Source organism: Variovorax sp. GW822-FHT04E09 (assembly GCF_058800845.1).
Map to the genome: position 1 here is coordinate 280,581 of NZ_JBXAMR010000008.1, position 42,606 is coordinate 323,186.

Annotated in this window: 35 protein-coding genes, 1 pseudogene and 1 riboswitch (1 of these 37 cut by a window edge); of the genes and pseudogenes, 10 read left to right on the plus strand and 26 right to left on the minus strand. The window is 69.4% G+C overall.

Annotated features, from left to right (window positions below):
* The 3 genes from AC1RL8_RS27450 to metH all read right to left on the minus strand — a co-directional run.
* Window positions 1-853 carry the 5' portion of a glycosyltransferase family 2 protein gene (locus tag AC1RL8_RS27450; protein WP_062473993.1) on the minus strand. 137 nt of this gene lie to the left of the window's left edge, so only the first 853 of its 990 coding nucleotides appear in the window; the start codon lies at window positions 851-853; its stop codon lies off the left edge, out of view.
* Window positions 850-2,607 (minus strand): ArnT family glycosyltransferase, encoded by a 1,758-nt coding sequence (locus tag AC1RL8_RS27455; RefSeq protein WP_492687208.1) that lies wholly within the window; start codon window positions 2,605-2,607, stop codon window positions 850-852. The genes AC1RL8_RS27450 and AC1RL8_RS27455 overlap by 4 nt, the downstream gene beginning before the upstream one ends.
* A gap of 100 nt (window positions 2,608-2,707) precedes the next feature.
* Window positions 2,708-5,470, minus strand: a complete 2,763-nt coding sequence (gene metH / locus AC1RL8_RS27460; protein WP_492687207.1) for a methionine synthase — start codon at window positions 5,468-5,470, stop codon at window positions 2,708-2,710.
* A gap of 22 nt (window positions 5,471-5,492) precedes the next feature.
* A riboswitch (S-adenosyl-L-homocysteine riboswitch) is annotated at window positions 5,493-5,568 on the minus strand.
* 132 nt (window positions 5,569-5,700) lie between these two features.
* On the opposite strand from metH, the gene AC1RL8_RS27465 reads away from it, so the two are divergent.
* Complete coding sequence (locus AC1RL8_RS27465; protein WP_235926910.1) at window positions 5,701-6,756, plus strand: esterase/lipase family protein; 1,056 nt, start codon at window positions 5,701-5,703, stop codon at window positions 6,754-6,756.
* Window positions 6,757-6,767: 11 nt separating this feature from the next.
* Entirely contained in the window at window positions 6,768-7,679 is a 912-nt protein-coding gene (locus tag AC1RL8_RS27470) for a lipase secretion chaperone (protein WP_492687206.1), read from the plus strand.
* Window positions 7,680-7,700: 21 nt separating this feature from the next.
* On the opposite strand, the gene AC1RL8_RS27475 is transcribed toward AC1RL8_RS27470, so the two are convergent.
* Window positions 7,701-8,138, minus strand: coding sequence for a PACE efflux transporter (locus AC1RL8_RS27475; RefSeq protein ID WP_062473998.1), 438 nt, complete (start codon window positions 8,136-8,138; stop codon window positions 7,701-7,703).
* A 102-nt stretch (window positions 8,139-8,240) separates the two neighbouring features.
* Between AC1RL8_RS27475 and AC1RL8_RS27480 the strand changes: the two genes are divergently transcribed.
* Window positions 8,241-9,161 carry a LysR family transcriptional regulator gene (locus AC1RL8_RS27480; protein WP_062474000.1) on the plus strand — a complete coding sequence of 307 codons (921 nt, stop codon included), beginning with the start codon at window positions 8,241-8,243 and terminating at the stop codon, window positions 9,159-9,161.
* 6 nt (window positions 9,162-9,167) lie between these two features.
* Here the strand turns inward: AC1RL8_RS27480 and AC1RL8_RS27485 are convergent, their stop codons facing one another.
* From AC1RL8_RS27485 to AC1RL8_RS27565, 17 genes are all read right to left on the minus strand, one after another.
* Window positions 9,168-9,932 carry an SH3 domain-containing protein gene (locus AC1RL8_RS27485; protein ID WP_159278916.1) on the minus strand — a complete coding sequence of 255 codons (765 nt, stop codon included), beginning with the start codon at window positions 9,930-9,932 and terminating at the stop codon, window positions 9,168-9,170.
* Window positions 9,933-10,010: 78 nt separating this feature from the next.
* Window positions 10,011-11,060, minus strand: coding sequence for a homocysteine S-methyltransferase family protein (locus AC1RL8_RS27490; RefSeq protein ID WP_070064057.1), 1,050 nt, complete (start codon window positions 11,058-11,060; stop codon window positions 10,011-10,013).
* A 56-nt stretch (window positions 11,061-11,116) separates the two neighbouring features.
* The gene (locus AC1RL8_RS27495) at window positions 11,117-12,274 is read right to left on the minus strand and encodes a histidinol-phosphate transaminase (RefSeq protein WP_492687205.1); all 1,158 of its coding nucleotides are present in this window, start codon (window positions 12,272-12,274) and stop codon (window positions 11,117-11,119) included.
* Window positions 12,271-13,092: an N-formylglutamate deformylase gene (gene hutG / locus AC1RL8_RS27500; RefSeq protein WP_095951042.1), complete on the minus strand. Its 822-nt coding sequence runs from the start codon at window positions 13,090-13,092 to the stop codon at window positions 12,271-12,273. Before hutG ends, AC1RL8_RS27495 begins: the two co-directional genes overlap by 4 nt.
* A gap of 6 nt (window positions 13,093-13,098) precedes the next feature.
* Window positions 13,099-14,481: a formimidoylglutamate deiminase gene (locus AC1RL8_RS27505; protein ID WP_492687204.1), complete on the minus strand. Its 1,383-nt coding sequence runs from the start codon at window positions 14,479-14,481 to the stop codon at window positions 13,099-13,101.
* Window positions 14,478-15,734, minus strand: a complete 1,257-nt coding sequence (gene hutI / locus AC1RL8_RS27510) for an imidazolonepropionase (RefSeq protein WP_390347409.1) — start codon at window positions 15,732-15,734, stop codon at window positions 14,478-14,480. The genes AC1RL8_RS27505 and hutI overlap by 4 nt, the downstream gene beginning before the upstream one ends.
* 23 nt (window positions 15,735-15,757) lie before the next feature.
* Window positions 15,758-16,330, minus strand: a complete 573-nt coding sequence (locus tag AC1RL8_RS27515) for a HutD/Ves family protein (RefSeq protein WP_139703363.1) — start codon at window positions 16,328-16,330, stop codon at window positions 15,758-15,760.
* Complete coding sequence (locus tag AC1RL8_RS27520; protein ID WP_062482282.1) at window positions 16,327-16,995, minus strand: amino acid ABC transporter permease; 669 nt, start codon at window positions 16,993-16,995, stop codon at window positions 16,327-16,329. Before AC1RL8_RS27520 ends, AC1RL8_RS27515 begins: the two co-directional genes overlap by 4 nt.
* A gap of 7 nt (window positions 16,996-17,002) precedes the next feature.
* Window positions 17,003-17,755 (minus strand): transporter substrate-binding domain-containing protein, encoded by a 753-nt coding sequence (locus AC1RL8_RS27525; RefSeq protein WP_354345165.1) that lies wholly within the window; start codon window positions 17,753-17,755, stop codon window positions 17,003-17,005.
* A 54-nt stretch (window positions 17,756-17,809) separates the two neighbouring features.
* Complete coding sequence (locus tag AC1RL8_RS27530) at window positions 17,810-18,544, minus strand: IclR family transcriptional regulator (RefSeq protein ID WP_095951039.1); 735 nt, start codon at window positions 18,542-18,544, stop codon at window positions 17,810-17,812.
* Between the two features lie 133 nt (window positions 18,545-18,677).
* On the minus strand, window positions 18,678-19,517 hold the full coding sequence (locus AC1RL8_RS27535) for a phytanoyl-CoA dioxygenase family protein (protein WP_307589766.1): 840 nt from the start codon (window positions 19,515-19,517) through the stop codon (window positions 18,678-18,680).
* A 70-nt stretch (window positions 19,518-19,587) separates the two neighbouring features.
* Window positions 19,588-21,315, minus strand: coding sequence for a urocanate hydratase (gene hutU, locus AC1RL8_RS27540; protein ID WP_492687203.1), 1,728 nt, complete (start codon window positions 21,313-21,315; stop codon window positions 19,588-19,590).
* A 37-nt stretch (window positions 21,316-21,352) separates the two neighbouring features.
* Window positions 21,353-22,915 (minus strand): histidine ammonia-lyase, encoded by a 1,563-nt coding sequence (gene hutH, locus AC1RL8_RS27545; RefSeq protein WP_070064048.1) that lies wholly within the window; start codon window positions 22,913-22,915, stop codon window positions 21,353-21,355.
* Between the two features lie 68 nt (window positions 22,916-22,983).
* The gene (hutC, locus tag AC1RL8_RS27550) at window positions 22,984-23,721 is read right to left on the minus strand and encodes a histidine utilization transcriptional repressor HutC (protein WP_492687202.1); all 738 of its coding nucleotides are present in this window, start codon (window positions 23,719-23,721) and stop codon (window positions 22,984-22,986) included.
* A gap of 7 nt (window positions 23,722-23,728) precedes the next feature.
* The gene (locus AC1RL8_RS27555; protein WP_062481286.1) at window positions 23,729-24,523 is read right to left on the minus strand and encodes an ABC transporter ATP-binding protein; all 795 of its coding nucleotides are present in this window, start codon (window positions 24,521-24,523) and stop codon (window positions 23,729-23,731) included.
* A complete protein-coding gene (locus AC1RL8_RS27560) occupies window positions 24,508-25,353 on the minus strand; it encodes an ABC transporter permease (RefSeq protein WP_370681937.1) in 846 nt (281 codons plus the stop codon). Before AC1RL8_RS27560 ends, AC1RL8_RS27555 begins: the two co-directional genes overlap by 16 nt.
* Window positions 25,354-25,366: 13 nt before the next feature.
* A complete protein-coding gene (locus AC1RL8_RS27565) occupies window positions 25,367-26,335 on the minus strand; it encodes an ABC transporter substrate-binding protein (protein WP_492687201.1) in 969 nt (322 codons plus the stop codon).
* Between the two features lie 305 nt (window positions 26,336-26,640).
* On the opposite strand from AC1RL8_RS27565, the gene recQ reads away from it, so the two are divergent.
* Complete coding sequence (gene recQ / locus AC1RL8_RS27570; RefSeq protein ID WP_492687200.1) at window positions 26,641-28,551, plus strand: DNA helicase RecQ; 1,911 nt, start codon at window positions 26,641-26,643, stop codon at window positions 28,549-28,551.
* Between the two features lie 10 nt (window positions 28,552-28,561).
* Here the strand turns inward: recQ and AC1RL8_RS27575 are convergent, their stop codons facing one another.
* Window positions 28,562-29,464, minus strand: a complete 903-nt coding sequence (locus tag AC1RL8_RS27575; protein WP_492687199.1) for a LysR family transcriptional regulator — start codon at window positions 29,462-29,464, stop codon at window positions 28,562-28,564.
* 120 nt (window positions 29,465-29,584) lie between these two features.
* Between AC1RL8_RS27575 and AC1RL8_RS27580 the strand changes: the two genes are divergently transcribed.
* Together AC1RL8_RS27580 and AC1RL8_RS27585 are read left to right on the plus strand one after the other, a co-directional pair.
* Window positions 29,585-30,817: an alpha-hydroxy acid oxidase gene (locus tag AC1RL8_RS27580; protein ID WP_492687198.1), complete on the plus strand. Its 1,233-nt coding sequence runs from the start codon at window positions 29,585-29,587 to the stop codon at window positions 30,815-30,817.
* Window positions 30,818-30,869: 52 nt separating this feature from the next.
* Window positions 30,870-31,838, plus strand: coding sequence for a tripartite tricarboxylate transporter substrate binding protein BugE (locus AC1RL8_RS27585; protein WP_492687197.1), 969 nt, complete (start codon window positions 30,870-30,872; stop codon window positions 31,836-31,838).
* A gap of 18 nt (window positions 31,839-31,856) precedes the next feature.
* Here AC1RL8_RS27585 and xylB read toward each other — a convergent pair whose 3' ends face one another.
* From xylB to AC1RL8_RS27605, 4 genes are all read right to left on the minus strand, one after another.
* On the minus strand, window positions 31,857-33,329 hold the full coding sequence (xylB, locus tag AC1RL8_RS27590; RefSeq protein ID WP_492687196.1) for a xylulokinase: 1,473 nt from the start codon (window positions 33,327-33,329) through the stop codon (window positions 31,857-31,859).
* A 70-nt stretch (window positions 33,330-33,399) separates the two neighbouring features.
* Entirely contained in the window at window positions 33,400-34,581 is a 1,182-nt protein-coding gene (locus tag AC1RL8_RS27595; RefSeq protein ID WP_492687195.1) for a nucleoside hydrolase, read from the minus strand.
* Window positions 34,582-34,772: 191 nt separating this feature from the next.
* Window positions 34,773-36,398: a S41 family peptidase gene (locus AC1RL8_RS27600; protein ID WP_492687194.1), complete on the minus strand. Its 1,626-nt coding sequence runs from the start codon at window positions 36,396-36,398 to the stop codon at window positions 34,773-34,775.
* 78 nt (window positions 36,399-36,476) lie between these two features.
* Window positions 36,477-38,801, minus strand: a complete 2,325-nt coding sequence (locus AC1RL8_RS27605; protein ID WP_062482108.1) for an ATP-binding protein — start codon at window positions 38,799-38,801, stop codon at window positions 36,477-36,479.
* Between the two features lie 116 nt (window positions 38,802-38,917).
* On the opposite strand from AC1RL8_RS27605, the gene AC1RL8_RS27610 reads away from it, so the two are divergent.
* The 4 genes and pseudogenes from AC1RL8_RS27610 to AC1RL8_RS27625 form a co-directional block, all read left to right on the plus strand.
* Window positions 38,918-40,117, plus strand: a complete 1,200-nt coding sequence (locus tag AC1RL8_RS27610; protein WP_169805105.1) for a threonine ammonia-lyase — start codon at window positions 38,918-38,920, stop codon at window positions 40,115-40,117.
* A 121-nt stretch (window positions 40,118-40,238) separates the two neighbouring features.
* Complete coding sequence (locus tag AC1RL8_RS27615; RefSeq protein ID WP_167394954.1) at window positions 40,239-40,388, plus strand: hypothetical protein; 150 nt, start codon at window positions 40,239-40,241, stop codon at window positions 40,386-40,388.
* Window positions 40,389-40,539: 151 nt separating this feature from the next.
* A complete protein-coding gene (locus tag AC1RL8_RS27620) occupies window positions 40,540-42,393 on the plus strand; it encodes a phosphoenolpyruvate carboxykinase (GTP) (RefSeq protein WP_492687193.1) in 1,854 nt (617 codons plus the stop codon).
* A gap of 112 nt (window positions 42,394-42,505) precedes the next feature.
* Window positions 42,506-42,606 (plus strand): annotated as a pseudogene (locus AC1RL8_RS27625) (MBL fold metallo-hydrolase); the annotation flags it as partial.

A 42,606-nucleotide genomic window follows, 5' to 3' on the forward strand; every position in this document is an offset into this window, starting at 1 on the left:
GCATCGCGCCGGTGGCGAGCACCGCCGTGGGCAGCCGCGGCACCAGGCCGGTGTGGGCGTAGGTCATGAACAGCGGCAGGGCCAGCGCGAGCGCAGCGATCGCGAGCACGGCGGCGACGATCGAGAAGAACTGCAGCGGCCGCTCGCTGACGAACAGCTTGCCGATGGTCTTCAGGATGCGCCAGCCGTCGCGGTAGGTCGAGAGCTTGCTGTGCGAGCCTTCGGGGCGCGTGCTGTAGGCGGTGGCTTCCTCGGCGTACGGCATGCGCAGCTCGAGCGCGTGCACGGTCAGCTCGGTCTCGATCTCGAAGCCCTGCGACAGCGCGGGGAACGACTTGGCATAGCGGCGCGAGAACACGCGGTAGCCCGAAAGCATGTCGGTGAGGCCGCCGCCGAAGAGCTGCGCCACGGTGCCCGTGAGCAGCCAGTTGCCGAAGCGGTGGCCGGCGCGGTAGGTGAGCGCGTCCTGGCCGTCGTCCACGCGGCTGCCCACCACCATGTCGAGGTTGCCCTCGACCAGCCGCGCGATGAGGCGCGGCGCGGCGGTGGTGTCGTAGGTGGCGTCGCCGTCGACCATCACGTAGATGTCGGCCTCGACGTCGGCGAACATGCGCCGCACCACGTTGCCCTTGCCGCGCGCGGCCACGTGCGTGACGATCGCGCCGGCCGCGCGGGCCACGGCGGCCGTGTCGTCGGTGGAGTTGTTGTCGAAGACGTGGATCTCGGCACCGGGCAGGGCCGCGCGGAAGCCCTCGATCACCTGGGTGATGGCCAGGGCCTCGTTGAAGCAGGGAATGACGGCGGCAATGCGCGGCATGGCGGACACGGGGGCGGGTCGGTGGTCGGTCGTCATGGAGCGGTCGTCGGAAGGAGTCGGTAGGCGCGGCTGCCGTCTTGGTCGTGCAGCAGGCCATAGTACTGGTCGAAGCCGGGCCGCACGCTGAGCACTTTCACCATCTCGGGCGACATGACGACGGTGGTGAAGCCCTCGGCCGCCAGCTTGCGCGCCGTGTCGCCGGGCGACATCAGCAGGTAGTCGCGGTAGCGCCAGCGCCCCAGCGTGTCGCCCCAGATCGGGTTGGGGCCGTAGTAGATCGCCTCGTTCAGCGCGATCTGGTAGACGCGGCCGGTCACGTTGCGGCGCACGTAGTCCATCACGCCGTAGCCCGGCACGTGCTTGCGCAGGAAGGCCTCGCGCGCCTCGGGCGTAAGCGAGATCATCGACACCTTGGTGGCCGTCTGGCCCACCGACACGGCGGCCAGCACGGCCAGCAGCAGCACCACGATCCAGTCGCCGACGCCGGCGCCGCTGCGCGGGCCGTCGGCTGCGACAGTGGCAGGCGCTGCGCGCAGGCGGCGCACGCCCGCCCCGATCCAGCCGAACAGCACCTGCCAGCCCACGGCCGCCGTCATGGCGAGCAGCGGGAACGAGGCCATGAGGTAGCGCGGGTAGCGCGAGGTCACGACCCACACGGCCACCGAGTAGAGGCAGAACCAGCCCGCCGCGCGCACGGCGGCGGAGCGCTTCCACCACACGCTGAAGGGCGCGAGGAACACCGACCAGATCAGCGCGTTGGGCATCTCGGCGTGGTCGCGCACGTCGGCCACCTGCTGCACGTAGTCGGCCGGCACCCATTCGGTGAAGCCGAACACGCGCGCGCCGATCGGGTTGAAGGGGTCGCCCGTCATGATCGCGTTGCGCGCGTACCAGTAGATGCACGGGATCAGGAAGCACAGCAGCGCGGGCGCCCAGGCCTGCCACACGCGGCGCTCGTGGCGCACCACGAACAGCGCCACCAGCGGCAGGAAGATCAGCGCCTGGTACTTGGAGCCCGCCGCCACGCCGAGGCAGAACGCCGCCAGGCAGAGCCAGCGCGTGCCGTCGCGCAGCGGTTCGGACTCGCGCCACCACCACAGCGCCACGAAGGCCGACAGCACGAACAGCGCCACGCCCATGTCGATCAGCGCGTTGGCGTAGTCGCCCATGCCCAGCCAGATGGCCGCGCCGATGCAGGCGGTGAGCCGGTTGGCATGCAGGATGCCCAGGCGGAAGATCATCAGCACCGACAGCGCGCCCGCCAGGCCGTTGAGGAAGTGCGGCAGCACGTCGTCGCCCACCTGCAGCGCGGCGGCGTACAGCAGGTTGTAGTTGTAGGGGAACCAGGGGTAGCGCAGCCAGTCGTGGATGCCCAGCGTGCCCTGCTGCGCCACGAGGCGTGCATACGGCAGGTGGTACATCAGCTCGTCGAAGGCGGCCGGCGGCGCGAGCGGCGCCACCAGCGCGGGCAGCGCGACCAGCGCCAGTGCGATGGCGGCGATGCGTTCGAAGCGGGTCCACGGCGGCGTGGCGGGTGCGGCCGCACGCAACGCGCGCACCTCGGCGCGCCAGCCGCGCCACTGCCACGCGGCGGCCACGACACCCGCGCCGATCAGCCCCAGCGTGGCCTCGCGGCGGAAGAGCCCGAAGATGGCCAGCGCCTGGAAGGCACAGATGTAAAGGCCGACACCGAGTGCGGCCGACATGGCCGCCTCGAGCCAGGCGTCGCGGCGCGAGGGCGGGCGCAGGCGCGCGAGCACCGCGCGGCCGGCACCCCAGCAGGCAATCACGAAGATCGCGAACTGGGCGTAGTGCGCGGCGGCAAAGATCAGCTTCTGAATATCAACTCCCGTGGCCGGTCACTCCGGTCGCGCCGACCGGCCGGCAGGTTCAAAGGTTCGGCGCCAGCAGGCGCTCGAGCTCCGATTCGCTCGTGCGGCGCCGCGCGGCCTGGTCCTGCAACTGGTCGTGCCCGATCTTGCCGACGTTGAAGTACGTCGCATCGGGGTGCCCGAGGTAGAAGCCGCTCACGCTGGCGGCGGGCATCATAGCGAGGCTCTCCGTCAGGGTCATGCCAATGTCCGCGCAGTTCAGAAGGTCGAACATCGGGCCCTTCACGCTGTGGTCGGGGCAGGCCGGGTAGCCGGGCGCGGGGCGGATGCCGCGGTACTTCTCGGCAATCATGTCGTCGTTGCTCAGGCCCTCGTGGGGCGCGTAGCCCCACAGGTCGGTGCGCACGCGGTGGTGCATGGCTTCGGCAAAAGCCTCGGCCAGCCGGTCGGCCAGGGCCTTGAGCATGATGGCCGAGTAGTCGTCGAGGTCGTCGATGAAGAACTTCTCTTTCTTCTCGACACCCAGGCCGGCCGTGACGGCGAACACGCCGACGTAATCCTTCACGCCGCTGTCCTTGGGGGCGACGAAGTCGGCCAGGCAGCGGCTGGGGCGCATCACGCCGTCGATCATCTGCTTCTCGGTCTGCTGGCGCATGCCGTACCAGGTGAGCGCAACCTCGCTGCGCGTCTCGTCGGTGTACAGCTCGATGTCGTCGTCGTTCACGGTGTTGGCGGGCCAGAAGCCGACCACGCCGCTGGCGCTGAGCCAGCGCCCTTCGATGAGGCGCTTGAGCATGCGCTGGCCGTCGGCGTATACGCGCACGGCCTCGGTGCCGACGATCTCGTCCTTCAGGATGGCGGGGAACGGGCCGGCCAGGTCCCAGGTCTGGAAGAACGGGCCCCAGTCGATGTACTTGGCCAGTTCGGTGAGGTCGAAGTTCTTGAACACGCGCCGGCCGATGAACTTGGGCACGGTGGGCACGAAGTTCGCGAAGTCGACGGGCGTCTTGTTGGCGCGCGCCTTGGCCAGCGGCCACATCGGCACCTGCTTCTTGTTGGCGTGCTGCGTGCGCACCTTCTCGTAGTCGGCGTTGATCTCGTCGATGTACGCGGTGGCCTGGTCCGAGAGCAGGCTCTGCGCCACGCTCACGCTGCGCGAGGCATCGGGCACGTAGACCACAGGGCCTTCGTAGTGCGGCGCGATCTTCACGGCCGTGTGCACGCGGCTGGTGGTGGCGCCGCCGATGAGCAGCGGGATCTTCTTGATGCGGAAGTGGTCGTCCTTCTGCATCTCGCCGGCCACGTACTGCATCTCTTCCAGGCTGGGCGTGATGAGGCCCGACAGGCCCACGATGTCCGCGCCCTCGACCTTGGCCTTCGCCAGAATTTCGTGGCACGGGACCATCACGCCCATGTTCACCACTTCGAAGTTGTTGCACTGGAGCACGACGGTGACGATGTTCTTGCCGATGTCGTGCACGTCGCCCTTCACGGTGGCGATGATGATCTTGCCCTTGGTGCGCACGTCGCGGCCCGCGGCCTCGTCCTGGCGCTTTTCTTCCTCGATGTACGGGATGAGGTGGGCCACGGCCGACTTCATCACGCGCGCCGACTTCACCACCTGCGGCAGGAACATCTTGCCCTGGCCGAACAGGTCGCCCACGATGTTCATGCCGTCCATGAGCGGGCCTTCGATCACGTGCAGCGGACGCCCGCCCTTGGCGAGGATCTGCTGGTAGGCCTCTTCGGTGTCTTCGACGATGAAGTCGGTGATGCCGTGCACCATCGCGTGCGACAGGCGCTGGTTGACGTGCACCGGGTGCTCGGGCGTGCCGCGCCATTCGAGCTTCTTGCTGTCGTCCTTGGCGCCGCTCTTGGCGGTCTCGGCCACTTCGACCAGGCGCTCGCCCGCGTCGGGGCGGCGGTTCAGCACCACGTCTTCCACGCGCTCGCGCAGCGTGGATTCCAGGTCGTCATACACGCCGACCATGCCGGCGTTGACGATGCCCATGTCCATGCCCGCCTGGATCGCGTGGTACAGGAACACGGTGTGGATGGCCTCGCGCACCGGGTCGTTGCCGCGGAAGCTGAAGCTCACGTTGCTCACGCCGCCCGACACCTTGGCGCCGGGCAGGTTCTCTTTGATCCAGCGCACGGCGTTGATGAAGTCGACCGCGTAGTTGTCGTGCTCCTCGATGCCGGTGGCGATGGCGAAGATGTTCGGGTCGAAGATGATGTCTTCGGGCGGAAAGCCCACCTCGTCGACCAGCACGCGGTAGGCGCGCTCGCAGATCTCGATCTTGCGTGCGTAGGTGTCGGCCTGGCCTTTTTCATCGAAGGCCATGACCACGGCGGCCGCGCCGTAGCGCTTGACCAGCTTGGCCTCGTGCTTGAACTTGTCGACGCCCTCCTTCATGGAGATCGAGTTGACGATGCCCTTGCCCTGGATGCAGCGCAGGCCGGCCTCGATGACCTCCCACTTGGAGCTGTCGACCATCACCGGCACGCGCGCGATGTCGGGCTCGCTGGCAATGAGGTTCAGGAAACGCACCATGGCGGCCTTGCTGTCGAGCATGGCCTCGTCCATGTTGATGTCGATCACCTGCGCGCCGTTCTCCACCTGCTGGCGCGCGACGGCCAGGGCGTCCTCGAACTGGCCGTTGAGGATCATGCGCGCGAAGGCCTTGGAGCCGGTGACGTTGGTGCGCTCGCCGATGTTGACGAACAGCGAGCCTTCGCCGATGGCGACCGGCTCGAGGCCGGACAGCTTCATGGGAGGGGGAGCGACGGGAGCGGAAACGGATGCGGGAATCTGGGACATGGCCTCACCTGCGGAAGAGTCGGACAGGCGAGCGTCGTTGTCGCCCCAAGCCTGACGATTCGCCTCTGTGGCGAACCGCTGCAACGCTCCTTGGGAAGTCGCGCATTTTAGGTCGATTCGATTGCGCCCTGGGAAAACCCCAGTTTTCATTCCTGCACGTGTCAACAGAATGCGCCCACCGTTTCTGAACGAACGTTCGTGTTTTTAACCAAACGTAAGGGAGTTCGCCGATGGCCAGGAAGTGGAATGTCCGGTTGCAGCATGCAGCCACCCCGATGCGCGCCGTGGCCCTGAGCTGCGGCCTCCTGGCCGCCGCGGCCCTCGCGGTTCATGCGCCACCGGCGCGTGCCGCCGCCGGCGACAGCGCCACGCGCGTCGAGGCCCGCGTCACCTCCGACACGGCGAAGACCAAATACCCGATCGTGCTGGTCCACGGCCTCTTGGGCTTCGACAACCTGCTGGGCGTCGACTACTTCTACGACATCCCCGGCAGGCTGGCCGCCGCGGGCGCCAAGGTGTACGTGGCGCAGGTGTCGGGCACCAACACCTCCGAGATCCGCGGCGAGCAGCTGCTGCAGGAACTCAAGACCATCCGCGCGCTGGAGCAGAACCCCACGCTCAAGTTCAACCTCATCGGCCATTCGCAGGGCTCGCCCACGGTGCGCTACGTGGCGGCGGTGGCGCCCGACATGGTGGCCTCGGTCACGTCGGTGGGCGGCGCCAACGGCGGCTCGAAGGTGGCCGACCTGCTGGCCAAGCTGCCCGAGGGCGGCATCGGCCAGACCCTGGTGGTGAAGGCCGTCGGCCTGCTGACGGGGCTGATCGGTTTTCTCTCGGGCAAGGACCCGAGCCAGCTGCCCGAGGTGCCGCTGAACGCGCTGGCCTCGCTGACCACGGCGGGCGGCGCGGCCTTCGACGCCAAGTTCCCGCAGGGGCGCCCCGCGCCGGGCTCGTCGTGCGACGTGAAGAGCGGTGCGGCCGTGGCCAACGGCGTGCGCTACTACTCGTGGTCGGGCGTGTCGACCAGCTTCAACCTGTTCGACCCGAGCGACACGGCGCTGTCGACCCTGGGCAGCCTGTTCTTCTTCGGCGAGGCCAACGACGGCCTGCTCGCGGTCTGCACCACGCGCCTGGGCACCCACCTGGGCGACTACCGCCAGAACCACCTGGACGAGGTGAACCAGGCCTTCGGCAACACCTACGGCAGCCAGTTCCCGTACTACGAGAAGAAGCCGCCGGAGCTGTTCAGGGAACAGGCCGCGCGACTCAAGAGCGCGGGGCTCTGAGGACGCTGCGCATGCGCGGTGTGGCCTTGACCATCGGCGCCGTCGCGCTGGTGGCCGCGGGGACCGGCTGGCTGGCGCTCGGCCCCGGGGCGGTCGATGCGCCGCAGGCCGCCGCGCCCCGCGCCACGGCGGCGGTCGCGGTGCCCGGCGCGCCCCCGCCGGTGCCGCAAGCTGCGGCGGCCCCCGACGCCCTGCTCACCAGCGACCTCATCACCCTCTTCGACCAGGTGCTCGCCGAAGCGCAGGCCGACAGCAAGGCCACGCTGATGGCCCGCGCGCCCGCCCTGCTCGCCCAGCGCCTGCGCGAGGACTGGCGCGTGCGCGCGCTGGGCCTGCTGGAGCGCTACGTCGACATGCAGGAAGCCCTGCGCACCTTGCAACCACCCGCGCCGGGCGACCCGGCCTTCTTGCGCCGCAGCCTGGAGGCGCGCGAGGCGGTGCGCCGTCAGTTCTTCGCGCCCGAGGAAATCGAAGGCCTGTTCGGCGACCAGATCCGGCAGGACCGGTTCATGGCCGAGAAGATGGAGTTGCTGTCCAACCCCGACCTCACGCCCGAACAGCGCGCCGCGGCGCTGGCCCAAAGCGAGCAGGCCTGGCTGTCGCCCGCGCAGCGCGAGGTGCGCAAGGAGGCCGTGGCCCATCTGGACGTGATGCGCCAGACCGAGGCGCTGCAGGCGCGCGGCGCCAGCCCCCAGGAGCGCTTTGCCGCGCGCAGCGAGGCCTACGGCTACGAGGTGGCGCGCGGCCTGGCCACGCTCGACCAGGAAACCCAGGAATGGAACGCCCGGCTCGACCGCTACGCCAACGCGCCCGAGGCCGAGCGGGCCCAGCTGCGCGAGACGCTCTTCAACGAGAACGAGCGCCTGCGCCTGAGCGGTGCCCTGGCGATGCGCTCGGCCGCCGCGCCCAAGCCGGCGCGATAAATCCGTTAAGTAAGCGCAGGCTTACGCAGGCTGCGCTTCGCCCATGGCCGAGGCCGGCAGGCCGAACACGCGGTCGAAGGCCCAGTTGAAGACGAAGGTATAGACCAGGAAGAACACCACCAGGCCCAGGTCCATCACCAGCGCCTGCCAGAGCGACACGCCCAGGCCCCAGGCCAGCATCGGCACCAGGAAGGCGATCAGGCCGCCCTCGAAGCCGATGGCGTGGGCGATGCGGCGCTTCAGGCTGCGCCCGCGCACCGCCTGGCGCGACTCCCAGCGCTCGAACAGGGCGTTGAAGGTCAGGTTCCAGATCACCGCGATGACCGAGGCGCCCACGGCCAGCAGGCCCGAGTGACCGAGCCCCGCGTCCGACATCAGGGCCAGGCCGGCGCTGGCCGCCACGATGGCGATGCCCTCGTAGAGGGAGATGTAAACGATCCGACGCTGAAGGCCCTGCATGACTGTTTCTCTGTGTGTTTGACTGCGATGGAGGGACTTTATTTGCTTTTAGTTGATATAAAAAGTTAACTTATTTCAGTTTTATTGATAGATCGGGGCCCCATGGCTTTCTCCAGCGACAACGTCGAGGTCTTCCTGGCCGTGATCGACCACGGCTCCTTCTCGGCCGCCGCACGCGCGCTGCGCAAGGTGCCGTCGGCCGTCAGCATGGCCATCGCCAACCTCGAGGCCGAACTGGCGCTGCCGCTGTTCGACCGCAGCGGCCGCGAGCCCCAGCCCACCTCCGCCGCGCGCTCGCTCGAGCCGCAGGCGCGGCTGCTCGCGGCCCAGCTGCGGCAGTTGCAGGTGCAGGCGCTGGCGCTCACGCAGGGGCTGGAAGACCGGCTCACGCTGGCCATCGCGCCCGAGCTGCTGGCCGCGCCCTGGAGCGGACCGCTGGCCGCGCTGGCCGACGACTACCCGCTGCTGCAGGTCGAGGTGCTGGCCGCGCCGCAGGCCGACGCGCTGGCGCTGCTGCACAGCGGCCGGGCGCAGCTGGCGCTGGTGTTCGAGCGCCCCAGCCTCGACGGCCGCGAGGGCTTCCAGGAGGTCGGCAGCGACACCATGGTGGCCGTGATGGCGCCCGAGCACCCGGTGCTGCGCGCGGCGGCCGGCGGGCGCCTGCGCGAGGAGCATCTGACCAACACGCGCCAGATCGTGGTCGCGGGGCGCGACCTGGCCACCAGCGACCCGCGCTTCGTGTTCGCGCGGCATGTCTGGCGCACCGACAACGCGCTGGCCGCGCTGAGCCTGATCACCGCCGGGCTGGGCTGGGGCTGGCTGCCGCGCAACTTCGCGCGGCCGCACGTGGCGGCGGGCGCGCTGGTCGAGATCCCGTTCGAGAACCTCAGCAACGGGCTGGACCTGTGGGTGGACGTGGTGTGGTCGCGCGAACGGCCGCTGGGGCTGGGCGCGCAGCGCTTCGTGGCGCTGATCGCACGCGACCGGCAGGCGGCGGCCGGCATCGGGACGCCGGCCGTGTGAGCCGGGTCAATTCTTTCCGTGGCCGTGGCCGTGCCCGCCTCCACCGCCGTGCCCACCGCCCCCGCCGTGCGGACGCCCTCCTCCACCCCCGCCGCCCCCACCGGGCCGGCCCCCGCCCGGATGCGGATGCGACACGCCCGGCGGCGGCCCGGGCCGGAAGCCCGGCTGCGGGCGCGGCGGGCGGAACCCCGGGTCGACGGGCGGCCGGATGCCCGGCCCGTGCGGGGGACGGACCCCAGGTCCATGAGGTGGACGCACCCCAGGTCCGTGGGGCGGACGCACGCCAGGCCCCGGCCAGGGCCGCGGCTGCCAGCCCGGGTGCACGGGCGGCGGCGGACGCCAACCCGCGATCGGTGGCGGCGGGGGCCGGTGGCCCCACCAGCGCCGGTCGCCGTACCAGGGGCGGTCGCGGTAGTAGTCGGCCCAGTAGCTGCCGATCACGAAGCTCACGATGGGCACGCCGATGACCGCGCCGTAGGTGGCCAGCGGCACGCGCTGCTGCTGGTAGGCGTAGTCGAGGTTCCTGGCCCAGACCCAGCCGCGCCCGCCGTCGGGCAGCACCACGTCGCACCAGCCGTAGCCGCTGGTGCAGCCGACCACGTCGACCGGCTGCCCCGGCCCGAGCCGTGCCACCAGCGGATAGTCGCCCGAGGGCCCGGCGCGCAGGTTGACCGCGCCGCGCGTGAAGGCCTGCTGCGCCGCCGCCGCGAGCGGCAGCAGCAGGACGAGCGCGCCCAAGGCAGCGCGGCGCAAGAAGGATGTGGCGTTCATGGGAGGCTCCTGTGCGCCCCAGCGTAGGCGTGGGGCGGGGAGCCGTCAATCAGCCGAGGGCGCGCGCGGCGCCCGGCGTCAGGCGGCTTCCTTGTAGAAGCCGTTGCTGTTCAAGAGGCGGCCCTTGGCAGGCGCCACCGCCGCACCGATCGCCGCGATGTGGTCCGGCGTGGTGCCGCAGCAGCCGCCCACGATGTTCACCAGCCCCTCGGCCGCGAACTCGTGCAGCAGGCGCGAGGTGACGTCGGGCGTCTCGTCGAAGCCGGTGTCGCTCATCGGGTTGGGCAGGCCGGCGTTCGGGTAGCAGCTGATGTAGGTGTCGCCCGCCACGCGCGCCAGCTCCTGGATGTAGGGGCGCATCAGCGTCGCGCCCAGCGCGCAGTTCAGGCCGATGGCCAGCGGCTGCGCATGGCGCACGCTGTGCCAGAAGGCGGTGACGGTCTGGCCGCTGAGGATGCGGCCCGAGGCGTCAGTCACCGTGCCGCTGATGATCAGCGGCAAGCGCTGGCCGCTGTTGTCGAAGTACTCGTCCACCGCGAACAGCGCGGCCTTGGCGTTGAGCGTGTCGAAGATGGTCTCGACCAGGATCACGTCGGCGCCGCCTTCGACCAGCGCTTCGGTCTGCTCGTAGTACGCCGCGCGCAGCGATTCGAAATCGACGTTGCGCGCGCCCGGGTCGTTCACGTCGGGGCTGATGCTCGCCGTCTTGGGCGTCGGGCCGAGGGCGCCGGCCACGAAGCGCGGCTTGTCGGGCGTGCTGTACTTGTCGCAGGCCGCGCGTGCGAGCTTGGCCGATTCGAGGTTCATCTCGCGCGCCAGATGGGCCATCTTGTAGTCCTCCTGCGCGATGGTGGTGGCGCCGAAGGTGTTGGTCTCGATGAGGTCGGCGCCGGCCGCGAGGTAGGCCTCGTGGATGTCGGTGATGACGTCGGGGCGCGTGAGCGACAGCAGCTCGTTGTTGCCCTTCACGTCGCGCTCGAAGTCCTTGAAGCGCTCGCCGCGGTACTGCTCTTCGGTGAGCTTGAAGCGCTGGATCATCGTGCCCATCGCGCCGTCGAGGATGGCAATGCGGTTGGCGAGGATGCCCGGCAGCGCCTGGCCGCGGGTATAGATGAGGGGCTTGGTCATGTCCGCGATTGTAAAAACCCCGGTCTGGCCCGGCGCGCAGGCGGGTCTTGCCGGCGTCAGCCTTGCCCGCCCGCGATCTCCGCCAGCGCCTGCACGAAGCGCGCGTTGTCCGCGTCGGTGCCCACCGACACGCGGATGAAGGTCTCGAAGCCCGGCTCCTTCCAGGGCTTGACGATGATCCCGCGCGCCAGCAGGGCCTCGTTGACCGGCGCGTTGGGCCGCCCGAGGTCGACGAACAGGAAGTTGGCCGCCGAAGGCGCGATGCGCAGGCCCGGCCAGACCGACCCGGCCAGGGCGCGAAGCTGCGCCGCCAGCGCCTCGCGCTGTTGCACGGTGCGCGCCACCGCCTGCGCCATGAAGGCCTCGTCGCCCCAGGCCGCCAGCGCCGCGGCCTGCGCCGCCAGGTTCACGTTGAAGGGCGTGCGCACGCGGTCGAGCAGCTGCACCAGCGCCGCGTCGGACGCAATGCCGTAGCCCACGCGCAGGCCGGCCAGGCCCCAGGCCTTGGAGAAGGTGCGCAGCACGATCCAGGGGGCGCGGCCTTCGCCCGCCGCCTGCCATGTGCGCAGCAGGGCGAGCACGTCGGGGTAGCCGGGCGCCAGCCGCGCATATTCGTAGTAGGCCTCGTCCACCACCAGCAGCGTGCCCGCGGGCACCGCCGCGAGCAGGCGCGCGAAGTCGTCCGCATCGAACATGCAGCCGACCGGGTTCGAGGGGTTGGCCAGCATCACCACCTTGGGCCCACGCGCGAGCGCGGCGCACCAGGCGTCGACGTCGAAGCCGAGTTCCGGCGTGAGCGTCAGCAGCTCGACCTGCGCGCCCATCATGCGCGGGTAGATCTCGTGCAGGCCGAAGGCCGGGCGCTGCGTGAGCACGCGGTCGCCCGGCGACAGCAGCGCCTGGCACAGCATCTGCAGGATGTCCTCCGAACCGTTGCCGATCACCACCTCGCCGGGCTGCGCCCCGGTGCGCTGCGCGATGGCGGCACGCAGCGCCGTGGAGTTGGCGTCGGGGTAGGTGCCCGCGCGCGCCGCCAGGTCGACCAGCGCCCGCGCCACCGCGGGGCTGGGGCCGTACGGGTTCTCGTTGCTCGCCAGCCGCGCGATCTCGCTGACGCCGTAGCGCGCGCGCACGGCGTCCGAGGACAGCCCCGCGTTGTAGGGCGGCAGCGGCGGCACCTCGGGGCGCGCGAACGCGTGGATGGCGGCGCTCACCGGGCGCCGCCTTCGACGAAGGCCAGCACGGCTTCCAGCATGCGGCGCACATGCGGCTTCACGCCCGCGGCCACGTCGGGCAGGTAGTCGAAGGGCAGCGCTTCCTGCATGTAGCTCGACTGCGTCATCTCCAGCTGCACCGCGTGCACGCCGCCGGCCGGGTTGCCGTACTGGCGCGTGATGTGGCCGCCCTTGAAGCGGCCGTTGAGCACGCCGGTGTAGCCCGGCGCCGATTCGGCGATGCCGCGCAGCGTGGCGGCCAGCGCGGGGTCGCAGCTCTTGCCGTCGGCGGTGCCCAGGTTCAGGTCGGGCAGCTTGCCTTCGAAGAAGCGCGGCAGCACCGAGCGGATCGAGTGCGCGTCCCACAGCGCGACGGTGCCGTGCGCGGCCCGCAGGCGATCGAGCTCGGCCTGCAGCTGCTGGTGGTACGGGCGCCAGACGGCCTCGCGGCGTTCGGCAACTTCTTCGTCGGACGGGTGGTCTTCGGGCTTCGCATAGACCGGCGTGTCGTCGAAGGTGTCGACCGGGCACAGGCCGGTGACGCTCTGGCCCGGGTAGAGGCTGGCGCCGTCCGGCGGACGGTTCAGGTCGACCACGTAGCGCGAGTGCGTGGCCACGAGCACCGAGGCGCCGAGTGCGTCGGCGAAGTCGTAGAGCTGCTCGAGGTGCCAGTCGGTGTCGGGCACGTGGCGCGCCTCGTCGGTGAAGCGTGCGGCCAGTGCGGGCGGCACGTGCGTGCCGACGTGCGGCATCGAGATCAGCAGCGGGCGCGTGCCCTGGCGGAAGCGGAACGCCGGTTCGGTGGTGGTGAAGGCCATGGGAATTCAGTCCTTGAGGAGTTGGGTGCGCGCGGCAACGAAGGCGGCTGCGGCATCGCCATGCAGCGCGTGGCGCCCGGCCGTGACGCGCGGGCGGCCCGCCACCCAGACCGCGTCGACGGCCGAGGTGCGGTGGCTCGCGAACACATGGGCCGAGAGCATGTCGGGCGCCGACAGGCCCTGCAGCGCGAGGTGATGGGCATCGAGCACGACGAAGTCGGCCTGCTGCCCCGCGGCCAGCCCGCCGACCGCGCGGCCCGAAGCTTGCGCCCCGCCCTGCACGGCTTCGAGCGTGAGCGCGGTGGCCACGTGCGGCTGCGCCGCGCTGGCGCCGACGTTGCGCTGGCGCCGGCCCAGGCGCTGGCTGTACTCGAGCATCAGCAGCTCTTCGGCCGCGTTGACGCTGGCGTGGCTGTCGGAGCCCACGCCCCAGGCGCCGCCGTGGCTGCGCCAGCGCGCGAAGTCGAAGATGCCGTCGCCCAGGTTGGCCTCGGTGGTCGGACACAGGCCCGCGACCGCGCCGCTCTGTGCCGCGTATTCGTACTCGGCGTCGTTCATGTGCGTGGCGTGCACGAGGCACCAGCGCGCGTCGACGGCCGCGTGGTCGAGCAGCCATTCGACCGGGCGCAGGCCGCTCCACTCCACGCAGTCGTCCACTTCCTTCGTCTGCTCGGCGATGTGGATGTGGACCGGCGCGGTGCGGTCGATGGCGTCCAGGCCGGCGAGCGCCTCGCGCAGCGCCTCGGGCGGCACGGCGCGCAGCGAGTGCGGCGCCAGGCCCAGGCGCGCGCCCTGCGCGTCGCAGTCGGGCTTGAGCGCGTCGAGCAGGCGCAGCATCGACTCGGTCGAGCGGATGAAGCGGCGCTGTCCCTCGGTGGGCGGCTGGTCGCCGAAACCGCTGGTCTGGTAGAGCACGGGCAGCAGCGTGAAGCCGATGCCGGTGTTGTGCGCGGCGCGCAGCAGCGCGCGGCTCAGCGCCGCGTCGTCGGCATAGGGGCGGCCGTCGGTGTCGTGGTGCACGTACTGGAACTCGCACACGCTGGTGTAGCCCGCCTCGAGCATCTCGGCGTAGAGCCAGGTCGCGATGGCCTCCATGTGCTGCGGGCCGAGGCGCGCGGCAAAGCGGTACATCAGCGTGCGCCAGCTCCAGAAGCTGTCCTGCTGTTCGGCGCGGTGCTCGGTGAGCCCCGCGAAGGCGCGCTGGAAGGCGTGCGAATGCAGGTTGGGCATGCCGGGGATCACCGGGCCGGTCGCCAGCTGCGCGCCCGCGGGCGGCTGCGCGCCGGCCTGGACCTGCGTGAGCTGGCCAGCGTCGTTCCACGACAGCAGGACGTTCTTCGTCCAGCCTGCGGGCAGCAGCGCATCGGCTGCGAAAAGCGTGTGTGTCATTCGGTGGCTCCGATGGCGATGCGTCCCTGGCGCACCACGGCGCGCACCGGCTGCTGGCCGAACCAGTAGGCCAGCTCGGCGGCGTCGTGCAGGTTCCAGAGCACGAAGTTGGCGGGCATGCCGGGCGCGATCGCGCCGTGCGTGTCCTGCAGGCCCAGCGCGCGCGCGGCGTGCACGGTGACGCCGGCCAGCGCCTCGGGTACGGTGAGGCGGAACAGCGTGCAGGCCATGTTGACCATCAGCAGCAGGCTCAGCGTCGGCGAGGTGCCGGGGTTGTGGTCGGTCGAGACGGCCATCGGCACGCCCGCGGCGCGCAGCGCGTCGATGGGCGGCAGGTGCGTGTCGCGCAGCGTGTAGTAGGCGCCGGGCAGCAGCACGGCCACGGTGCCCGACTGGCGCATGGCCGCGATGCCGTCGGCCGACAGGTGCTCGATGTGGTCGCACGACAGCGCGCCGTAGCGTGCGGCCAGCGCCGCGCCGCCCATGTCCGACAGCTGCTCGGCATGCAGCTTGACCGGCAGGCCCAGCGCCTTGGCGGCCTGGAAGACCTGCTCGGTTTCCGCGAGCGAGAAGGCGATGCGCTCGCAGAACACGTCGACCGCATCGACCAGCCCTTCGGCGGCGAGCGCGGGCAGCATCTCTTTGCAGACGAGGTCGATGTAGTCGCCGCTGCGGCCGGCGTACTCGGGCGGCAGCGCGTGCGCGCCGAGGAAGGTGGTGCGCACGGTCACGCCATAAGCCTCGCCAAGTCGCCGCGCCACGCGCAGCTGCTTGCGTTCATGTTCGAGCGCCAGGCCGTAGCCCGACTTGATCTCGATGGCGCACACGCCGTCGGCCAGCAGCTGCTCGAGGCGCGCGGCGGCCTGGGCGAACAGCGTGTCCTCGTCGGCCTCGCGCGTGGCGCGCACCGACGAGACGATGCCGCCGCCGGCCTTGGCCACCTCTTCGTAGGTGGCGCCCGCGAGCCGCATCGCGAACTCGTTGGCGCGCTGGCCGCCGTAGACCAGGTGCGTGTGGCAATCGACGAGACCGGGCGTGACGAGCGCGCCGCCGCCGTCGTGCGGCGCGAGCCCCGCGAATTCGGCGGGCACATCAGCGCGCGCGCCGACCCAGCGGACCGTGCCCTGCGCGACCACGAGGGCGGCTTCGGCGTCGGGCGCCAAGGTGACGCCGGGCGCCGCACCGGGCGCCAGGCGCAGGCCGGTCCACAGGCCGTCGGCCGAGGGGAATTCGCTGGGGGGTGTCATCGTCATCTCCTGTTCTTTGCTTGGGCCGCTCAGGCCGGCACGAAGCGCACGGCCACCAGCCGCGCGCCCTCGCTCGCCGGTGCGGCCTGCCATGCCTGCGCGGCGTCGGTCCAGCACAGGCCGTCGCCGTCGCCCAGGGCTTCGCCGTCATTCAAGCGCCACTCGCCGCGCAAGGCCAGCAGTACGCCGTGCGGCGCGGGCGCGATGTCGGCGGCGCGTTCCAGCACCTGCACGTCGGCGCGCCACTGGCCGCCGCGCGCCATCACGTTGAAGTCGTTCGAGGCGCCGCCGAGCAGCGTGCAGTCGATCGGGTCGTCACCGGAAAAAGCGAAGGGCTGGTGCGGCACGTCGAGCCGGTGCGACACGCGGCCGTCGTGCGTGAAGAGGCGCACGCCGTCGCCTTCGAGCAGCATGATCTGGCGGTCGATGCCCGGGAACACCGAGAACGGGCCCGGCGACGCGATGGTCGCGATGCTCACGCGCCAGCCGAAGCTGTCGAGCCCCGCGCCTTGCGGCCAGCTGGCGATTTCCTGCGTGGTGCCGCCGCCGTTCTTCCAGGGCGTGGCGCGCAGGGTCGCGCGCGAAAAACGCTGCACGCTCATCGCATCAACCCGCCCTGGCGCAGCTTCTGTTCGAAATGCCGCAGGATCAAGGTCATGGTGCCCGTGAGCATGAAGTACACGAGCGCGATGGCCAGGTACACCTCGAGCGAGCGGTACGACACGCTGATGATCTTCTGGCCTTCGTGCATCACGTCGTGGATCGTGAGCAGCGACACCAGCGCCGAGTTCTTGATGAGCGCGATGAACTCGTTGCCCAGCGGCGGAATCATGCGCACCACGGCCTGCGGCAACACGATCTGGCGCATGGCCACGCCGGGCGTCATGCCCAGCGACTGCGCGGCCATGGTCTGGCCCTTGTCGATCGACTGGATCGCGCCGCGCACGATCTCGGACACGTAGGCGCCCGAGTACACGCCGAGCCCCAGCACGCCGCACACAAAGGCGGGCAGCAGGATGCCGAAGTGCGGCAGGCCGAAGAACAGGATGAACAGCTGCACCAGCAGCGGCGTGCCGCGAATCGCCGCCACGTAGGCGGTGCACACGCCGTAGATCCAGCGCCGCTTCGGGTTCAGCCGGCCGATGCCGACCAGCAGGCCCAGCACGCAACCCAGGGCCAGCGCGCAGGCGGTGATCTCCACCGTGACCAGCGCGCCGCGCAGCAGGTCGGGCCAGCCCTGCCAGACGGGCGAGAAATCGAAGTCCATGGCGCGCTTACTTGGCGGTGGCGCTGAACCACTTCTTCACGATGGCGGCGTAGGTGCCGTCGGCCTTGAGCTTCTCGATCGCGCCGTTCACGGCCTTGGTGAGCTCCGGCGTGTCCTTGCGGATGGCCATGCCGTATTCCTCGGTGGTGATCTGCTCGTCGAGCACCTTCAGGCCGCCGCGCGTGCGCACGTACTGGAAGGCGGCGGGCTTGCCGGTGACGGCGGCGTCGGCGCGGCCGATGTCCACGAGGTTGAACATCTCCTGGTTCTTCTCGACTTCCATCAGCTGCACCTGCGGGAATTTCTCCTTCGTGTACGACACGGACTTGGTGCCCACCTGCACGCTGACCTTCTTGCCGTTGATGTCGGCCGGCTTCTTGATGGTGGTGTTGCCGTCCTTCACCATGACCACGAGGCCGCCGGCGTAGTACGGCACGGTGAAGTCGACGACCTTCTTGCGCTCGTCGGTGATGTAGATGCCCGACACGGCCATGTCGAAGCGCTTGGAGATCAGGCCCGGCACGAGGCCCTTGAAGTCGATGTCGATCCACTCGATCTTGCGACCCAGCGTCTTGCCGATGGCCTCGACCAGCTCCACGTCGAAGCCGGTGCGCTTGCCGTTTTCCACGAACTCCATCGGCGGGAAGGTGGCGTCGGTGGCCACGCGCAGCGGCTCGCCCTGGGCTTGCGCGGCGCCAGCGAAACCGAAGAAGGCGAGGCCGGACAGGGCGGCGGCGACGAGGGTGCGACGGGTGTTCATGGGAGGGCTTTCGTGGAGGTGAGGGAGGGAGAAAGAAAAAAGAAAAAGCGGCGACTACTGCAGTGCGCGCGAGATGCGGGCCGCCGTGACGACGGTCATGTGGACCAATGCAGCTTCCATGCCTTCGACGCGCGTGAGCGGCGCCATCAACGTGATCGCCCCGCGCAGGCGCCGGCCCGCGGCCAGCACCGGCGCGCTCGCGCCCCACACGCCGGCATCGACCTCGCCGTGGGTCACGGCATGGCCGGCGGCGCGGATGGCGTCGAGTTCGGCGGCGCGCTCGGCGCGGCGTTCGGGGCCTTCGTCGAGACCGTCGAGCAGCAGGTCGCGCGCGTCGTCGGGCGCGTGGGCCAGCAGGCACTTGGCGCTGGCGCCGTCGCGCGCGGGCACGCTGCGGCCACGGTCGAAGGAGCAGCGCAGCGACTGCTCGCTGTCGATCATCTCCAGGCACACGACGCGCTCGTTCACCAGGGTGACGAGCGCGACGCTCTCGTGGCTTTGCTGCGCCAGCACGCGCATGTCGGCGCGCGCGGCCATCACGAGGTCGGAGTTGCCGTCGAAGCCGCTGGCCAGCTGCACGCTGACGGGCCCCGGCGAGTAGCGGCCCTCGGACTCCATCACGAAGCCCCAGCGGCGCAGGGTGGCGACCTGGCGGTACAGCGTGCTCTGCGACAGGCCGGTGGCCTGCACGAGCTCGGCCGCCGTCATCGCCGCCTTGCTTTGCGCCAGCACCGACAGCACGAACAGCGCGCGGTCGTTGTGGGCAGGAGCGTCAAGGGGGGTCGTCATCGGGGGCAATCGCTGGGCGGTCGAAAGTGGATGCGGCGTGCAGTATCTTGCTCGCCGTTCTCACGACCAAGCCCGAATTCCCACGCGATGGGAATGAGCGCGTTTTTTCTTTCTACCTTCGTCTTACCGAGGCTCAGCGCACCAGCAGCGGAAAGAGCGGATCGTCCATCGGCGCGCCGGCCGGCAGGCGCTCGGCCAGGCCCGGGAAATCGGGCGAGGTCTTCCAGCTGCGCGGCGCGTGGCGGATGTCGTCGCCCAAAAAACGCACCGAGAACACGCGGCGCCGGTTCGGCCCCTCGACACCGGCGGCCGCATGCAGCGTGAGCATGTGGAAGCAGACGAAGTCGCCGGGCTCGATGTCCCAGCCGACGATCGGAAAGCGCTCGCGCGCGCCCTCGATGTCGGGCAGGTCGTCCAGGCTGCCTTCGGGGAACCACTTGGCGTGGTTGTCCATGAAGGTGCGCGGCATCAGCCACGGCCCCTTGTGGGAGCCGGCCACGAACTCGAGCGTGGCGGCACGCGACACCGGATCGACCGGAATCCACATGCTGACGTTCTGCATGCCCTCGATGTTGTAGTAGGGCTGGTCCTGGTGCCACGGCGTGCGCTGGCGCGTGCCGGGTTCCTTCACGAGCAGGTGGTCGTGGTACAGGCGCACGGTGTCCGAGCCCATGAGCCGCTGCGCGAGGGGCGCCAGCGGTGCCTGCCGGATGAAGCGGCCGAAGGCGTCGATCTCCTGCCAGTTGCAGAAGTCCTCGAAGAAACGGCCCGGGTCGTCGGGCCGGCTCGCGACCTTGGCGCGCGGGCTGGGCGCCGCCAGATTCGCCTCGATGCCGTCACGCAGCAGCGCGAGTTCGTCGGCCGTGAGCAGCTGGCGGATGCAGACCGCGCCATCGCGCTGGAACTGCGCCACCAGCGCGTCGTCCACGCGTTCGCGCACGCGGCGCTGCAGGTCGGAAGCATCGAGGGTCATCGTCGGGTCTCCTTCTTTGTCGGGGTGTCGGTGACCCGCTTTTTTACTTCACCTGCAGCGCCTGCCGGCCTTACTTGATCATCGGCAGCTTCAGGCCCTGCTTCTTCGCCGTGGCCACGGCGATGTCGTAGCCCGCGTCGGCATGGCGCATGACGCCGGTGGCCGGGTCGTTGAAGAGCACGCGCCCGATGCGCTTGGCCGCGGCGTCGGTGCCGTCGCACACGATCACCACACCCGAGTGCTGCGAGTAGCCCATGCCCACGCCGCCGCCGTGGTGCAGGCTGACCCAGGTCGCGCCGCCGGCCGTGTTGAGCAGGGCGTTGAGCAGCGGCCAGTCGGAGACGGCGTCGGTGCCGTCCTTCATGGCTTCGGTCTCGCGGTTCGGGCTGGCGACCGAGCCGGTGTCCAGGTGGTCGCGGCCGATGACGATCGGGCCCTTGAGCTCGCCGTTCTTCACCATCTCGTTGAAGGCCAGGCCGGCGATGTGGCGCTCGCCCAGGCCGAGCCAGCAGATGCGCGCGGGCAGGCCCTGGAAGGCGATGCGCTCGCGCGCCATGTCGAGCCAGCGGTGGGTGTGGGTGTTCTCGGGGAACAGCTCCTTGATCTTGGCGTCGGTCTTGTAGATGTCTTCCGGATCGCCCGAGAGCGCCACCCAGCGGAACGGGCCCTTGCCTTCGCAGAACAGCGGGCGGATGTAGGCCGGCACGAAGCCCGGGAAGTCGAAGGCGTTCTTCACGCCTTCGTCGAACGCGACCTGGCGGATGTTGTTGCCGTAGTCGACCGTGGGAATGCCCATGGCCTGGAAGTCGAGCATGGCCTGCACGTGCACGGCGCACGACTTCGCGGCGGCCTTCTTCAGGGCGTCGTGTTGCGACGCGTCCTTCATGGCGGCCTGCCACTGCGGCACGGTCCAGCCCGAGGGCAGGTAGCCGTTGATCAGGTCGTGCGCGGAGGTCTGGTCGGTCACGAGGTCGGGCTTGAGGCCGCCGGCCTTCGCGCGCTTGACCAGCTCGGGCAGGATGTCGGCCGCGTTGCCCAGCAGCGCGATCGACACGGCTTCCTTGGCGTCGCAGTGCTGCTTGATGAGCTCGAAGGCGTGGTCGATGTCGCGTGCCTGCTTGTCGACGTAGCGCGTGCGCAGGCGGAAGTCGATGCTCGACTGCTGGCACTCGATGTTCAGCGACACGGCGCCGGCCAGCGTGGCCGCGAGCGGCTGCGCGCCGCCCATGCCGCCCAGGCCGGCCGTCAAGATCCACTTGCCCGCAAGGCTGTTGTTGTAGTGCTGGCGGCCGGCTTCGACGAAGGTCTCGAAGGTGCCTTGCACGATGCCCTGGCTGCCGATGTAGATCCAGCTGCCCGCCGTCATCTGGCCGTACATGAAGAGGCCCTGGCGGTCGAGCTCGTTGAAGTGCTCCCAGTTGGCCCACTTCGGCACGAGGTTGGAGTTGGCGAGCAGCACGCGTGGTGCATCGGCGTGCGTCTTGAACACGCCCACGGGCTTGCCCGATTGAATGAGCAAGGTTTCGTCGTCTTCCAGTTCCTTCAGCGAGGCGAGGATCTGGTCGTAGCAGGCCCAGTCGCGCGCGGCGCGGCCGATGCCGCCGTACACCACGAGGTCTTGCGGGCGCTCGGCCACCTCGGCGTCGAGGTTGTTCTGCAGCATGCGGTACGGCGCTTCGGTGAGCCAGCTCTTGCAGTTGAGCTCGGTGCCGCGCGGGGCGCGGATCACGCGGGTCGGGTCATGGCGCGGATCGGCGCCGGTGGTGGTGTTCAGGGCGAATTTGTCGGGTGCGTTCATGGCGTGGTTCTCCTTGTCGGGTGGCAGTCGGTACGGATCACTTCGAGTGGCTGGGCAGGATGTCGAGCAGCGCGGCCGGCAGGTCGGCCGCGAGCGCCCACAGGCGCATGGCTTCGATGTCGGGTGCGAGGTAGCGGTCGGTCTCGAGGAACGCGACCTTCTGGCGGATGCGGGCGAATTCCGCTTCGACCAGCGGCGAACTCTTCAGCTTGCGCTTGAGCTCGATGCCTTGCGCGGCAGCCATCGCTTCGATGCCCACCACCACGGCGGTGTTGTTGACCATGTCGCCCAGGCGGCGCGCCGCGAAGGTGGCCATCGACACGTGGTCTTCCTGGTTGGCCGAGGTCGGCAGGCTGTCGACGCTGGCGGGGTGCGCGTGCGACTTGTTTTCCGACGCGAGCGCGGCGGCCGTGACCTGCGCGATCATGAAACCGGAGTTCAGGCCACCGTCGCGCACCAGGAAGGGCGGCAGGCCCGACAGGCCGCTGTCGAGCAGCAGCGCGAGGCGGCGCTCGGCGATGGCGCCGACTTCGCTCACGGCCAGCGCAATGATGTCGGCCGCGAAGGCGACGGGCTCGGCGTGGAAGTTGCCGCCCGAGATCACCTCGCCGGTGTCGCAGAACACCAGCGGGTTGTCCGATGCGGCATTGGCTTCGATGACCAGCACGCGCGAGGCGTGGGCCAGGTTGTCGAGGCAGGCGCCCATCACCTGCGGGATGCAGCGCACCGAGTACGGGTCCTGCACGCGACCGCAGTCGGCGTGCGAGGGAACGATCTCGCTGCCGTCGAGCAGCGTGCGCACGGCGCCGGCCACGGCGATCTGGCCGGGCTGGCCGCGTGCGGCGTGGATGCGCGCGTCGAAGGGCTTGATCGAGCCCTGGATGGCTTCGAGCGACAGCGCGCCCGACATCAGCGCGGCGGCGAACACGTCTTCAGCGCCGAACAGGCCGGCCAGCGCCAGCGCGGTCGACACCTGCGTGCCGTTGAGCAGCGCCAGGCCTTCCTTGGGGCCGAGCACGAAGGGCTCGAGGCCGATGCTGCGCATGGCCTCGGCACCGCTGACCTTCTTGCCGTCGGCCAGCGTGGCTTCGCCTTCGCCGATCAGCACGCAGGCCATGTGGGCCAGCGGCGCCAGGTCGCCCGAAGCGCCGACCGAGCCCTTGCACGGAATGCTGGGCGTGACGCCGGCGTTGAACAGCGCCAGCAGCGCATCGACCAGCGCGGGCCGCACGCCCGAGTGGCCACGCGCCAGGCTCACGGCCTTGGTCGCGAGGATCATGCGCACCACCGGCGCGGCCAGCGGCTCGCCCGTGCCCACGCTGTGCGAGAGCACGAGGTTGCGCTGCAGCTCGGCCAGGTGGTCGTTGCCGATGCGCGTGCTGGCGAGCTTGCCGAAACCGGTGTTGATGCCGTAGACCACCTCGTCGTTCTCGACGATGTGACGCACCGCGGCCTCGGCCTTGGCCATGCCGTCCTGCACCGACGGGTCGAGCGCAAGGTGCACGCCGCCGGCCTGGATACGTCGCAGCATCGCAAGGTCGACCTTGCCGGGCGTGAGGGTCAATGTGGCGTGGGGAGTGGCGGTGTGATTGCTTGGCATGTGAACCTGTCTATACAAGTGGTTGCGAGAGAAAACGTAAGCCTCTGAGGGTCGAAAAAACGGTCTGTCTAGCCGAACGTCGGGTTGCCGTCGGACTTGAAACGGCTGCCCAGGCTGTAGCGCGAAGCGGGATGCAGGCAGCGCACCCAGGTCACGGGCGTGTTGCGGATCCAGGTGCGGCGCGTCAGCAGCAGGCAGGGGTCGGTGGGCGCCATCGCGAGCCGGTCGGCCTGTTCGGCGCTGGGCAGCACGGCATCGACGACGTGTTCGATCTGGTCGAAGGGCACGTTGCGCACCAGGTACTCGCTGGGCGGCACAACTGTGAAGTCCTGCTCGAGAAAGTCGGGCACGACCTGCGGATTGACGTAGCGCTCCTCGAGCTGCACGGGCGTGTCGTTGTCCAGGTGCAGGCAGGCGCTGTGGAACACCGAGTCGCCCGCGCGCAGGTCGAGCCAGGCCGCCACGTCGGGCGAGGCCGCGAGGCGCTCGACCGCGAGCATCTCGCAGCGGTAGTCGTGGCCGCGCTGGCGGATTTCGCTGGCGATGTTGGCGATCTGCAGCAGCGTGGACTGCGGCTTGTTCTCGGCCACGAAGCTGCCCACGCCGGCCACGCGCACGATGCGCCCCTGCTCCATGAGCTCGCGCAGGGCGCGGTTCACGGTCATGCGCGCCATGCCGAACTGCGCGACCAGCTCGTTCTCGGAAGGCAGGCGGTGGCCGGGCGGCCACGTGCCGTCCTGGATCTTGCGGGAGATGTGATCCTTGACTTGCGCATAGAGCGCGAGGGACGGCAGGTCGCGTTTCATCGTGCTTTCAATGTTCCGCGGCGGCCATCGACTCGGCGCGGATTTCTTCGGTCAGGCGCGCCTTGATGTCCATGAACTCGGGCGAGGTCTTGATGGTGTAGCTGCGCGGGTGCGGGAAGTCGACCGCGATCTCGGTCTTGATGCGGCCCGGCCGCGCGCTGAACACCGCCACGCGGTTGGCCATGAAGATCGCCTCGTCGATGTCGTGCGTGACGAACAGCACCGTCTTCTGCGCCGACTCCCAGATGCCCAGCAGCAGCTCCTGCATGAGCACGCGGGTCTGGTTGTCGAGCGCGCCGAAGGGCTCGTCGAGCAGCAGCATCTTGGGGTCGTTGGCCAGCGCGCGCGCAATGGCCGTGCGCTGCTGCATGCCGCCCGAGAGCTGCTTGGGAAAGTGGTGCTCGAAACCGCGCAGGCCGACCTTGGCGATGAAGAACTCGCTGCGTTCCTTCTGGTCGGCCTCGCTCATGCCGCGCTCGCGCAGGCCGAAGCGGATGTTCTGCGCGACCGTGAGCCACGGGAAGAGCGTGTAGCTCTGGAACACCACGCCGCGGTCGGCGCCCGGGCCTTCGATGCGCTCGCCGTCGAGCATCACCTGGCCGGTGGTCGGGAAGTCGAGCCCCGCGACGATGCGCAGCAGCGTCGACTTGCCGCAGCCCGAGGGGCCGAGGATGGTGACGAAGTCGTTCTCCTTCACCTCGAAGTCGATCGGCTGCAGCGCTTGCGTGCGCTGGCCCTTGGTGCCGGTGAAGACGCGCGAAACGCCCTGGATGGAAAGTTGGTTCTTCACAGTGCAGCCCATGCAAACAGACGGCGATTCATCGCCTTGAAAGCGAAGTCGGACAACAGGCCGATGACGCCGATCACGATGATCCCGAAGATGATCTGGCCGGTGTTCAGCAGCGCCTGGCTGTCGGTGATCATGTGGCCGATGCCCGACGAGGAGCCGATGAGCTCGGCCACGATCACATAGGTCCAGGCCCAGCCCAGCACGAGGCGCAGCGTTTCGGCGATGCCCGGCGCGGCCCCCGGAATGAGCACGCGCGCCACGATGCCGCGGCTGTTGGCGCCCAGCGTGTAGGCGGCCTCGACGAGGTCGCGCCGCGCGCCGCCCACGGTGACGGCCACCATCAGCACGATCTGGAAGAACGAGCCGATGAAGATCACCAGGAGCTTCTGCATTTCGCCCAGGCCCGCCCACAGGATGAGCAGCGGAATGAAGGCCGAGGCCGGCAGGTAGCGGCAGAACGAGACGAAGGGCTCGAAGAAGGCCTCGACGGTCTTCCAGGTGCCCATGGCCACGCCCAGCGGCACCGCGATGACGGCCGCCAGCAGGAAGCCGCCAAACACGCGCCACACGGTCATGCCGATGTCGCCGATGAAGCCGTACTCGGTGAAGAGCAGCCAGCCCTCTTTCACCATCGTGATCGGACTCGCCAGGAAGGTGGGCGACACGAAGCCGCCCAGCGTGGCGATGCCCCATACCACGACGAAGAGCACGAAGAAGCCCAGCCCCAGCATCGTGCGCGCGGATGCGCTGATGGGTTCGAGCGGCGCGAACACGCGACGCCGCACGGGAGGCGCGGGCGGCGGCGTCACGGCGCGCGCCGGGGCGGCGGTCATCGGTTGCATCTGCGGCAAGGCCTTACTTGACATAGCTGGCGTCGAAGGTGGCGGCATAGTCTTCCGGCGCCTTGCGGATCACGCCGGCCTCAAGCAGGATGGCCGCGGCTTCCTTCATGAAGCTGGTGAGCTCGCCCGCGAAGAACTTCTGGTTGGCGGCCTTGTCCTGCCAGCGCAGGTAGGCCGACGACTTGGCGAACTGCTCGCCGCTTTGCTTGACGGCCGAGCCCATGAGTTCGTTGGCCTTGGCCGGGTCGGCCTTGATCATGTCCAGCGCGTCGAAGTACGACTTGGTGAGCGCGGCGGCGGCCTTGCTGTTGGCCTTGAGCCAGGTGGGGGCGCAGCCGACGGTGTCCATCACCATCGGGTAGTCGAGCGTGGTGGCCAGGATCTTGCCGGCGGCCGGGTTGGCGCGCACGGTCGAGAGGTAGGGCTCGTAGGTCATCGCGGCGTCGTTCTGGCCGGCCACGAAAGCCTGCGCGGCGGGCTGCGGCTCGAGCGAGACCACCTTCACGTCCTTCAGGCTCATGCCGTTCTTGCTGAGCATCCAGGCCAGGCCGAAGTACGGCGCGGTGCCCGGGGCGCTCACGCCGATGCTCTTGCCCTTGAGGTCGGAGAAGCTCTTCACGTCGTTGCGCACGGCCAGGCCGTCGGCGCCGTAGGACTTGTCCATCTGGAAGATCTGCACGATCGGCACGCCGTTGGCGTTCCAGGCCACGTGCGTCTCCACCGTGGTGGCCGCGCACTGGATCGCGCCGGAGGCCAGCGCCAGGTGGCGGTCCTTCTGCGGGATCATCTTGAGTTCGACGTCCAGCCCGTTCTTCTTGAAGATGCCGGCCTTGTCGGCCAGCGACAGCGGCGCAAAGCCGGTCCAGCCGGACATGCCGAGCGAAATCTTCGTGTCCTGGGCGGCGGCCGTTCCGGCCATGCCCGCTGCACATGCACCTGCTGCCAGCAGCGAAGCGACTTTCACAACTACCGTCTTGACCATGGGGACTCCTGGTTCCATTTTTTGAGAGAGGTGACTCGGCGATACATGCCCGGGGGATATGGGCAGCACGCCTCGCATTGTTGCCAGGCGCCCCAACTTGTATATACAGGATAACCCGAAAGTCCTGTTTTGGTGCATCTCCGAGAGAAATGCCCCAGTTTGCTGTCTAGACAAGAGGGGTGCCGGGACGGGGTTCACCATTGCAAACGCCGTGCCACAGTCATATCGGAGCCGCTGGGGGACAATCGGCGTCCGCCCCGGCTCCGGCCCTTTTCTCCCCTCTCCCGCCCTTCGCACCCCCGCCTGTGTCTTCCCTCGCTCCCCGCCCCTTCGACGCTTCCAGCGACGGCAGCAGCTCCGGCAGCGCGGCCCCCGCCGACATCCTTCATGACGTGTTCGGCTACGCGCGCTTTCGCGGGGCCCAGCAGGACATCGTGGAGCACGTGGTGGGCGGCGGCGACGCGCTGGTGCTCATGCCCACGGGCGGCGGCAAGTCGCTCTGTTATCAGATTCCGGCCATCGCGCGGCAGCGCGCGGGGCGCGGCGTGTCGGTGGTGGTGTCGCCGCTGATCGCGCTGATGCACGACCAGGTGGGCGCGCTGCACGAGGCGGGCGTGAATGCGGCCTTCCTGAACTCGACGCTCGACTGGGAACAGACGCAGGACGTGGAGCGCCGCATGCTGCGCGGCGAGATCACGCTGCTGTACGCGGCGCCCGAGCGCGTGAACACGCCGCGCTTTCTGTCGCAGCTCGATTCGCTGAACGAGCGCGGCAAGCTCTCGCTGTTCGCCATCGACGAGGCGCATTGCGTGAGCCAGTGGGGCCACGACTTCCGCCCCGAGTACCGCGCGCTCACCGTGCTGCACGAGCGCTACCCGGGCGTGCCGCGCATCGCGCTCACGGCCACGGCCGACGACCTCACGCGCGCCGACATCGTCGAACGGCTGCAGCTGGAAGAAGCGCGCCAGTTCGTCTCCAGCTTCGACCGGCCGAACATCCGCTACACCATCGTCGAGAAGAAGGACGCCACCACGCAGCTGCTGCGCTTCATCGAGCGCGAGCACGAGGGCGATGCGGGCGTGGTCTATTGCCAGTCGCGCAAGCGCGTGGAAGACCTCGCGACGACGCTGCAGGGCGCCGGCATCAACGCCCTGCCGTACCACGCGGGCCTCGATGCGGCGGTGCGCCAGAAGCACCAGGACCGCTTCCTGCGCGAAGAAGGCATCGTGATGGTCGCGACCATCGCCTTCGGCATGGGCATCGACAAGCCCGACGTGCGCTTCGTCGGCCACGTCGACATGCCCAAGAACATCGAGGGCTACTACCAGGAAACCGGCCGCGCGGGCCGCGACGGCGCCCCCGCCGACGCCTGGATGGCCTACGGCCTGAACGACGTGGTGAACCAGCGCCGCATGATCGACGAGAGCCCGGCCGGCGAAGAGTTCAAGCAGGTGATGCGCGGCAAGCTCGACGCCCTGCTCTCGCTGGCCGAGGCCAGCGACTGCCGCCGCGTGCGCCTGCTGGGCTACTTCGGCGAGAAGAGCACGCCCTGCGGCAACTGCGACAACTGCCTGAACCCGCCGCAGGTGTGGGACGGCACCGATGCCGCGCGCAAGCTGCTGAGCACCATCTATCGCGTGCAGCAACTCAGCGGCATCAGCTTCGGCGCGGGCCACATCATGGACATCCTGCGCGGCAAGGCAACCGAGAAGGTCAAGCAGTTCGGGCACGAGCGCATCAGCACCTTCGGCATCGGCGCGGAGTTCAGCGAGGTGGCGCTGCGCGGCGTGCTGCGCCAGCTGATCGCCACGGGCGCGCTGGCGGTGGACGCCGAAGCGTTCAACACGCTGAAGCTCACCGAGGGCTCGCGCGCGGTGCTCAAGGGCGAGACCACGGTGTCGCTGCGCGAGTCGGTGTCGTCGCCCGCCGAGCGCAAGCCCCGCCGCGAGAAGGCCGCCAAGGGCGCGCCGTCGCCGGCGGCGGCCTCGCTCGACGACACCGGCAAGAAGCGCTTCGAGGCGCTCAAGGCCTGGCGCGCCGAGGTGGCGAAGGAACACAACCTGCCGGCCTACGTGATCTTCCACGACGCCACGCTGGCCGCCATTGCCGAGCGCGCGCCCGCGACGCTCGAGGACCTGCAGGGCATCAGCGGCATCGGCACGAAGAAGCTCGAGGCCTACGGCGCCGAAGTGCTTCGCGTGTGCGAGGCTTTCTAACGCCCTCCACCTAGAGCAGGCGGGCCGCCTTCGAGAAATCGATGGACGCGAGCACCGCGGCGCGCATGGCCGTCAGCAGATGGCGCTCGTCGTTGCTGCGCTTCTGGAAGGTGTAGGTCAGCGCGGGCAGGGCCTGGCGGGTCTTCAGGATGCGCAGGTCGCCGCGGCGCGACAGCAGGCGCGCCCAGCCTTCCGGCAGGAACCCGACACCGATCCCCTCGATCAACAGGCCGGCGACGGCACCCCAGCTGTTGCAGCTGAGGCGATGCGGCGCCTCGAGGTTCTCGGCCATGAGCCATTCGTCGAGCAGGCGGCTGGTGCCCGCGCCGAGCGGCAGCGTCACGATGGGATGTTGCGCGAGCAGCGGCGCGCCGATCGTCGCGGTCTTGCCCGCCAACGCGGGCGCGGCCACCCACACGAAATGCGCCTGGCCCACGGTGTGCGACGAGATCAGCCCGTGGTGCGGTGAACGCCCGGCAATCACCGCGCAGTCGAGCTCGCCGTTGCGAAGGCGCTCGTCCAGCGCCGAACCGAAGTTGACGTGCGGCTCCAGGCGCAGGTCCGGCAGGTGCCGCCCCACGTGCGCGACGAGCTGGGGCAGCCAGGTCAGCGCGCTCAGTTCGCCGATGCCGAAGGTGCAACGGCCGCCGAGGCTGGCGGGCGCGCCGATCGACCGCTTCGTTTCGTCGGCCGCCAGCAGCAGCGCGGCGGCGCGCGGCAGGAAACGCTCACCCGCGTCCGTGAGCGTGGCCCGCTGCCCGGCGCGGTCGAACAAGGGCGCGCCGAGCGACACCTCCAGCTCGGCCAGGCGCTTGGACAGCGACGAGGTCGACAGGTGCAGCCGCTGCGCCGCGAGCGCAAAGCTGGCGCAGGTCGCGGCCCAGTAGAAGGCCTCCAGTTGCTTCAGCGTCATGCGCCGTCCCCTCTGTCATTTCGAAAAAAGCGAAATGACAAATTACCATAAATTCGCTTTTTCAAAACCTTCTGCACGCCTACAGTCCGCGCGGACCGAACGACTGACTGGATGGCGGACATGACTGTTTTCTCGCGTGCCTTCGATGCCCCGCGCACCGCGCCGGCGCAAGCCCCTGCTGCTGCCGCCGCGACGCCGCGGCGCCTGGCCGGCATCCTGTCGCTGCAGGACTTCGAGCACGCGGCCAAGCGCCGGCTGCCGCGCCCGCTGTTCGGCTACATCGCCGGCGCGGCGGAAGACAACCGCTCGCTGGACGCCAACCACGCCGCGTTCGACGCGCACGACTTCCTGCCCCGGGTGCTGGTCGACGTCTCCCGGCGCTCGCAGGAGGTCACGCTGTTCGGCCAGCGCTACGCGTCGCCCTTCGGGATCGCGCCGGTCGGCATCAGCGCGCTGTCGGCCTACCGCGGCGACCTGGTGCTCGCGCAGGCGGCGCAGGCGGCCGGCATTCCCGCGGTCATGAGCGGCACCTCGCTCATTCCGATGGAAGAAGTGGCCCAGGCCGCGCCCGGCACCTGGTTCCAGGCCTACCTGCCGGGCGATGCGGCGCGCATCGACGGCCTGGTGGCGCGCATCGCCGGCGCGGGCTTTCGCCACCTGGTCGTCACGGTCGATATTCCCGTCTGGGCGAACCGCGAAAACAACGTGCGCGCCGGCTTCACGACGCCGCTGCGGCCCAGCCTGCGGCTGGCGTGGGACGGCCTCGTGCGGCCGCGCTGGCTGCTCGGCACGCTCGCGCGGACCTTCGTGGCGCACGGCATGCCGCATTTCGAGAACTCATTCGCCACGCGCGGTGCGCCTCTTTTCTCCAGCACCGCGATCCGCGACACGACCGGCCGCGACCACATCCACTGGGACCACATCGCCCGCATCCGCCAGCAGTGGCGGGGGCCGCTGATCCTGAAGGGCATTCTTCATCCGGCCGATGCGCGGCGCGCGCGGCAGCTCGGCGCCGATGGGCTCATCGTCTCCAACCACGGCGGGCGGCAGCTTGACGGCGCCGCACCGGCGCTGCGCGCGCTGCCGCAGGTGCTGGACGCTGCAGGCGAGCTGCCCGTGATGGTCGACGGCGGCGTGCGCCGCGGCAGCGACGTGCTGAAGGCGCTGGCGCTGGGCGCCAAGGCCGTGTTCGCCGGCCGCCCGTTCATGTATGCCGCCGCCGTGGGCGGCCACGCGGGCGTCGCGCACGCGATCCGGCTGCTGCGGGACGAGGTCGATCGGAACATGGCCATGCTCGGCGTCAACGACCCGGGCGAGCTCGACGCGAGCTGCCTGATTCCGCGGCGCCCCTGATCGGCCCCCACTCATCCCACCCATTCCATCAATCCAAGAGGAGGAAGACACCTTGCCGAAAAACCCCACCCTGTTCGCCCTCGCCTGCCTGCTGGCAGCGGCCGTGCCCGTCCATGCGCAGGGCTACCCCGACAAGCCCGTCAAGCTGCAGGTGCCGTTCGCGCCGGGCGGCACGACGGACATCATTGCGCGCGTCATTTCCGAGCCCCTGGGCAGGCACCTGGGGCAGAGCGTCATCGTCGAGAACAAGTCGGGCGCGGGCGGCGCGATCGGGGCCGCCGAGACCGCGCGCGCCACGCCCGACGGCTACGCGCTGGGCATCGGCACCGTGTCGACGACGGCGGCCAACCCGGCCATCAACCCCAAGGTGCCCTACAACCCGAAGACCGACTTCACGCCGATCATCAACCTGGCGGCGACGCCCAACGTCATTGCGGTCCACCCCAGCTTTTCGGCACGGGACTACAAGGGCTTCATCGAGGTGCTGAAGAAGAATCCCGGCAAGTACGCCTACGCCACCGCAGGCACGGGCAGCATCGGGCACCTGCAGATGGAGCTGTACAAGGGCATGGCCGGCGCGTCCGTCACGCACATCCCCTACCGCGGGTCGGGCCCGGCGCTCAACGACACCGTCGCGGGCCAGGTCGCGATGATCTTCGACAACCTGCCGTCGGCGCTGCCCTTCATCAAGGACCGTCGGCTAATCCCGATCGTCGTGGCGGCGTCCGAGCGCCTGAAGGACTTGCCCGACGTGCCGACCTTCAAGGAGGTCGGCCTCGCGCCGGTGAACCGCATGGCGTACTACGGCATCGTGGGCCCCAAGGGCCTGCCCAAGGACGTGGTGGACAAGGTGCACGCGGCGGCACGCAAGTCGCTGGAAGATCCCGCCGTGCGCAAGCGCATCCAGGACACCGGCTCCTTCGTCGTCGGCAACACGCCGCAGGAATTCACGCAGCAGATCGCCGCCGAGTTCGACGTGTACAAGAAGGTGGTGGACACCGCCGGGCTCACGCCGGACTGAACCCGCGAGAGCGCCTCTTCAGGCCACCGACGCCCAGACCGGCGCCATCGCGCGGTAGAGCGTGCGGAAGGCCTCCAGCCGGGGCTGGTAGGCCGCGTGCAAGGCGGCGTCGGGCGCCAGCACCTGGCGCACGGCAGGCGCCACCACCACACCCGCCGGGTCTTCGCCCGTGACCGCCAACCGCGCGAGCCGCGCCGCGCCGAAAGCCGGGCCACGGTCGGCGGATTCGTACAGCACCAGCGGCACATCGAGCACCGAGGCGATCAGCTGCGCCAGGAAGGCGGAGCGCGCGCCGCCGCCGATCAGCGCCAGGCGCTCGGGCCGCGCCGTCTGCGCGCTCAGCGCTTCCAGGCCGTCGGCGAGCGAGAAGGCGATGCCTTCGCAGACCGCCTGCATCAGGTCGGCGCGCGTGGTGGCGCCCGAGAGCCCGACGATCGCGCCGCGCGCGAACGGGTTGTTGTGTGGCGTGCGTTCGCCGAACAGATAAGGCAGCGCGAGCAGGCGCGACGGCCCGGCGTACGCGGCCTCGACCTCGGCCAGCAGCGCGCCGACCGATGCACCGCCGGTGCACGACGCCAGCGCCGCGAGCGGGCTCGCGCCGTTGAGCAGCGCGGCCATGCGGTACCAGCGCTGCGGCAGCGCGTGGCAGAAGGCGTGCACCAGCCGCTCGGGGTCGGGGCGGTGCGCGGTGTCGGCCACCAGGATCTGCGCCGAGGTGCCGAGCGACACGAAGCCGTCGCCCGGCCCGACCACGCCGATGCCGACGCCGCCCGCCGCGGCATCGCCCGCGCCGCCGGCAATCGGCACGCCGCGCGGCAGGCCCCAGCGCGCGGCCAGCGCGTCGCGCACGGTGGCGCAGGGTTCGCACGACTCGACCACGCGCGGCAGCCAGTCGGGATCGACCCCGCAGGCAGCGAGCGCCTGCGGCGACCAGCGGCGCTGCGCCTGGTCGAACAGCCAGGTGCCGGCGGCGTCGGTGACGTCGGTCACCTTCTCGCCCGACAGCTGCAGGCGCACGTAGTCCTTGGTCAGCAGCAGCGAGCGGGCGCGCGCCACCGCCTCGGGCTCGTGGGTGCGCAGCCAGCGCAGCTTGGGGCCGGTGAAGCCCGCCATCGGCTGCACGCCGACGGCGCGGCGCAGGGCGAGGTCGGTCTGCATGAGCTCGGCGGCCTCGGCGGCGGCGCGGCCGTCATTCCACAAGATCGCGGGGCGCACGGGGCGGTCGGCCGCGTCGAGCAGCACCAGCGAGTGCATCTGGCCCGACAGGCCGATGCCTTGCACGTCGGCCATGGCTGTCGGGTGCGTGCGCGCCAGTTCGTCGAGGCCGTCGGCCACGGCCGCCCACCACTGGTCGGGGTCGTGCTCGCACCACAGCGGCTGCGGGTACTGCGAAGTGAGCGGCCGATCGACCGTGGCGACGACATGCAGCAGCTGCATGTCGGTCAGGACGATCTTGACCGCGGAGGTTCCGATATCGATGCCGATCAGCATGCGTGTGTTCCCTGTTCGAGGGCCGAAGTATCGGCGCTCCGGCCCCGCGCGCCGGCTGACGGCAGGTGGTTTACGAGCCGCTCGCCGGCAGCGTGATCGGCACCGGTCGCGTGTGCAGGTCGATGTAGAGCTCGAAGAAGCGCGCGTTGTCGAACTTCTTCACCACCGTCATCTTCTGCAGCGGCACGCCCGCGGGCGGCGTGGTGTAGCCGATGGAGCGGCCGTTGTCGGCCGCGCCGGGCTTGGCCACCACGTCGACATAGCGCTCGACGGTCTGCGTGGCGTAGCGCGGATCGATGAGGTAGGCCAGCACCAGCGTGTCCCAGATGTTCTGCGTGTAGTTCGGGTTGTTCTCGAAGCCGTTGGTGCCGCTGAAGCCGTAGCCGTTGAGCTTGCGGAACACCTCGGTCACGGCCGTCGGCTTGGCCGGGTGCGCGATGCGGTCGTAGACGGGCTTGGTGAGGAACACGGTGTCGGTCACGTCCAGCGGCACCACCACCTGCGGGATCGGCAGGCGCACCACGAACTGCGCGGCCTCGGGGTCGAACCACCAGTTGAACTCGGCGAAATGGGTGGTGTTGCCGGCCACGTCGACGGCGCCGCCCATGTAGATGATCTTCTTGATCAGCGGCACGATCTCGGGGCTCTTCTTCACGGCCAGCGCGATGTTGGTGAGCGGGCCGATGGCCAGGAGGGTGATTTCGTTCGGGTTGGCCTTGACGGTGTCGATGATGAAGTCGACCGCGCTCTTGCGCTGCACCACGGTGCGGGTGGCGAAGCCGTCGGGCGAGGGCTTGAGGTCGGCGTCGGTCTTGGGCTCGGGGCCGCTCCAGGCGCCCAGGTAGCCGTCGCCGCCCGCGCCGGCCTTCATCTCGGCCTCGATGTCCGCGAAGGTGTGGTTCAGAGCGTAGTTCTCGCCCACGTAGACGCCGATGCGCTGGCCCACGCCCAGGCGCTCGACCGACATCAGCGCGTCGGCCACGCCCTGCTTGAGCCACTGGTTGCCCGACACCACGCTGATGCCCATCACCTGCACCTTGCCCTCGGCCTGCAGCTGGGCGGCCATGACGCCGAGCTGGCCGTCGTCGCTCATGGTGTTGTAGTCGCTGTCGATGATGACTTTCTGCGCCACCGGCGTTGCGGCGAACCCGGGCGCCAGGCCGATGCCGTCGTTGCCGCCCCCGCCACCGCCGCATGCCGTGAGCACGGCCACGACGACGAGCCAGAAGGTCGTCACTGTCCATTTGCGCATCTGCTTCTCCTAAGTGTTTGGTTTTCAGCCCGGTTTCCCAACGGGGCGCCAGGGAGTGAAAACGTTTGCGCAAACCTTTGCGCAAACGTTTGCCAAACTCTAAGTGGCAGGCCGCAGGCGTGGCAATGGGGTGCGGCTAGGGGTTTTCCGCGAGGCCGGCGCCGGCCTCGCGCGCGGGGTCAGGCCGTCTATCAGCCCGGGTTGGGCACAAAGTCGATCAGCCGGTTCTCGCGCAGCGGCGAGCGGGGGCGCAGGAAGAGCTCGTCTTCTTCCACCGGCGCGGCGGCCTTCTCCAGGCCCGGGGTGTCCGCGGCCTTGGCGGATGCCGCCGTGCACGAACCGGTGTCGCGCAGCCGCAGCGCCGCGGCCAGCCGGCCTTCGGCGGCGTCGCCCAGGGGGTGGTCGAAGTCGTCGGCCACGGCGCAGCTGGCATTGGGTGCAAAGCCGTCGCCGTAGTCGCCGAAACCAGCCTGGTTGACGCCCTTGAAGTTGACCGCGAAGTAGGTGGTGCCGCAGTTGTCCTGCGGAACGAACCCGTAGGGCTTGCCGCAGGTGGTGGCGCCCACGAGGTTGACCGTGACGCCCACGCCGCGCAGGCTGTTGATGACCGACTCGCTGGCCGAGCAGGTGCTGCGGCCCGTCAGCAGCGTGACGCGCGACAGGCCCAGCGTGGGCAGGGGCTGGCCGGCGCGGGTGGTCGTGAAGAAGGGCGTGAGGTTGTCCGCGAGCGTGGTGCGGTACGGGTTCTTGTCGTTGAAGGTCAGCAACTCGAAGGTCTTGCCGTTCGTCGGGCCCGGCCCGGCCACCATGTAGGCCAGCTGGCTCGCGATGCGCAACTGGCCGCCGCCGTTGTAGCGCATGTCGATCACGAGGTCCTGGACGCCGCCGTCCTGCTTGAGCGTGTTCATGGCCGCGACGAGCTGCCCCTCGGCGGTCGAGATGTGGTCGTTGAACAGCAGGTAGCCCACGCGGTTGCCGGCCGGCCCGATGGTGCGGGTGTACAGCACCGGCGTGCTCGTGATGCGCTGGGCCGTGAGCTCGATCGGACTGCCGCGCGTGCCGCTCACCTCGAAGGTGAAGGTGTGCTTCTCGCCGAGGACCTGCGGCGAGATCGCGCGGTTGATGATGTCGACATTGGCCTGCCCGGTGCTGGCCACCACGTCGACGCCGTCGACCGCGACCAGCTTGGCCCCGCGCGCCAGGCCGGCAGCCGCCGCTGGCGAACCCGGCTCGACGAAGGCGAGGCGGATGTTGCGCGGCGGCGAACTGCGCACCGCCGCCGTGTCCATGCCGTAGCCGACCGACACGCCGCCCTCCGACTCCAGGCGGTACGCCTCGGTGTCGAGGTAGAAGTGAAAGCGGTCCTTGAGCTGGCCCGAGGGCGTGGTGGCCTGCGTCTTGAGCACGCTGAACCAGGTCAACGGCGTGGCGTAGTCCGAGGCCTTGAGCGTGGTGGGCACCTCGTTGTACCAAAGGTAGGTTTCGTCGATCCAGCCGCGCACCCAGCTCTTCTCGTTGTCGACGGTGCCGGCGGTGTCGGGGTACGCGCGGCCCGTCGCGGGGTTGGTGCCCCGGCGCGGCGCGACGCACTGGCCGGCGACGGTCGCGGACGCGACGATGCCGCCCTCGCCCCCGTTGCCCCCGCCTCCCGGCGCGGGCGTCGGCAGCACGCCGATCGGGAAGCCACCGCCGCCACCTCCTCCCCCGCCGCCTCCACCGCACCCCGCCAGCAGGCCGGCCAGGGCGAGCGCCACCGCGCCGGTGGCGGCGGCCAGGGCCCGCGAGCGCCGCGACGCGTGTGCATTGCGAAAGGCCATCGGGTCCTCCTGGCGTCCGCGGTGGCGGACAGTGCTGACTGGTTTTTGTTCGGGGCGCGGGGGCGGGACGCGCGCCCGCTACTGGATGAAGCCCATGCCGCGCGATTCGCGCACTTCGGGCTTGATGCGATGCTCGGCTTCGAGCTGTTCGAGAAACTCCGCCGCCGAGAACTCGGCCGCGAGGATGTCGGTCTGCCGCTTCACGGCCGCGAAATCGCCCGGGCACAGCTGCGACAGCAGCGCCAGGCGCGCGCGCACCTCGCCGGTGAGCAGGGCCGCGTCGCCCGCGAGCGCCTCGGTGACGAACATGCGTTCGCGCTGCGCCGCGGTGAGCGGCATGAACTTGATCTTGAAGGTGAAGCGCCGCAACGCCGCCTGGTCGAGCCGGTCGAGCAGGTTGGTGGTGCACACGAACACGCCGCGAAAACGCTCCATGCCCTGCAGCATCTCGTTGACCTCGGTGACCTCGTAGGTGCGCTGCGCGCCGCGCCGGTCCTGCAGGAACGAATCGGCCTCGTCGAGCAGCAGCACGGCCTTCTCGGACTCGGCCTCCTTGAACATGGCGGCCATGTTCTGCTCGGTCTCGCCGACGTACTTGCTCATGAGGTCGCTGGCCTGCTTGACGATGAGCGGGCGCCCCACGGCCTTGGCGATGTGCTCGGCCAGCGCGGTCTTGCCGGTGCCGGGCGCGCCGTAGAAGCACAGCGTGCCGTGGCCGCGCGCCTTCAGCGCCTCGACGATGCGCGGGATCTCGAAGCGGGTTTCGACGTGGAGCATGTCCAGGTCGTAGGTGGTGACGCTGCGGCGCTCGGCCGGGCTCTTGTCGAGCGTGCCCAGCGCGAGGTCGGCGTTGCGCAGCTGGCGCTCGATGAGGGCCTCGACCGAAGCCTCGTCGGTCTTGGCCAGGCCGGCAAAGCGCACGGCGGTGCGGATCTGCGCGGGCGTGAGGCCCTTGCGCTCGGCCAGCTTGGCGGTGAAGGCCTCGGACACGACCACGCCTTCGAGCGTCTTCTTGACGAGCTGCTCGCGCGCGCCGGGCGGCGGCGACTTGAGCTCCAGGTGGTAGGCGAAGCGGCGGCGGAAGGCCGGGTCGATCTGCTCGATGCGGTTGGTGACCCACAGCGTGGGCACGGGGTTGGCCTCGAGGATCTGGTTGACCCAGGCCTTGCCGCTCACGCTGCCGCTGGCGGGCGCGGGGATCTGCTCGGCGCGCGCCATGAACTGCGCGGCCTCGGTGCTGATGGGCGGGAACACGTCCTCGACCTCGTCGAACAGCAGCGCGGCCTGTGCGCTGCCCTTGAGGAACACCTGCGCGATCTGTAGCGAGCGGTAGCGGTCGCGGCCGCTGAGCGAGTTACCGTCGCGGTCGGCGTACTCGACCTCGAAGAGTTCGAGGCCCGCGGCCTGCGCGACCACCTTGGCCAGCTCGGTCTTGCCGGTGCCGGGCGGGCCGTAGAGCAGCACGTTGACGCCGGGCTCCTTGCGCGCGACGGCGGCGCGCAGCAGCGTGACGAGCATCTGCGCGTCTTCCTGCACGAAGGAGAAGTCGTGCGGCGTGAGCGCGCTCTTGGCCGAGGGCCGCGTGAACACGGCCATCAGCTCGTTGTGGTCGCGGTACTCGCGCATGAGCACGGGCGGCAGCTTCTCGCTGACCTTCATGAGGTCGGCGAGGTCGGTGATGTTGTGTTCGGAGATGAGGTTCTCGACGAGGCCGATGCGCTCCAGCCGCGAGCCCGCGCGCAGCGCCTCGCCCACCTCGCTCGCGTTGACGCCCGCGATGTCGGCGATGGCGGCGTAGGCCTCGGGCGCGTTGTTGACCTTGAACTCGACCAGCAGCGAGCGCAGGTCGCGCTGGTAGCGCGCGAGCGTGCCGTACAGGAGCAGCGCGCGCTCGGCCTTGTTGAGCTGCAAGAGGCCGGCGAGCGCATCGATGTTCTTCTCGACCAGCGTGGACTGCTTGCGCAGCGCGTGCGTGAGCCAGTCGCGCGTGACGGCCAGCACCGAGAGCAGGTCCTTGGGCTGGTCTTTCGCGTACTCGTCGAGGTAGAAGAACAGCGTGCCTTCTTCATACGGGCCGCGCCACACGCCGTGGCGTTCGAGCAGCGTGCGGCCGTCGAAATCTTCGACGCCCTTCCACGCTTCGTTGCCCGCACAACGGCGGCCCAGGAACTCGCGCAATCGCTGCAGCACCGCGGCGGGCCACACGAGGTGGCGCCCGGTGAGCGAGAGCAATCCGTTGATATCGCGCCGCACGTTGAAGCGCGGCCCCTGCTTGGCGGCGAGCGTGAGCACGAAGTGCGAGCACATGAGCTCGAGCACCGGTGCTTCCTTGAGGCCGGGCGAAGGCAAGGCCTGCCCGCGCACCGCAGCAGCCACCACATCGACACCCGCACGCTTGACCATCAGGCAACCTCCTGCGAGGAAATACTTGGAGCGACCATAACGCAGACTTTTGGCTTCGGGAAGACGCCGAAAGAGTAAAAACCCTGATCCGCTGGATTCCAGCCACAATGCGCGCCATGGTCGGAATCGAAGCTATCCGTCGCGCCGCGGCGCGCCTGCAGGGCCAGGTGCTCAACACGCCCTGCGTGGAGTCGCGCACGCTCTCTGAAATCGTGGGCGCGCAGGTGTTCCTTAAGTTCGAGAACCTGCAGTTCACGTCGTCCTTCAAGGAACGCGGGGCGTGCAACAAGCTGGTCGATTTGTCCGAAGGCGGCACGCGCGGCGTGATCGCCATGTCGGCCGGCAACCATGCGCAAGGTGTGGCTTATCACGCGCAGCGGCTGGGCCTGCGCGCACTCATCGTGATGCCGCGCTTCACGCCCGGCGTGAAGATCGAGCGCACGCGCGGCTTCGGCGCCGAGGTGGTGCTGCACGGCGACACGCTCGACGCGGCGCGCGCCCATGCGCTGGCACTGGCCGAGCGTGAAGGCCTGACCTTCGTGCACCCCTACGACGACGAAGCCATCATTGCCGGCCAGGGCACGATCGCGCTCGAGATGCTCGACGCGGTGCCCGATCTCGACACGCTGGTGGTGGCAGTCGGCGGCGGCGGGCTCATCGCCGGCATGGCCGTCGCAGCGCGCGAGATCAAGCCCGGCATCGAGATCGTCGGCGTGCAGACGCAGCGCTTTCCGGCGATGGTGAATGCCGTCAAGGGCACGCACCACGCGCAGGGCACGAGCACGATCGCCGAAGGCATCGCGGTCGGCACGCCGGGCGTGCTGACGCGGGAGATCATCGCCGCCAAGGTCGACGACCTGCTGCTGGTGGACGAAGGCGACATCGAGCAGGGCGTGCTGATGCTGCTCGAGATCGAAAAAACCCTGGTCGAAGGCGCGGGCGCGGCCGGCCTGGCGGCGCTGATCCGGCACCCGGAGCGCTTTCGCGGCAAGCGCGTGGGCCTGGTGCTGTCGGGCGGCAACATCGATCCGCTGCTGCTCGCGGCCATCATCGAACGCGGCATGGTGCGCGCCGGTCGGCTCGCCCGGGTGCGCGTCAGCGCGCGCGACGTGCCGGGCTCGCTGGCCCAGATCACGGCCACTGTGGCCGAAGCGGGCGCTAACGTCGACGAGGTGCACCATCAGCGCGCCTTCACCATGCTGGCGGCGCAGAATGTCGACGTCGAACTGGTGCTGCAAACGCGCGGCCGGGCCCACCTGGCGAGCGTGTTGAGTGCCCTGAAAGACGCCGGTTTCGAAGCGGTGGAGCAGCACTGAGGGCTCCTCGCAACCCCCTAGACCCGCCGACGGCGCCTCGCCGGTAAAATGGCGGGAGTTTTGTCATTTGCGGTTGACTGCATTTGATGCGTTGTCATTTGCGTATTCGAGGTATTTCCCGATGTCCCATCCCACCCCCGCCGAGCACGGCCACGCTGCCGCCGAACATGACGCCGTCGAATCGGTCGTTCACCTGATGCCGCTCGTGCTCCCGCTGGCTGGCGGCGTGCTGATGCTGCTGCTGGCGTCGATCGCCGTTTTTCTCGCCTGAGCTGACAGGCTTTCGCGCTTTTGTCCGCGGGCTGTGCGGCCCGCGTTGACGCAATCTCCCGAAGCGAAACGTTTTCTCAAACGGACCTCCGTGCCTGGTCAGGCGCGGCGCCCCGTTCGGAAAGACGATTTTTCAACTTAGGAGATTTCCGATGAACGCACCCACGATGAAGGGCCTTCCCATTCAGGCGCCCTCATACGTCAAGAACGCCAAGCTGATCGCCTGGGTGGCCGAGATGGCCGCGCTGTGCAAACCCGACGCCATCCACTGGTGCGACGGCAGCAAGGAAGAATACGACCGCCTCTGCCAGCAACTGGTCGACGCCGGTACCTTCAAGAAACTGAACCCCGCCAAGCGCCCGGGCTCGTTCCTCGCGATGTCCGATCCGAGCGACGTGGCACGCGTCGAAGACCGCACCTTCATCTGCTCCGCACAGAAGGAAAACGCCGGCCCCACCAACAACTGGATGGCCCCGGCCGAGATGCGCGCGACGCTGCAGCCCTTGTTCGACGGCTGCATGAAGGGCCGCACCATGTACGTGGTGCCGTTCAGCATGGGCCCGCTGGGCTCGCCCATTGCGCACATCGGCATCGAGCTGTCCGACAGCCCCTACGTCGCCGTCAACATGCGCATCATGACCCGCATGGGCAAGGCCGTGTACGAGGTGCTGGGCGCCGATGGCGAGTTCGTGCCGTGCGTCCACACCGTGGGCGCCCCGCTCGAGGCCGGCCAGAAGGACGTGACCTGGCCCTGCAACAAGACCAAGTACATCGTCCACTACCCCGAAACGCGCGAGATCTGGAGCTACGGCTCGGGCTACGGCGGCAACGCGCTGCTGGGCAAGAAGTGCTTCGCGCTGCGCATCGCCTCGAACATGGGCCGCGATGAAGGCTGGCTGGCCGAGCACATGCTGATCCTCGGCGTGACCAGCCCCGAGGGCAAGAAACACCACGTGGCCGCCGCCTTCCCGAGCGCCTGCGGCAAGACCAACTTCGCCATGCTGATCCCGCCGGCGGGCTTCGACGGCTGGAAGGTCACGACCATCGGCGACGACATCGCCTGGATCAAACCCCAGGCCGACGGCACGCTGCGCGCCATCAACCCCGAAGCCGGCTACTTCGGCGTGGCCCCGGGCACCAACGACCTGACCAACCCGAACTGCATGGCCAGCCTGCACCGGAACGTGATCTTCACGAACGTGGCGCTGACCGACGACGGCGACGTCTGGTGGGAAGGCATGGGCGACGCGCCCGCACATTGCATCGACTGGCAAGGAAAGGAGTGGACGCCGCAGATCGCCAAGGAAACCGGCGCCAAGGCCGCCCACCCGAACGCGCGCTTCACCGTGGCCGCCACCAACAACCCCGCGCTCGACGAAGCCTGGGACGACCCGAAGGGCGTGAAGATCGACGCCTTCATCTTCGGCGGCCGCCGTTCGACGACCGTGCCGCTGGTCACCGAAGCCCGCAACTGGGTCGAAGGCGTCTACATGGCCGCCACGATGGGCTCGGAAACCACCGCTGCGGCCGCCGGCCAGCAGGGCGTGGTGCGCCGCGATCCGTTCGCCATGCTGCCGTTCATGGGCTACAACATGAGCGACTACTTCCAGCACTGGCTCGACCTGGGCAAGAAGCTGCAAGCCTCGGGCGCCCAGCTGCCGAAGATCTACACGACCAACTGGTTCCGCAAGGGCGCGGACGGCAAGTTCGTCTGGCCAGGCTACGGCGAGAACATGCGCGTGCTGAAGTGGATGATCGACCGCGTGGAAGGTAAGGCGACAGAAGGTGTCGAGCACATCACCGGCGTGAGCCCGCGCTATGAAGACCTGAACTGGACTGGGCTGGATTTCAGCGCCGAGCAGTTCGCTACCGTCACGAGCATCGACAAGGCGGCCTGGCAGGCTGAGCTGAAGCTGCACACGGAGCTGTTCCAGCAGTTGGCACACCATCTGCCGAAGGAACTGCCGGAGACGAAGGCTGCGATTGAGCAGCGGCTGGCGGCTTAAGTAAGCTCTTCTCGTGGGCTCATGGAGCCTGCGAAGTGCGGGTTTTGAAGGCCCAATAGAAAGCCCGATGAGTTCATCTCATCGGGCTTTTTTTGTTTTGGGCGTCGGTCAATTAGCGCCGCGGCAGGTGATTCCAGGGCATGGCGGCGTTTTCGCCGATGTCGAGCGCGCCTTGCATACGGCGCGCAAGCGACTGTCTGGCTTGCAGCGCGA

Bases quoted from the DNA above. Each gene is read 5' to 3' on its own strand.
- metH (WP_492687207.1), bottom strand. From the start codon at position 5,470: ATGTCCCAGATTCCCGCATCCGTTTCCGCTCCCGTCGCTCCCCCTCCC.
- AC1RL8_RS27465 (WP_235926910.1), top strand. From the start codon at position 5,701: ATGGCCAGGAAGTGGAATGTCCGGTTGCAGCATGCAGCCACCCCGATG.
- AC1RL8_RS27470 (WP_492687206.1), top strand. From the start codon at position 6,768: ATGCGCGGTGTGGCCTTGACCATCGGCGCCGTCGCGCTGGTGGCCGCG.
- AC1RL8_RS27475 (WP_062473998.1), bottom strand. From the start codon at position 8,138: ATGCAGGGCCTTCAGCGTCGGATCGTTTACATCTCCCTCTACGAGGGC.
- AC1RL8_RS27480 (WP_062474000.1), top strand. From the start codon at position 8,241: ATGGCTTTCTCCAGCGACAACGTCGAGGTCTTCCTGGCCGTGATCGAC.
- AC1RL8_RS27485 (WP_159278916.1), bottom strand. From the start codon at position 9,932: ATGAACGCCACATCCTTCTTGCGCCGCGCTGCCTTGGGCGCGCTCGTC.
- AC1RL8_RS27490 (WP_070064057.1), bottom strand. From the start codon at position 11,060: ATGACCAAGCCCCTCATCTATACCCGCGGCCAGGCGCTGCCGGGCATC.
- hutG (WP_095951042.1), bottom strand. From the start codon at position 13,092: ATGGCCTTCACCACCACCGAACCGGCGTTCCGCTTCCGCCAGGGCACG.
- AC1RL8_RS27505 (WP_492687204.1), bottom strand. From the start codon at position 14,481: ATGACACACACGCTTTTCGCAGCCGATGCGCTGCTGCCCGCAGGCTGG.
- hutI (WP_390347409.1), bottom strand. From the start codon at position 15,734: ATGACGATGACACCCCCCAGCGAATTCCCCTCGGCCGACGGCCTGTGG.
- AC1RL8_RS27515 (WP_139703363.1), bottom strand. From the start codon at position 16,330: ATGAGCGTGCAGCGTTTTTCGCGCGCGACCCTGCGCGCCACGCCCTGG.
- AC1RL8_RS27520 (WP_062482282.1), bottom strand. From the start codon at position 16,995: ATGGACTTCGATTTCTCGCCCGTCTGGCAGGGCTGGCCCGACCTGCTG.
- AC1RL8_RS27525 (WP_354345165.1), bottom strand. From the start codon at position 17,755: ATGAACACCCGTCGCACCCTCGTCGCCGCCGCCCTGTCCGGCCTCGCC.
- AC1RL8_RS27530 (WP_095951039.1), bottom strand. From the start codon at position 18,544: ATGACGACCCCCCTTGACGCTCCTGCCCACAACGACCGCGCGCTGTTC.
- AC1RL8_RS27535 (WP_307589766.1), bottom strand. From the start codon at position 19,517: ATGACCCTCGATGCTTCCGACCTGCAGCGCCGCGTGCGCGAACGCGTG.
- hutU (WP_492687203.1), bottom strand. From the start codon at position 21,315: ATGAACGCACCCGACAAATTCGCCCTGAACACCACCACCGGCGCCGAT.
- hutH (WP_070064048.1), bottom strand. From the start codon at position 22,915: ATGCCAAGCAATCACACCGCCACTCCCCACGCCACATTGACCCTCACG.
- hutC (WP_492687202.1), bottom strand. From the start codon at position 23,721: ATGAAACGCGACCTGCCGTCCCTCGCGCTCTATGCGCAAGTCAAGGAT.
- AC1RL8_RS27555 (WP_062481286.1), bottom strand. From the start codon at position 24,523: ATGGGCTGCACTGTGAAGAACCAACTTTCCATCCAGGGCGTTTCGCGC.
- AC1RL8_RS27560 (WP_370681937.1), bottom strand. From the start codon at position 25,353: ATGCAACCGATGACCGCCGCCCCGGCGCGCGCCGTGACGCCGCCGCCC.
- AC1RL8_RS27565 (WP_492687201.1), bottom strand. From the start codon at position 26,335: ATGGTCAAGACGGTAGTTGTGAAAGTCGCTTCGCTGCTGGCAGCAGGT.
- AC1RL8_RS27575 (WP_492687199.1), bottom strand. From the start codon at position 29,464: ATGACGCTGAAGCAACTGGAGGCCTTCTACTGGGCCGCGACCTGCGCC.
- AC1RL8_RS27580 (WP_492687198.1), top strand. From the start codon at position 29,585: ATGACTGTTTTCTCGCGTGCCTTCGATGCCCCGCGCACCGCGCCGGCG.
- xylB (WP_492687196.1), bottom strand. From the start codon at position 33,329: ATGCTGATCGGCATCGATATCGGAACCTCCGCGGTCAAGATCGTCCTG.
- AC1RL8_RS27595 (WP_492687195.1), bottom strand. From the start codon at position 34,581: ATGCGCAAATGGACAGTGACGACCTTCTGGCTCGTCGTCGTGGCCGTG.
- AC1RL8_RS27600 (WP_492687194.1), bottom strand. From the start codon at position 36,398: ATGGCCTTTCGCAATGCACACGCGTCGCGGCGCTCGCGGGCCCTGGCC.
- AC1RL8_RS27605 (WP_062482108.1), bottom strand. From the start codon at position 38,801: ATGGTCAAGCGTGCGGGTGTCGATGTGGTGGCTGCTGCGGTGCGCGGG.
- AC1RL8_RS27610 (WP_169805105.1), top strand. From the start codon at position 38,918: ATGGTCGGAATCGAAGCTATCCGTCGCGCCGCGGCGCGCCTGCAGGGC.
- AC1RL8_RS27615 (WP_167394954.1), top strand. From the start codon at position 40,239: ATGTCCCATCCCACCCCCGCCGAGCACGGCCACGCTGCCGCCGAACAT.
- AC1RL8_RS27620 (WP_492687193.1), top strand. From the start codon at position 40,540: ATGAACGCACCCACGATGAAGGGCCTTCCCATTCAGGCGCCCTCATAC.